This window comes from Arthrobacter sp. NQ4, assembly GCF_029077345.1.
GTDB lineage: Bacteria > Actinomycetota > Actinomycetes > Actinomycetales > Micrococcaceae > Arthrobacter.
This window is the reverse complement of the sequence record NZ_JARETC010000008.1, coordinates 56,157-112,302: the sequence shown is the minus strand read 5'-3', so window position 1 is coordinate 112,302 and position 56,146 is coordinate 56,157. Positions and strand designations below refer to the sequence as shown.

At 66.8% G+C, this 56,146-nt stretch carries 56 protein-coding genes (2 of these 56 only partly in view); 27 read left to right on the top strand and 29 right to left on the bottom strand.

Features of this window, described 5'->3' with window-relative positions:
- A protein-coding gene (locus PUN51_RS20755) for an MDR family MFS transporter (protein ID WP_275181417.1) crosses the window boundary here: on the bottom strand, positions 1–1,001 show its 5' end (the start). Its footprint begins 1,459 nt before the window's first position; 1,001 of the gene's 2,460 nt are visible here — the first part of the coding sequence; the start codon lies at positions 999–1,001; its stop codon lies beyond the left edge, outside the window.
- Complete coding sequence (locus tag PUN51_RS14450; protein WP_275181416.1) at positions 998–2,038, bottom strand: Gfo/Idh/MocA family protein; 1,041 nt, start codon at positions 2,036–2,038, stop codon at positions 998–1,000. The genes PUN51_RS20755 and PUN51_RS14450 overlap by 4 nt, the downstream gene beginning before the upstream one ends.
- A gap of 104 nt (positions 2,039–2,142) precedes the next feature.
- Between PUN51_RS14450 and PUN51_RS14445 the strand changes: the two genes are divergently transcribed.
- Positions 2,143–3,405 carry an ROK family protein gene (locus PUN51_RS14445; protein ID WP_275181415.1) on the top strand — a complete coding sequence of 421 codons (1,263 nt, stop codon included), beginning with the start codon at positions 2,143–2,145 and terminating at the stop codon, positions 3,403–3,405.
- A 57-nt stretch (positions 3,406–3,462) separates the two neighbouring features.
- Here the strand turns inward: PUN51_RS14445 and PUN51_RS14440 are convergent, their stop codons facing one another.
- Positions 3,463–3,879 (bottom strand): C-glycoside deglycosidase beta subunit domain-containing protein, encoded by a 417-nt coding sequence (locus PUN51_RS14440; protein WP_275181414.1) that lies wholly within the window; start codon positions 3,877–3,879, stop codon positions 3,463–3,465.
- A gap of 53 nt (positions 3,880–3,932) precedes the next feature.
- Here PUN51_RS14440 and PUN51_RS14435 point away from each other — a divergent pair, with 53 nt between their 5' ends.
- Positions 3,933–4,937, top strand: a complete 1,005-nt coding sequence (locus PUN51_RS14435) for a restriction endonuclease subunit R (protein WP_275181413.1) — start codon at positions 3,933–3,935, stop codon at positions 4,935–4,937.
- A gap of 82 nt (positions 4,938–5,019) precedes the next feature.
- On the opposite strand, the gene PUN51_RS14430 is transcribed toward PUN51_RS14435, so the two are convergent.
- From PUN51_RS14430 to PUN51_RS14375, 12 genes are all read right to left on the bottom strand, one after another.
- Positions 5,020–6,024 (bottom strand): sugar phosphate isomerase/epimerase family protein, encoded by a 1,005-nt coding sequence (locus PUN51_RS14430; protein ID WP_275181412.1) that lies wholly within the window; start codon positions 6,022–6,024, stop codon positions 5,020–5,022.
- Positions 6,025–6,036: 12 nt separating this feature from the next.
- Positions 6,037–7,224 (bottom strand): Gfo/Idh/MocA family protein, encoded by a 1,188-nt coding sequence (locus tag PUN51_RS14425; RefSeq protein WP_275181411.1) that lies wholly within the window; start codon positions 7,222–7,224, stop codon positions 6,037–6,039.
- On the bottom strand, positions 7,221–7,619 hold the full coding sequence (locus tag PUN51_RS14420) for a C-glycoside deglycosidase beta subunit domain-containing protein (RefSeq protein WP_255173964.1): 399 nt from the start codon (positions 7,617–7,619) through the stop codon (positions 7,221–7,223). The genes PUN51_RS14425 and PUN51_RS14420 overlap by 4 nt, the downstream gene beginning before the upstream one ends.
- A 9-nt stretch (positions 7,620–7,628) precedes the next feature.
- Complete coding sequence (locus tag PUN51_RS14415) at positions 7,629–8,693, bottom strand: sugar phosphate isomerase/epimerase family protein (protein ID WP_275181410.1); 1,065 nt, start codon at positions 8,691–8,693, stop codon at positions 7,629–7,631.
- A 19-nt stretch (positions 8,694–8,712) separates the two neighbouring features.
- On the bottom strand, positions 8,713–9,819 hold the full coding sequence (locus PUN51_RS14410; RefSeq protein WP_275181409.1) for a sugar phosphate isomerase/epimerase family protein: 1,107 nt from the start codon (positions 9,817–9,819) through the stop codon (positions 8,713–8,715).
- Positions 9,816–10,211: a C-glycoside deglycosidase beta subunit domain-containing protein gene (locus PUN51_RS14405; protein WP_275181467.1), complete on the bottom strand. Its 396-nt coding sequence runs from the start codon at positions 10,209–10,211 to the stop codon at positions 9,816–9,818. Before PUN51_RS14405 ends, PUN51_RS14410 begins: the two co-directional genes overlap by 4 nt.
- A 61-nt stretch (positions 10,212–10,272) precedes the next feature.
- Positions 10,273–11,853: a GMC oxidoreductase gene (locus PUN51_RS14400; RefSeq protein ID WP_275181408.1), complete on the bottom strand. Its 1,581-nt coding sequence runs from the start codon at positions 11,851–11,853 to the stop codon at positions 10,273–10,275.
- On the bottom strand, positions 11,850–12,623 hold the full coding sequence (locus PUN51_RS14395; protein ID WP_275181407.1) for a TIM barrel protein: 774 nt from the start codon (positions 12,621–12,623) through the stop codon (positions 11,850–11,852). The genes PUN51_RS14400 and PUN51_RS14395 overlap by 4 nt, the downstream gene beginning before the upstream one ends.
- A 39-nt stretch (positions 12,624–12,662) precedes the next feature.
- A complete protein-coding gene (locus tag PUN51_RS14390) occupies positions 12,663–13,001 on the bottom strand; it encodes a nuclear transport factor 2 family protein (protein ID WP_275181406.1) in 339 nt (112 codons plus the stop codon).
- Between the two features lie 38 nt (positions 13,002–13,039).
- Entirely contained in the window at positions 13,040–13,876 is an 837-nt protein-coding gene (locus PUN51_RS14385; RefSeq protein ID WP_275181405.1) for a carbohydrate ABC transporter permease, read from the bottom strand.
- A 3-nt stretch (positions 13,877–13,879) separates the two neighbouring features.
- Entirely contained in the window at positions 13,880–14,839 is a 960-nt protein-coding gene (locus PUN51_RS14380) for a carbohydrate ABC transporter permease (RefSeq protein WP_275181404.1), read from the bottom strand.
- A 60-nt stretch (positions 14,840–14,899) separates the two neighbouring features.
- On the bottom strand, positions 14,900–16,183 hold the full coding sequence (locus tag PUN51_RS14375; RefSeq protein ID WP_275181403.1) for an ABC transporter substrate-binding protein: 1,284 nt from the start codon (positions 16,181–16,183) through the stop codon (positions 14,900–14,902).
- A gap of 236 nt (positions 16,184–16,419) precedes the next feature.
- Here PUN51_RS14375 and PUN51_RS14370 point away from each other — a divergent pair, with 236 nt between their 5' ends.
- Positions 16,420–17,364 (top strand): LysR family transcriptional regulator, encoded by a 945-nt coding sequence (locus tag PUN51_RS14370; RefSeq protein WP_275181402.1) that lies wholly within the window; start codon positions 16,420–16,422, stop codon positions 17,362–17,364.
- On the opposite strand, the gene PUN51_RS14365 is transcribed toward PUN51_RS14370, so the two are convergent.
- Both PUN51_RS14365 and PUN51_RS14360 read right to left on the bottom strand, forming a co-directional pair.
- A complete protein-coding gene (locus PUN51_RS14365) occupies positions 17,361–18,839 on the bottom strand; it encodes a C-glycoside deglycosidase beta subunit domain-containing protein (protein ID WP_275181401.1) in 1,479 nt (492 codons plus the stop codon). The genes PUN51_RS14370 and PUN51_RS14365 overlap by 4 nt on opposite strands.
- Positions 18,840–18,868: 29 nt before the next feature.
- Positions 18,869–20,161: a C-glycoside deglycosidase beta subunit domain-containing protein gene (locus PUN51_RS14360; protein WP_275181400.1), complete on the bottom strand. Its 1,293-nt coding sequence runs from the start codon at positions 20,159–20,161 to the stop codon at positions 18,869–18,871.
- Positions 20,162–20,274: 113 nt separating this feature from the next.
- Between PUN51_RS14360 and PUN51_RS14355 the strand changes: the two genes are divergently transcribed.
- Complete coding sequence (locus tag PUN51_RS14355; RefSeq protein WP_275181399.1) at positions 20,275–21,144, top strand: ThuA domain-containing protein; 870 nt, start codon at positions 20,275–20,277, stop codon at positions 21,142–21,144.
- A gap of 36 nt (positions 21,145–21,180) precedes the next feature.
- Here the strand turns inward: PUN51_RS14355 and PUN51_RS14350 are convergent, their stop codons facing one another.
- Both PUN51_RS14350 and PUN51_RS14345 read right to left on the bottom strand, forming a co-directional pair.
- Complete coding sequence (locus PUN51_RS14350) at positions 21,181–22,122, bottom strand: carbohydrate kinase family protein (RefSeq protein WP_275181398.1); 942 nt, start codon at positions 22,120–22,122, stop codon at positions 21,181–21,183.
- A gap of 42 nt (positions 22,123–22,164) precedes the next feature.
- Entirely contained in the window at positions 22,165–22,959 is a 795-nt protein-coding gene (locus PUN51_RS14345; protein WP_275181397.1) for an alpha/beta hydrolase, read from the bottom strand.
- Positions 22,960–23,133: 174 nt separating this feature from the next.
- Here PUN51_RS14345 and PUN51_RS14340 point away from each other — a divergent pair, with 174 nt between their 5' ends.
- The 10 genes from PUN51_RS14340 (at position 23,134) to PUN51_RS14295 (ending at position 33,102) form a co-directional block, all read left to right on the top strand.
- Complete coding sequence (locus PUN51_RS14340) at positions 23,134–23,790, top strand: cyclodeaminase/cyclohydrolase family protein (protein ID WP_275181396.1); 657 nt, start codon at positions 23,134–23,136, stop codon at positions 23,788–23,790.
- 122 nt (positions 23,791–23,912) lie between these two features.
- The gene (locus PUN51_RS14335; protein ID WP_275181395.1) at positions 23,913–24,869 is read left to right on the top strand and encodes a hypothetical protein; all 957 of its coding nucleotides are present in this window, start codon (positions 23,913–23,915) and stop codon (positions 24,867–24,869) included.
- 85 nt (positions 24,870–24,954) lie between these two features.
- Positions 24,955–25,323 carry a hypothetical protein gene (locus PUN51_RS14330; RefSeq protein WP_275181394.1) on the top strand — a complete coding sequence of 123 codons (369 nt, stop codon included), beginning with the start codon at positions 24,955–24,957 and terminating at the stop codon, positions 25,321–25,323.
- 295 nt (positions 25,324–25,618) lie between these two features.
- On the top strand, positions 25,619–26,884 hold the full coding sequence (locus PUN51_RS14325; protein WP_275181393.1) for an ABC transporter substrate-binding protein: 1,266 nt from the start codon (positions 25,619–25,621) through the stop codon (positions 26,882–26,884).
- Positions 26,884–27,777 carry a carbohydrate ABC transporter permease gene (locus PUN51_RS14320; protein WP_159634699.1) on the top strand — a complete coding sequence of 298 codons (894 nt, stop codon included), beginning with the start codon at positions 26,884–26,886 and terminating at the stop codon, positions 27,775–27,777. The genes PUN51_RS14325 and PUN51_RS14320 overlap by 1 nt, the downstream gene beginning before the upstream one ends.
- Entirely contained in the window at positions 27,774–28,613 is an 840-nt protein-coding gene (locus PUN51_RS14315) for a carbohydrate ABC transporter permease (protein WP_159634702.1), read from the top strand. The genes PUN51_RS14320 and PUN51_RS14315 overlap by 4 nt, the downstream gene beginning before the upstream one ends.
- Before the next feature lie 42 nt (positions 28,614–28,655).
- Positions 28,656–29,738, top strand: a complete 1,083-nt coding sequence (locus PUN51_RS14310) for an ABC transporter ATP-binding protein (RefSeq protein ID WP_159634705.1) — start codon at positions 28,656–28,658, stop codon at positions 29,736–29,738.
- Positions 29,735–31,093: a glucosylglycerate hydrolase gene (ggh, locus tag PUN51_RS14305; protein ID WP_275181392.1), complete on the top strand. Its 1,359-nt coding sequence runs from the start codon at positions 29,735–29,737 to the stop codon at positions 31,091–31,093. Before PUN51_RS14310 ends, ggh begins: the two co-directional genes overlap by 4 nt.
- Before the next feature lie 27 nt (positions 31,094–31,120).
- Positions 31,121–32,320: an ROK family transcriptional regulator gene (locus tag PUN51_RS14300; RefSeq protein WP_275181391.1), complete on the top strand. Its 1,200-nt coding sequence runs from the start codon at positions 31,121–31,123 to the stop codon at positions 32,318–32,320.
- 35 nt (positions 32,321–32,355) lie between these two features.
- A complete protein-coding gene (locus PUN51_RS14295; RefSeq protein WP_275181390.1) occupies positions 32,356–33,102 on the top strand; it encodes an SDR family NAD(P)-dependent oxidoreductase in 747 nt (248 codons plus the stop codon).
- A 65-nt stretch (positions 33,103–33,167) separates the two neighbouring features.
- On the opposite strand, the gene PUN51_RS14290 is transcribed toward PUN51_RS14295, so the two are convergent.
- The 3 genes from PUN51_RS14290 to uriH are packed head-to-tail and all read right to left on the bottom strand — an operon-like array spanning position 33,168 to position 36,613.
- Positions 33,168–34,130 (bottom strand): ribokinase, encoded by a 963-nt coding sequence (locus tag PUN51_RS14290; protein WP_275181389.1) that lies wholly within the window; start codon positions 34,128–34,130, stop codon positions 33,168–33,170.
- Positions 34,127–35,542 (bottom strand): uridine transporter UriT, encoded by a 1,416-nt coding sequence (uriT, locus tag PUN51_RS14285; protein WP_275181388.1) that lies wholly within the window; start codon positions 35,540–35,542, stop codon positions 34,127–34,129. Before uriT ends, PUN51_RS14290 begins: the two co-directional genes overlap by 4 nt.
- Positions 35,543–35,557: 15 nt before the next feature.
- Positions 35,558–36,613: a uridine-preferring nucleoside hydrolase UriH gene (gene uriH, locus PUN51_RS14280; protein ID WP_275181387.1), complete on the bottom strand. Its 1,056-nt coding sequence runs from the start codon at positions 36,611–36,613 to the stop codon at positions 35,558–35,560.
- A 268-nt stretch (positions 36,614–36,881) separates the two neighbouring features.
- Here uriH and PUN51_RS14275 point away from each other — a divergent pair, with 268 nt between their 5' ends.
- From PUN51_RS14275 to PUN51_RS20750, 3 genes are read left to right on the top strand one after another with little or no spacing between them, the layout of a single operon-like run.
- Complete coding sequence (locus PUN51_RS14275) at positions 36,882–37,871, top strand: LacI family DNA-binding transcriptional regulator (protein ID WP_370871796.1); 990 nt, start codon at positions 36,882–36,884, stop codon at positions 37,869–37,871.
- A 34-nt stretch (positions 37,872–37,905) separates the two neighbouring features.
- Entirely contained in the window at positions 37,906–39,012 is a 1,107-nt protein-coding gene (locus PUN51_RS14270) for a GTP pyrophosphokinase (protein WP_275181385.1), read from the top strand.
- Positions 39,013–39,021: 9 nt separating this feature from the next.
- Positions 39,022–39,999: a hypothetical protein gene (locus tag PUN51_RS20750; RefSeq protein ID WP_275181384.1), complete on the top strand. Its 978-nt coding sequence runs from the start codon at positions 39,022–39,024 to the stop codon at positions 39,997–39,999.
- Between the two features lie 134 nt (positions 40,000–40,133).
- On the opposite strand, the gene PUN51_RS14260 is transcribed toward PUN51_RS20750, so the two are convergent.
- A complete protein-coding gene (locus PUN51_RS14260; protein ID WP_275181383.1) occupies positions 40,134–40,913 on the bottom strand; it encodes an MBL fold metallo-hydrolase in 780 nt (259 codons plus the stop codon).
- Positions 40,914–41,110: 197 nt separating this feature from the next.
- Here PUN51_RS14260 and PUN51_RS14255 point away from each other — a divergent pair, with 197 nt between their 5' ends.
- The 6 genes from PUN51_RS14255 to PUN51_RS14230 all read left to right on the top strand — a co-directional run bounded on the left by PUN51_RS14255 (position 41,111) and on the right by PUN51_RS14230 (position 47,031).
- The gene (locus tag PUN51_RS14255; RefSeq protein WP_275181382.1) at positions 41,111–42,163 is read left to right on the top strand and encodes a D-2-hydroxyacid dehydrogenase; all 1,053 of its coding nucleotides are present in this window, start codon (positions 41,111–41,113) and stop codon (positions 42,161–42,163) included.
- Between the two features lie 13 nt (positions 42,164–42,176).
- Complete coding sequence (locus tag PUN51_RS14250) at positions 42,177–42,914, top strand: fumarylacetoacetate hydrolase family protein (RefSeq protein WP_275181381.1); 738 nt, start codon at positions 42,177–42,179, stop codon at positions 42,912–42,914.
- 90 nt (positions 42,915–43,004) lie between these two features.
- Positions 43,005–43,802, top strand: a complete 798-nt coding sequence (locus PUN51_RS14245; RefSeq protein WP_159634744.1) for an IclR family transcriptional regulator — start codon at positions 43,005–43,007, stop codon at positions 43,800–43,802.
- A gap of 158 nt (positions 43,803–43,960) precedes the next feature.
- Positions 43,961–45,310, top strand: a complete 1,350-nt coding sequence (locus PUN51_RS14240) for an MFS transporter (protein ID WP_159634747.1) — start codon at positions 43,961–43,963, stop codon at positions 45,308–45,310.
- Positions 45,307–46,251 carry an NAD(P)-dependent oxidoreductase gene (locus PUN51_RS14235; RefSeq protein ID WP_275181380.1) on the top strand — a complete coding sequence of 315 codons (945 nt, stop codon included), beginning with the start codon at positions 45,307–45,309 and terminating at the stop codon, positions 46,249–46,251. Before PUN51_RS14240 ends, PUN51_RS14235 begins: the two co-directional genes overlap by 4 nt.
- A gap of 144 nt (positions 46,252–46,395) precedes the next feature.
- Positions 46,396–47,031: a PAS and ANTAR domain-containing protein gene (locus tag PUN51_RS14230; RefSeq protein ID WP_275181379.1), complete on the top strand. Its 636-nt coding sequence runs from the start codon at positions 46,396–46,398 to the stop codon at positions 47,029–47,031.
- A gap of 21 nt (positions 47,032–47,052) precedes the next feature.
- On the opposite strand, the gene PUN51_RS14225 is transcribed toward PUN51_RS14230, so the two are convergent.
- Together PUN51_RS14225 and PUN51_RS14220 are read right to left on the bottom strand one after the other, a co-directional pair.
- The gene (locus tag PUN51_RS14225; RefSeq protein ID WP_275181378.1) at positions 47,053–48,075 is read right to left on the bottom strand and encodes a sugar phosphate isomerase/epimerase family protein; all 1,023 of its coding nucleotides are present in this window, start codon (positions 48,073–48,075) and stop codon (positions 47,053–47,055) included.
- Between the two features lie 133 nt (positions 48,076–48,208).
- Positions 48,209–48,598 (bottom strand): CBU_0592 family membrane protein, encoded by a 390-nt coding sequence (locus PUN51_RS14220; RefSeq protein WP_275181377.1) that lies wholly within the window; start codon positions 48,596–48,598, stop codon positions 48,209–48,211.
- A gap of 256 nt (positions 48,599–48,854) precedes the next feature.
- Here PUN51_RS14220 and PUN51_RS14215 point away from each other — a divergent pair, with 256 nt between their 5' ends.
- From PUN51_RS14215 to PUN51_RS14205, 3 genes are all read left to right on the top strand, one after another.
- Positions 48,855–49,304 (top strand): helix-turn-helix transcriptional regulator, encoded by a 450-nt coding sequence (locus PUN51_RS14215; RefSeq protein WP_275181376.1) that lies wholly within the window; start codon positions 48,855–48,857, stop codon positions 49,302–49,304.
- Positions 49,301–49,720 carry a VOC family protein gene (locus PUN51_RS14210; RefSeq protein WP_159634762.1) on the top strand — a complete coding sequence of 140 codons (420 nt, stop codon included), beginning with the start codon at positions 49,301–49,303 and terminating at the stop codon, positions 49,718–49,720. Before PUN51_RS14215 ends, PUN51_RS14210 begins: the two co-directional genes overlap by 4 nt.
- 111 nt (positions 49,721–49,831) lie before the next feature.
- Positions 49,832–52,201, top strand: a complete 2,370-nt coding sequence (locus tag PUN51_RS14205) for an excinuclease ABC subunit UvrA (protein WP_275181466.1) — start codon at positions 49,832–49,834, stop codon at positions 52,199–52,201.
- A gap of 32 nt (positions 52,202–52,233) precedes the next feature.
- On the opposite strand, the gene PUN51_RS14200 is transcribed toward PUN51_RS14205, so the two are convergent.
- Entirely contained in the window at positions 52,234–53,208 is a 975-nt protein-coding gene (locus tag PUN51_RS14200) for an alpha/beta hydrolase (RefSeq protein ID WP_224024083.1), read from the bottom strand.
- A 61-nt stretch (positions 53,209–53,269) separates the two neighbouring features.
- Between PUN51_RS14200 and PUN51_RS14195 the strand changes: the two genes are divergently transcribed.
- On the top strand, positions 53,270–53,842 hold the full coding sequence (locus PUN51_RS14195) for an MOSC domain-containing protein (protein WP_224024081.1): 573 nt from the start codon (positions 53,270–53,272) through the stop codon (positions 53,840–53,842).
- 163 nt (positions 53,843–54,005) lie between these two features.
- Here PUN51_RS14195 and PUN51_RS14190 read toward each other — a convergent pair whose 3' ends face one another.
- The 3 genes in view from PUN51_RS14190 to PUN51_RS14180 are tightly spaced (at most 9 nt apart) and all read right to left on the bottom strand, a layout consistent with a single transcriptional unit that may run on beyond the window.
- Positions 54,006–54,986 carry a cyclase family protein gene (locus tag PUN51_RS14190; RefSeq protein WP_224024079.1) on the bottom strand — a complete coding sequence of 327 codons (981 nt, stop codon included), beginning with the start codon at positions 54,984–54,986 and terminating at the stop codon, positions 54,006–54,008.
- Positions 54,983–55,240: a hypothetical protein gene (locus tag PUN51_RS14185; protein WP_224024077.1), complete on the bottom strand. Its 258-nt coding sequence runs from the start codon at positions 55,238–55,240 to the stop codon at positions 54,983–54,985. Before PUN51_RS14185 ends, PUN51_RS14190 begins: the two co-directional genes overlap by 4 nt.
- Positions 55,241–55,249: 9 nt before the next feature.
- Positions 55,250–56,146: the 3' portion of a TRAP transporter large permease subunit gene (locus PUN51_RS14180; RefSeq protein WP_224024075.1), read on the bottom strand. It continues 441 nt past the right edge of the window; the window shows 897 of its 1,338 coding nt (coding positions 442–1,338); the start codon falls outside the window, past its right edge; its stop codon occupies positions 55,250–55,252.

Genomic DNA, 56,146 nt, shown 5'->3' with positions numbered 1-56,146 from the left:
GCGACCAGGAGACGGAGTCTTACGGGAGAGAGTTGCATAGTGGTCTGCCCGAACGATCGGGCCGTCGGCGCGACGTGGTGTGCCTCCGGCGCACCATCACGACGGAGAACGGGTCCGCGGGGAACCCCGGCGCCATTGATGAGCCTACCGCCACTTAGGTTGGAAAGCAACAAAAGATTGCTTAGTTTAGACATCTTGGTTCCGCGGCGCCTGAAGGAGTTCCCGGGCCAGCGCCTGGTCCGCCAGCAACTCCTCCAGATCCGCTGCGGGTCCCCGGACCGCCAGGAATCAAGAGCGCGGCGCAGCGCAAGGCGGGCCGGAGACTCGTAGCGTTCAGCCGCCTTTGTGATTCCGTCCGCCGTGGAAGTTTCCACCCGGACTGACCCGGCAGGCTGGTCCACCACCACCTCCGTCCGCACCTCACCAAGGGCGAGCACCTGAAGGAGGCCCCCGGGGCCACCTCCCCCGCCCAGCGCAGTTCCCGCAAGGGTGGCTGGAAGGCTTGCGCCTGCGGACTGCACGTCCATCAGGCAGATCCGGCCATGCGTGGCGCTTCCGGTCGCCCGGAGTTCCAAAGGCCCCTCGCCGAGGGAGCGGATCCAACCGAAACCATCGCCGGCCACCGCTTCCAGTTCGGCCGCAGGGGCGGCGCATTCCACCGTGATGGCCCGGGCCTGATGCCCACGCCTTGCCTGCACGGCGTTCGCGACGACGTCGGGGCGCAGTCGCGGACGGTCGACCACCACCGGGATGTCAGCGCGCCAGGATCCGGCGTCGGGAATTTGGCGTGGAAGCATCCGGGGATCGGCAATGATTACCGCCGCCGCCCCCTGGTCGCGGGCGGCAAGCATGCCCTGCCACCAGTCGCCCGATCCAGGGACCACCACCACCGCGCCGTCAGGTTTCCCATCGGGGATGGCAGTGATTGAAAGTCCGGCAGCCGCGCCGAAGTAGGACGGCAGGCGGGTGAAGACGCCGAGCCTGCGGCCGGTCGCCGTCACTGCCCTGCACCTTCCAGGATCCTGGCGGCAGCAGCGTTGGCGAGGTCCACGGCATAGTGCGAATCGGCCAGCACTTCGTCGTATTCCACGGGCACGTCCCCCTCAAGGAGGGATGCCAGCAGGCGCCACTCCGCCACGTACCCGTCCACGGGCTGGCGCCGATAAGAAGTCCACCGTCCGTCCACGCTGCGCACCCGGACAGCGGCGCTTCCTGCGTGCACGAAAGCCGGCGGAAAGTCCACCTCGATGCGGTCATGGGAGGTGGTGATGGCCATCCGCCAGAGGGCATCCGGCCCGTCCGGCAGCATGGTGAGTGCCAGCTGGACCAGCACGTCGCCGGCGCGGTATCCCACCAGGTATCCGACCGGCGGCACCAGCCGCGCGTAGACAACCTCGTCGATTCCGGGCGCAATGTCCCGCACCGCGGGCAGGTCATGGATGGCCAGGCCGGTCAGCAGTTGCCGCAGGACACCGGCCGCGACGGCGGGGTCCCGGACATCGGGAGCGTCGCGGCGTGCGGCCTGGAACGGACCACCCTCCGCCACGAGTTGGTGGTACCTGTCGTTGGGCGGCAGCGCCAACGTAACGGAAACTGCCTGCACCTTTCCTTCCAGCGCCACCAGCTGGTGCCTGGCACGCCCCCATGCAGCGTCGAAGAGGTGGTTCGTCCCCACCATGAGGATGGCACCGGCGGCCCGGCAGGCCTCGATCACCGCCTCGGCCTCCTGGCGGGTGGTGGCCAGCGGCTTCTCGCAAAAGATGGCGCGCTTTCCAGCGGCCACTGACGCCAGGACCTGACGGGAGTGCTGGGCCGGCGGACTGCAGATGGCCACCACGTCCACGCGCTGGTCCTCGAGCAGGTCCCGCTCCCCTGCTGAGCAACGGGCGCCGATCCGTTCGGCCAGGGCCCGGGCGCGGCCGCTTCCGGAGTCGGCAATGTGCACCACCGTGAAGAGCTCCTGCAGCTGTCCCAGGACGGGCAGATGCAGCGCGGAAACGCCCGGGCCAGCCCCCAGGATCCCGATATTCCAGGGCATGGCAGCCTCCTCTTTTGTTCTTATTATTCATAAGTATGGTCGGTTTACACCATTCTTATGGCAATGCGTACTTTAGTCGGCCTCCATGTGTGAGAATTGGTGCCATGACGACAGACTCCACCCTCCGCTTTGGGGCACAGACGGATGAAGTGACCAGCCTGCTGCGCATCGTCAACCTTGTGCGGACGGGGGAAGCCACCACCCGGCCGGAAATCGGCAAGGTCACCGGCCTGGGAAGAGGCGTCGTCAGCCAGCGCGTGGACCAGGCCATCTCGATCGGATTCCTCGGGGATGGCGACTTCGGCGCCTCATCCGGGGGCCGCGCACCGCGGACCCTGCGCTTTCGCTCCGAGCAGGGCCGCATCATCATCTGCGCCCTTGGCGCGGCACACATCAGGGTGGGCATCGCCGCACTCGACGGCGACGTGATAGACCACGCCCACCGCACGTGGGACATCGCGCAGGGACCGGTAAAAACCATCAATGCCGTCATGTCCCTCGTTGACGACGTCCTCAGGAAACATCCGGAAGTACCTGTATGGGGAGTGGTGGTGGGCCTCCCGGGCCCCGTCGACTTCGCCACCGGGCAACCCGTGGCGCCGCCCATCATGCCCGGCTGGAACGGCTTCGACGTCCGCACGCCGTTCGAGGAGCGCTTCAACGCTCCCGTATGGGTGGATAACGACTCCAACCTGCTGGCCCTCGGCGAGCGCGCCCGCCGCCGCGACTCCCTGACGGACCTCATCTACTGCAAGATCGGCTCCGGGGTGGGCGCCGGCCTCCTGTCGAAGGGCAGGATCCACCGTGGCGCCAACGGGGCAGCCGGGGATATCGGCCATGTGCGGGTATCCGACTCCGACGTGCCCTGCCGCTGCGGGAAGGTCGGCTGCCTGGAGGCGGTCGCCGGCGGTTGGGCGTTGGTGCGGGATGCTGAACAGGCCATCAAGGACGGCGTCGCCACGTCCTTGGCAGGACGGACAAAGAAGGGGGCACTCAACCTGGAGGACATTACCCTCGCAGCGCAGGCGGGCGATTCACTGGCCATCGGGCTCATCCAGAAGTCAGCGCACGTTGCAGGTGAGACCATTTCCGCCCTGGTGAATATGTTCAATCCGGGCGTCATCGTCATCGGCGGCGCCATTGCCTCTGCGGGCGAGGTGTTCCTTGCCGAGGTCCGCCAGCGCGTCTATGAACTGTCACTGCCCCTGGCCACACGGGACCTGACCATCACGCTGTCCGTGAATGATGAGCGGGAACCGCTGCGCGGCGGAGCGGAACTGGCCCGTGAGCAACTGTTCGACATCACCTTCCCCCGCTGGTTCGCCGACGGGCACCCCTCACCGGAACGTGAGGCAGTGCCGGCCTAGCCGTACTGCCCAGGCAGGTTACCTGGCCCCGCAAGGGCCGGCAGCAGGGGGCTCCGGTCAGGCCACGTCGCGCGAGGCGCCAGGCAGTACCGCGTGGAGTGGGTCCAGCCGGGCTTCGATATGGAATGGCAGCACCAGCGGCCGGCCGGGAGCGGCCTGCAGGTAGGGCACCAAAAGCTGGAAATCAACGGCAATGAGATGGCTGCCGCCGGCGAGCCCGTGCCCGCAATGCACCACCAGCCGGTCCTGGACAAACCACCAACCGGCTTCCTCCTGCAGCGCAGCCGGCGGCACGCGCCGCGCCCCCAAAACCACCGCCAGCCCTCCTGGCGGAACAGCGCCGCCGTCGACCTCCACCGCCAGGCCAATGATGCTCGAAAGCGGCATGGAGCGGATCCAGGGCAGGCCGAGCCGCAACTCAAAGCCGCCCGGAACAGCAGTAAGGGCGTCAGGGCGAAATGCTGTTTCCATCATGGCTTCCATCCTTTATCCTGAATCTGACATAAGATTGCCAGTAAGATACATAAATGGGAAGGCTCCTTGTGGCTGCCAAGATACCGAGCAGTTGGACCCTCTGCGCCAGTTCGTTCAATTGGACCCCCGAAATCATCGCGGCCCGGCGCGCTGCCGCGGACATTGTCACGGGGATCGTTGCGAGTACGGCTGGCACGGTGGAACTTGAGCCCGGCCTGGTGTGGCGCTCCTTCCCCAATCCCCAGCACACCGAAGTGGACGCGCTGCGGGATGCCCTGGCTGGGGAGGGCGGGCGTATCAGCATCGTGGGTGCGAGCCTGGACGACTTCACGTCGCCCAGCCGGCGACGCACACTGCAGGAGCGGCTGGACTTCCTGGTGCCGCAGCTGGTGGCGGCCCGCCGGGTGGGTGCCAGCGGGGTTCGGCTTCCCCTCGGGCAGGCCGGCCCGAAGCTCCTGGCATTGGTGCAGCCGCTTCTTCACGACCTGGATCTGGTGCTGTATGAAGAGGTCCAGGGCCAGCAGACTCCGGACAGCCCAGCAGTTGCTCCGGCGCTGGATGCGATAGCGGCTCTTGGCGATAAGCGCGTCCGCGTCCTGGTGGACATCAGCATGCTGATGCCGGCACTTCCTGTCAGCTACCTCGAGGAACTGGGGAAGGGCGGCGTCAGCCCGGACCTGTTGAAGCGCCTGGCCGAAGAGTGGCGGGATCCTGCAACCGCCGGGGCAATACACGCACTGCTCCAGGCAGGCGGGGTACCGCCGCGGATCCATACCCTCTTTATGAACCTGCTCATCCGCTTTGGCCGGAGCGAAGCCGGCGACCTTCAGGGGATCCTGCCACTGGTGGGTGCCTTCCACCTGAAATTCTGGGACCTGGACGACGACGGCGGGCGGGTTTCGCAGCCGTTGCGGGATCTCGGGGGCCTCCTCAACCGGAACGGGTTCACGGGCACACTGACCAGCGAGTGGGGTGGCCACGAATGGCTGGGCGATGACCCCACTGACATGACGCGGCGGCACTTGGCGCTGGCGGAGAATGCGTTGGCGGGCGGGTAGTCCGGCCAACCAGAGCTGCCGGACTGTTAACGAGAATTGCCGGCCTGGGATGTCCCGGGCCGGCAATTCCTGCGTGTTGCTGCTACTTGGTGCTGAAGGCGGCATCGAAGGCGGCCGCCGAGGGCTCGTACCCGGAGAGCCGGCGGACAAACTCCAGCGCTTCGGGAGCGCCGTCAAGGCGGTCCATGCCGGCGTCCTCCCACTCCACGGAGAGGGGTCCGCGGTAGCCGATGGAGTTGAGCATCCGGAAGGCGTCCTCCCAGGGCACGTCGCCGTGGCCGGTGGAGATGAAGTCCCAGCCCCGGCGCGGATCCGCCCACGGCAGGTGGGACGAGAGGCGCCCGTTGCGGCCGTTGGTGAGGCGCTTCTTCGTGTCCTTACAGTGCACGTGGAAGATGCGGTCCTTGAAGTCCCACAGGAAGCCGACGGGGTCGATGTCCTGCCACACCATGTGGCTGGGGTCCCAGTTCAGCCCGAAGGCTTCCCGGTGCCCGATGGCTTCAAGCGTGCGCTGGGTTGTCCAGTAGTCGTAGGCGATCTCGGAGGGGTGGACTTCATGGGCGAACCGGACACCCACCTCGTCGAAGACGTCAAGGATCGGGTTCCAGCGGTCCGCGAAGTCCTGGTAGCCGGCGTCGACCATCTTTTCCGTTGCAGGCGGGAACATCGCGACATACTTCCAGATGGACGAGCCCGTGAAGCCCGTCACCGTCTTCACCCCAAGCCTGGCCGCAAGCCGGGCGGTGTTCTTCAGTTCCTCGGCTGCACGGCGGCGGATGCCCTCAGGGTCGCCGTCACCCCACACCTCATCCGGAAGGATGCCGCGGTGCCGTTCGTCGATCGGATCGTCACAGACTGCCTGGCCCTTGAGGTGGTTGGAGATGGTCCAGGCCTTGAGTCCGTTGCGCTCCAGGATGTCCAGCCTGCCCTGCACATAGGCGTCGTCATCCCAGCGCCACGGGTCAAGGTGGTCGCCCCAGCAGGCGATCTCGAGTCCGTCGTAGCCCCATTCTCCGGCCAGCCGGGCCACCTCTTCGAACGGCAGGTCGGCCCACTGGCCGGTGAACAGGGTGATTGGTCGTGCCACGTACATCTCCTCCTATAGCGCCGCGGCGGTGACGCCGGCGGCGACCCGCGTCCAGGCGGAATCATTGTGGGAACTGTGCTCCACTGCCTCAAGCACCCGCTGGACCTGGAGCCCGTCGGCGAACGTCGGATGCGGGTCGATGCCGTCCGCAATGCCCTCCACGAGGTCCTTCACCTGGTGGGAGAACCCGTGCTCGTACCCGAGCATGTGGCCGGCGGGCCACCAGCCCGAAAGATACGGGTGCCCGGCCTCGGTGACCAGGACCTTTCGGAAACCCTGCCGGTCAGCGGGTGCGGTGCGGTCGTAGAACTGGACGCTGTTGAGGTCTTCGAGGTCGAAGGCGAGCGCGCCCTTGTCCCCGGAGACCTCGATCTGCAGTGCGTTCTTCCGCCCGGTGGCGAACCGCGACGCTTCGAAGGACGCGAGCGCCCCGGTCTCGAACCGGCCGGTAAAGATGGCGATGTCGTCAACGGTCACTGTGCCGTACCCGGCGCCGGCCGCGCCGGAAAGGCCGGAGCCGGAATCCAGCAGCGGGCGCTCCTTGACGATGGTGTCGACGGTGCCGGAGACCTTTTCCAACGCCAGCCCGGTGACGAACTGGGCCAGGTCGATCGCATGCGCACCGATGTCGCCCAGGGCCCCTGACCCGGCATGTTCCTTCTGCAGCCGCCAGGCCAGTGGCATCTTCGGATCGACCAGCCAGTCCTGGCGGTAGGACGCACGCACCTGGTTGACCGTGCCCACGGCCCCTTCGGCGACGAGGTTCCGGAGGAGGGTCACGGCCGGAACGCGGCGGTAGGTGAAGCCCACCATCGCGCGGATCCCGCGGACCGCGGCACGCTTCGCAGCCTCTGCCATCGCTTCGGCCTCGGCCACCGTGTTGGCCAGGGGCTTCTCACACAGGACGTGCTTGCCGGCCTCCAGCGCGGCAATCGCTATTTCGGCGTGCGAGTCGCCGGGGGTGACAATGTCGACGACGTCGATGTCTTCCCGTGCGATCACGTCCCGCCAGTCGGTGGCGGACTCCGCCCACCCCCACTTCCTGGCGGCGGCAGCGACGGCGTCGGCGTTCCTGCCCACCAGCACGGCCATCTCCGGCTCCACCGGCAGGTCGAAGACGCGCGGCGCGGTACGCCAGCCCTGGGAATGCGCCGCGCCCATGAAGCCGTAGCCGATCATGGCCACGCGCAGGCGTTTCATGCCAGCACTACCTTCCGGTCCACGGCCACCCGGTTCCCCACGTAATGCATGGGGGCGATCTGCATGTAGAGCAGGCGGAGCGTCAGGATGACCTCGACGTCGATCTCCTCGCCGGCCCCGGGGACGCGGTCCAGCGGAATGATGATCTCCGGCTTGTCCGCGACGAACCACAGCGTCTCCCATTGCTCCGGAAGCTCCGCGATGGAGTAGGAGGTCCCCTGCAGCTCGAACCGGAGGGATTCCTTGGGAATGGCTGTCCCGTTGACGGTCGCCGCGACGTCATCAACAGCGGACAGCCAGAGGCTGCGGTACCAGGGCAGCTGCACCGACACGGCGATGCCATCGGGGTGCCTGCGGACGTCGGTGTCCTGGAACAGGGAATTGTGTGTTGCCATGGGCTTTCCTTACTTGGAGGTCTGGACCAGGGTCGGGTGGGAATCAGTTTCGTCAGCGCCGGCGGCATCTTCGATGGCCTGGCGCATCAGGGCGTGCTGCTTCTTGACCAGGTCGATCGGATCGGATTCGCCGAGGTCGGCGAAAGCGTGTCCCTCCCATTCGCTGGACAGGAAGCCCTGGTAGCCGCCCTTGACGAACTGGCGCACAATCCGCGGGATGTCCATGGCGGGCTCGTTGCCCTCGGCGTCGATGTCGTAGAACTTGGCGTGCACGTGGAACATCTGCGGCATGATGTCCAGCCATTCCTCCGGCGGAACCAGTCCGTGCATGTTGAACGCCAACCTGGTGAACGGGCCCAGCCGGGCGGGGTCGAAGTTGTTCTCCCGCAGATAGTCCTCGAACTCCTGGTTGCGTTCCTGCATGGGCAGGGGCTTGCGCCAGATGTCCTGCATGACGGCGAAGTGCTCCTCCGGCAGGCCCATCTGTGTCAGCGTGCGGAACAGGGTGGGCGAGAGGCTGTGCATGGTGGAGCTGAAGTCCGCCGTGAAGCCCAGGCGGTCGCTGCCCAGCTCCTCGTACATCTCGCGGATCTGCAGGATCTTCGGATCGTTGGGCCCCTGTGGCGCATGGATCTCGTAGCCGAGCTTCTGGTCGTACTGCTCGGCCAGCGGAAGGAGCCGGCGGAGGAGTTCCTTGCCGGCGGAACGGATGACGATCTTGTGGAAGCCCAGCGTGTTCGCCGTCTTGAGCTGGCGCGCGAAGAAGGCGTATTCCTCGTCCGGGGTCATGTCCCGGTCCTTGCGGCGGCCCATATCCAGGTTGGTGCCCACGGCGCTGGGGGTGAGGCCGTAGCGGTCCATGCTGTCGCGCCACAGTTTCACGAAGTCGTTGTCCACGTCCGGGTAGGTGCGCAGCATCTGGGCGATGTTGAACTCCACGCCGGGGCCGAGGCCTTCGTCGGCCACAGCCTTGATCAAGGTCTCGGGCGTGTAGAGCCCGGCTGCGAATTCAGAGGTGAGTGAGTAGAGGGTGATGCCCAGCTCGATGCCCGAGCCGGCGATTCCTTCTGGCATGTCTTCTGTTCCTTTCCTGTCAGCCGCGGACGGGCTGGGCGAGGTGGCTGTTGAGGAAGCGGCGGGCTTCGGCGGCGTCCGTAATCATGGCGGAGCCGGCGTCTTCGGCGGCGGACCGCTGGACGGCCTGCTCGCCGCGGATGATGTCGAACGGGTCCTCCCAGTTGTTCCAGTGCCAACCTTCGTATTCGCTGGAGATCGCGCCGGAGTAGCCGTTTTCCACCAGTTGGCGGACAAGGCCACGGACCGGAACCGAGGGCTCTTCGCCGTTCTCGTCAATCCCGAAGAACTTGCCGTGGACGTGGCGGACCCACGGCATGATTTCCAGCCAGGTGTCCAGTGGCGCCGGGCCGAAGAGCCCGGTGCCGTTGATGCCGAAATCGATGCCGAGGTCCGGGCGGCCGTTCCGCGCTGCGAGGCCGATGAAAGCACCGAACCGTTCGCCGTGGACCTTTTGGGTGTTCGGCGGCCCTTCCGCGTAGAAGCCGTTCCACATCTCCACGACCTGCTGCAGCAGTTCCTCGGAGGCACCGCGGCGCCGGTAGGCCTCCAGGAGCGATGGGGCGAACCCGGTGACGGTGGCACCCCAATCGGCAGTGAACCCGAGCAGCGGCGAGTTCAGCTTCTCGTACCGGTCGCGCAGGGCCAGGATGCGTTCGTGGGCGCCGTGCTGGTCCGCGTGGACCTCAAGGGCCAGGGTGACGCCGTACTGCTCCGCGACCGGGAGCAGGCTTTCCATGGCATCCGGTGTCAGGGAAATCTGGACCCGGGCGATCGGGAAGCCCAGGCGGGCGGCCACCTCGATCTGCGTTCGCATGTATTCGACCAGTTCGTCGTGATTCATGAGCCGGTCACGGCGAAGCCCGGTGTCAACGTTGACGGCCAGCGAGGTGGGGACGAGGTCCACCTCGGCCACGAGGTCGCGGAAGTGGCCCACGAAAGCGTCGTCGATGTTGTTCGGGAAGCCGCGCAGGCTGGAGAAGCCGATGACTTCGAGTCCGGGGCCGAAGCCCTCGGCCGCCACTTTGCGGATCAGGCCGTCGAGGTCGTACTGCCGGCCGTGGAAGGCCCGCGTGAAGCTGTAGAGGGTGACGCCCTGGATGGGCGTGCCAAGGCTGCTGGTCATCGCTGTGCCACCTTCATGGTCTTGGTGTCGTGCTCTTCGATGTGCAGCACGCCGTGGTCGGTGATGATGTACGGAATGTAGAGCTTCAGGTCCACCCGTACCTCGTGGTCGGCCTGCGGATCGCTAAGCGGCAGGTCGCCGGAGAGGACGGCGGAGTCCAGCGGGAACCACCACTCGCCGGTCTGGTCCACCAGTTCGGCAAAAGTGAAGGTGCGGTTGTTCATGGTCCATCGCAATGACTCTTCGGGAGCGGCAACGCCATCCACGGTGAGGGCGGCCCCGGCGATGCACGAGCCCGGAAGGGCGCGGTACCACGGGATCCGGACTTCGACGGCGGCCCGGCCGTCCTGGCTGGTGAGCGTTCCCTGCTCGATGATGCGGTCGGCAATCATGGGGACTTCCTTGTCTGCGGCTTGCCCTGCCTGCCATGCAGCGGCGGCATCAGCCACTTATTCATTGTTTAGTCATTTTATTGTCTGAATTAGACATAAGTAAAGCGCCTGCCAGCTGCGATGCGCCACCCAGCTCCTCAGCGATTCGCCCGGCCCCGCGCACGGCGAGCGCCACCGCCGTAAGGGTTGGGTTGCATGCTGTGGCGGTGGGAATGACGCCGTTGCCGGCCACAAAAAGGCCGGGGACGTCCCAGACCTGGCTGTCCGGGGAACACACGCTCGTGCCGTCGTCGCACTCCCCCATCCGGGTGGTGCCCTGGTAATGCAGGGACGCACCCGGCGGGAGGACGAACGGCCGCTCGTCAAGCGGCTCACCCACCGCCTTTCCCAGCCGGATGATCTCCCGCTTGGCCCGGTCGAGCACGTCCCGGTCCTTGTCCGTGAGGCGGTAGTGGATGCGCAGGGCGGGCATGCCGTAGCTGTCCAGGGTGTCGTCGTCGAATGCCACCCGGTCCTCCCGTTGGAGGTCCTTGGCGCAGAACAGGCCCAGCCCCACGATCGATCCGGGAACTACGGGGTCGTCGTCAGCCAATGGGATGGGCGAGGCGTCCAGCTGCATGATCTGGCCATGAAAGGGCTTGTCGTCCGTGTAGGGCACCCAGGTGACGCCGCTCTGCTCACTGAGGGCACCGCCCGCGCCGTGCTGCGGTTCGCCGGAAGTGACACCGCGGAGCCTGCTGGCAAACACCACCTGCGCCTGGTCGTTCAGGTAACGGCCCAGGGCATCGGGACGGATCCCGGAGGCCCAGAGTAGCTGCGGGGTGCGGAGGGCATCGCCGCCGACCACCACGTACCGCGCGGCGATGCGGTGTGTTTCGCCAGTGCGGCGGTCCTCCACCTCGACGCCTGCGGCCCGGCCCCCGTCCACCAGCACGCGCCGGACCAGGGACTCGTCAAACAGCTCGAACCGCGGGTTTTCCCGCGTGGCCTCCCCCATGACGACGTCCGATCCCGACCATACGAGCCGTCCGTCGTCCCGCCGGTGCACGGCGAGCGGCATGGGCTGGACCCGGAATTCCGGCTGGCGGCCGTCATCAACGGCTGCGGAAAGGCGGTCATGGACCAGGCCGGAGAACGGGGCGCCCTCGAATGCCGTGGCGGTGACCCCCAGGAGGCGGCCGGCCTCCTGGAGCAGCTGTTCCAGGTCCGGGAGGAACCCGATGCGCTCCTTGCCGCCGGGACGGGGGCACGCGGCCGTCCAGTGCGCGGCCATTCCACCCACGTTGCTGGACATGGCAGCAACAGGCATGCCGTCCTCGCCGGGAAAGGCGTAGCCGTCCTGCAGCAGGTAGGTGCCCGGCCGGGCACGGCGTTCGCCGCTCTTGACCGCTCCCGGGGAGCTCACGGTCTCCGCGCCGGCGCCGGGACCTTCCGACGCCCGCTGGGCGAGCATGCGGCGCTCCTGGTCCTCGATGTTCTTGACGTGGGAGCCCGGCGGGCTGCTCACGGTGGGGCCTACCTCGAACATGGCGAGGGTGGCCTCCGGTGCCCGTTCGCTGAGGATGCGGGCGTAGGCGGATGCGGTGGGGCCGCTGCCGACGATTGCCACATCGACGGCGGCGGGGTAGCGGTTGCTGCTCACCACCCTGCCACCAGTTCCTGGATCCGCCGTACGGACTTTGCGGACTCGATGGTGGGGTAGTACTCGAGCCCGATTGGCCCGGTGTAGCCGCTGTTCTGCAGGTCCGTGAGCTTCGCGGCCCAGTCGATGGAGCCTGAGCCAGGCTCGCCGCGGCCCGGGGCATCGGCAATCTGGACGTACTTGACGAGGCTGCCGGCGCTGGCGAGCTCGGCGGCGACGTCCTCGCCTTCCACCGTGGAGTGGTAGAGGTCGTAGAGGACGCCGAAGTTGGGCGAGTTGACGCCCTTGGCCACGTAGACGGCTTCCGAGGTCCGGTCCAGGAGCGCCCCGGGGTGGTCCACCCGGATGTTGACCGGTTCCAGGACCAGGGTGATGCACGAGCCCTCGATGTGGGCCACGCCCTGGGTGAAGATGTCGATGAGTTCGTCCAGCTGGTCCTGGCGCTTCCGGCCGCCGAATCCGGTGCCGCTGCCCACCACGATCCGCGGGCAGCCGAGTTCCTTTGCCACTTTGATGCCGGCATCGAGGCCCTCGTAGAAGGGTCCGTGGTTCTTCGGCGGGATCATGAACTGCATGCGGGGCTCGGCCAACTGGGCGGTGAGCTGGACGCCGGTTTCCTCAAGGGCTTCCTTGAGGGCCGGGATGTCCTTGCCGGTGGGGCCCCACATCTCGACGGCGTCGAAGCCTGCCGCTGCTGCGGCCCGGACGCGGTCGGCGGCGTCGCCGGCTTCGGTGAAGAGAAGGTCGATGTTGGGTGCGAGCTGGTACATGGGGTGTCTCCTGAACTGGGTCGTTGCTAAAGGTCGCTGCTAAAACATGGGGTGGTTGTGGACCGGACGCTCCGGAACGGGCTGGAGCACGTCCCAGTGCTCCACGATGCGTCCGGCTTCGAAGCGGTAGATGTCCGCGACGGCGGCGTCAGGACGCCCGGGGCCGGAGGCGCGCACGTGCACCATGGCCAGGTCGCCGTCCACCAGGATGCGCTGGACGTCGAAGCGGGCGTCCGGGGAGCCGTCGAACTTGGGGGTCAGTGCCTCGATGGCCGCGGCGGGGCCGTCCGGGATGGTGGGGTTGTGCTGGCGGTAGGTGTCAGCAACCAGGTACTCGAACGCTTCCCGCACCCGTTTTTGGGTGTAGAAGATCTCCACGAAGCGTTCAACGCTTCGCGGTTGCCTGCCATCGGGGGTCAGCCTTTGAGGCCGCCGGAGAAGCCTTGGATAAAGCGCTTCTGGGCGAAGAGGAACAGGGCCAGGATGGGGATCATGGAGACGATCACGATGGCGAAGATCGAGTTCCACTGGGAGACCAGCGAACCGATGTAGTAATACATGGCCACCGGCAGGGTCTGGTTGGCGGAGCCGCCCAGGAAGATCAGGGACGTGAAGAAGTCGTTCCACACGATGAGCCCCGCAAAGATGGTCACGGTGCCCGTGGCGGGGGCCATCATGGGGAACACCACCTTGGAGAAGACCTGGGACCTGCTGGCGCCGTCGATCGTTGCTGCCTCCTCATAGTCCGCGCCCAGGCCGCGGAAGAAATTGGAATAGAGGAAGATCGAGAGCGGCAGGAGCATGCCCGTGTACAGCACGATCAGGCCCCAGGCCGAGCCGGTGAGGCCCAGCGCGCGGGCTCCCATGTACAGCGGCACCGCCCCGAGCTGGCCCGGAAGGATGATGGCGACCAGGAACAGGTAGTAGGCGGCTTTGCTCCACCGCCTGGTGCTGCGGGAAATCACGTAGCCGGTGACGGACCCGAGGGCCACCAGCCCCAGGATGCTGCCGGCGGTGATGATGGCACTGTTGGCCAGGCCCATCACCACGTTGGAGTTCCCCTTGGCGGACAGGACGGCAACGAAGTTGCTGAAATCCGGATGGACTGGCGGGGCCAGGGCTGACGTGGTGAACAGTTCGTTGGCGGGCTTCAAGGCCGTAGTGACCAGGAAGTAGAACGGTGCGAGGAACAGCAGGGCGAGGGCCCAGAGGCCGATCTCGCGGAGCAGGGTGAGCTTGGTGTAGCGGAACATGGCTTAGTCCTCGGGGTTCGAACGCGTCAGCCGCTGCTGGATTACGGCGAAGAACAGGATGATGGCGGCCAGCACCAGGGCAAGGGCAGCGCCGCCGCCGAAGTTACCCAGCGCGAAGGCCTGCTTGTAGACCTGGGTGGCCAGCGTTTCCGTGGCCCCTGCGGGTCCCCCGCCGGTGAGCGCCATGATGGGGTCGAAGACGCGCAGTCCCTGGACGATGCCCAGCGTGGTGGCAATGGCGACGGCGGGGCGGATCGCGGGAAGGGTGACGTTGCGGAACCGCTGCCACAGGTTGGCGCCGTCTATGGCTGCCGCTTCTTCCACTTCCACTGCAACGCCCGCCAGTCCGGCCATGAAGATGACCATGGCAAAGCCGGTGGACGACCAGACCAGGACCACCAGGACGGTCCAGATGGCCCATTGCGGATCCGCGAGCCAGGGCTTGGCCTGGTCGCCGGCGCCGATAGCCGTGAGGAATGCATTGAGCGGGCCGTCGAAGTCGAAGATGTACTTCCAGATGTAGGCCGTCGCCAGCGGGCTGAGTACTACCGGCATGAAGAACAGGGTGCGGAGGATGTAGCGCGTCTTGATCACCCGGTTCAGCCCCAGGGCAATGATCAGTCCGGCGATATTGCCCAGGAAGACCGAGCCGAAGGCCAGGAAGAGCGTGTTTGAGAGAGCCCCGACTTTCGTGGGGTCCTTGAAGATCGCTTCAAAGTTGGCCCAGCCCGTGATCTTGAACGCGCCGATGCCCGTCCAGTTGGTGAAGGCAAAAAATCCGCCGATGCCGGTTGCCACGTAGTGGCTGGCAAACACCAGGGCTATCCCGGGGAGGGCCCACCACCAGTGTCCGAACTCCAGGCCGTGGCCCCGGAAGCGGGTGCTTTGGCCCGCCCCCGGGGTACGCCTGCCTCTCCGGGGTGCTTCAGCTGCTTCGCTTTTCGGTTGCATCGTCGCAGTCATGGTATTTCCTTGCTTGTCCCTTTGAGTTGTTTGGACCGTCGGTGGTGAAGAACGCTGTGCCTAGCCCCAGGCTGCGTCCATGGCCTGCAGCACCTGGTCAGGGCTCTTCTGGCCCGTGATGATTCCCTGGACACCGGTGGCGAGCGCGTCATACACGGCGGAGTTGGGCCACTGGATGTTGGGCAGGGGGCTGTAGTTTCCGTTCTTGATCAGCTCACCCACGTTCTTGTAGGCGCCGCCTTCGAAGTCGTACTTGTCCAGTCCGCTGACGGGGAGGGCGCCGTCGATCTCGGCAAATGCCTTGGTCTGCTCCGGCTCCGCGGCCCAGTCGAGGAAGGCCTTGGCAGCTTCCTTGTTCTTCGAGGCCGCGTTGACGGAGAAGGCGTAGTTGGCGCTGGCGTAGACATAATCCTTGCCGCCCTTGTCGGCGGGAAGCGCGCGGACGGCGAAATCGGTACCGGACGCAGCTGACGCCAGCTGCTTCCAGCTGGGAGCCGGGATGAAGCCGGCCACGGCGGTGCCGCCGGCAAGGCCCTTGGTGATGGCGTCAAAGCCGGCACCGGCAGCGCCCTTTTGGAAGCAGCCGGCGTCCTTGAGGGTGTTGACCGCTTCCAGTGCCGACTTCCACCCGTCGGAACCGGCGAACGTCACTTCCTTGGCGGCGCGCTTGTCATTCCACTTGGGGTCTTCGGCGTACACCCGGGTGGCGGCCAGGGACATGGCCATCAGGCCTGTGTTGGGAGGGGCCGAGCCAGCAATGGCAAAGAGCGATTTGCCGGACGATTCAAGGGTCTTGCATTGGTCTTCCAGGGCTGCGAAGTCCGCGGGGAACTGTCCCGCGGACTTGACCGCTGCCTCGTTGGAGACAAGGGCAGCAACGGTGATTTCCGTTGCCTGGCCGTAGACCTTGCCGTCCTTGCCGAAGGTGCTGTCGCTTCCAGCCGGCAGGAGTTTCCTGGCCGCGTCATCCAGCGGCTCAAGGAAGCCGGCCTCGGCCAGCGGCAGGATGCTGCGGCCCTGGCCTGAACCCGGGGTCGTGACCACTACGTCGGAGGCGTTGCCGGCCTGCAGCTGCGTCCGGAGGGTCTGGTCGTAGGAGTCGTTGGGCTGCGGGTTGAACGTGATCTTCACGTCCGGGTGCGCCTTCATGTAGTCCTCGCCCAGCTTCTGGAACGGGCTTTCGATGGTGTTGGAGGTGGCGAAGGAGAGCGAGAATTCCTTGCTGCCGGAGGAGCTGGCGCTTTCAGCGGAGGACGAGCAGCCGGTGAGGGCCAGGGCAGCCAGGGTGGGGACGGCAAGGGCGCCGGCAACTTTGAGTGCCAGGGAGCGTCGGTGCTGTGTCATGTTCAGCCTTTCAGACTTCGTTGTCGAAGAACATCCGGGAGCGGTGATCCCGGTCACTCACCAGTATGGGTGAGATGTGTAGGAAAAGCACATAAGTCTTTGCTATGACAGACATAAGTCTGGCGGAGGTCATGCAAAAGGTCCATGGTCCATCGGGGCTGCTGATGGACGGTACGGGTGATATCGAGGGCGCTGATAAACTTCCGTGACGTGCCTCACGATCGAAAGATTGCTCCGTGACCAACTACGCCTCGCTAGCGCGGCTTGACCTGAACCTGCTGATCTCGTTGGACGCGCTCATCACAGAACGCAGCGTCACCAGGGCAGCGGAGCGCCTCCATCTGAGCCAGCCGGCATTGAGCGCTTCCCTTGCACGGCTGCGGTCCCATTTTGGCGATCCCATCCTGGCCCGCCGCGGCAACGCCTATGAGCTGACACCTTTCGCGCTGCGCCTGGCCGAGCACACCACAGCCGCCCTTGAGGCTGCCCGCCGGGTCTTCGAAAGCCAGGCATCATGGGAACCGGCCGACTCCGAACGAGAGTTTTCCATCTACGGTTCCGATTACGGCTTCAGTACAATCGGCCGCGTTGTTTCGGAGCTCGCGGCACACCGCGCCCCGGGAGTCCGGTTCCGGTTCATGCTGCACAATCCGCTGGTGGTGGAGGATGCCGCCAACCGTCTTCGTTCGGTGGACGGCATGGTCATCCCGCACGGCTTTCTTAGCGGATTGCCGTACCAGGACCTGTGGCGCGACGACTGGGTGGCCATCGTTTCCTCCTCCAACGGTGCCGTCGGCGAAAAGATCACCATGGAGAACATCGCAGAGCTGCCTTGGGTGATGACATACCAGTCCCGGTCAGCATTTACGTCCGCCCAGCGCCAGATCCAGCAGCTGGGGATTGAACCGCGGGTGGAGGTCACGGTTGAGAGCTTCCTCGCCCTCCCCCACTTCGTGCTGGGCACGCACCGGATCGGGCTGATCCAGGCAGCGCTGGCACCGGTTGCCCTGCAGCTGGACGGCGTGCGTGTCCTGCCGCTGCCCTTCGATGCCACTCCGCTGGTCAATGCCCTGTGGTGGCATCCCGCGCATGACCGGGACTCCGAACATGAGTGGATGCGTGCCCTCTTCAAGGAGGCGGCGGACATTGTCGCCGCCTCCGCTTCAGGGGAACCCCGCTAGGCAGTCGCCGGCACGGACCGCATGCTCTTGCGGATGAGGTCATGCTGCTTGCGGACCAGCAGCAGCGGGTCCACTTCGCCCAGTTCAGCGAACGCGTGGCCTTCCCACTCGCTGGACCAGTAGCCGCGGTAGCCGCCCTCCACGAAGACGCGCACCAGCTCCGGGTAGTCGACGGCGGGCTCGTCGCCATGCTCGTCGATGTCATAGAACTTTGCGTGGACGTGCAGGATTTGGGGAATGATGTCCGCCCACTCCGCAGGGCTGACGTGGCCGTGCATATTGAAGGCGAGGTGCGCAAAGGAACCCAGCCGGGCAGGGTCGAAGTCGCGGCCCTTGAGGTAGCCGATGAATTCCTCCTGCCGGGCCCGCATGGGCGCATCGGTGGCCCAGATGGCCTGGAGGGTGTCGACGGAGTCGTCGTCCAGGCCCGCCCGGCGCACGGCACGGAGGAGCGTGGGCGACATGCTGCGCATGGTGGAGGAAAAGTCCGCCACGAACCCCAGCAACGGCGAATCGAGTTCCGCGTAGACGTCCCGGACCTTCATGATTTCCGGCGAGTTGGGTCCCATCGGCGCGTGGATTTCGTAGGCCATCTTGAGTTCCAGCTTCTCGGCCAGCGGCAGGAGGCGGCGGAGAAGGCCAGGCTTGGCGCTCTGGATGCGGACCAGGGGGAATCCCAGCTTCTTCGCACCATGGAACAGTGTCTCCGTGAACTCATACTCCTCGTCGGGTGTCATGTCCCGGTCCCGGCGCCTGCCCATGTCCAGGTTTGCGCCGAACGAGCTGGCGGTGAAGCCGTGCTTGTCGAACGCCGTCTGCCAGGCCCGGGCGAAGTCATCAGTTACGTGGGGGTAGGTGGGGAGCACCTGGGAGGCAACGATCTCAATGCCCGGGCCGATGCCAAGATCGGCAACCCGGTTCAGCAGCCCGTCGAAGTCGTACCAGCCGGCGCGGAACTCGGCGCTTGCCGAATACAGCGTGAGCCCAAGGGCGAAGGGGTCTTCCCCGGTTGCCGGCGGAGGGGGTGCCGCCGCCGTCGTGAGTAGGGGTGCGGGCGCAGGCCCATCGGTGACGGACAGTTCCAGTTCCTGGTTCACGAAGTTGGGGACATACATGCCCGGGCCCCCGTCCTGCCCCGGGGCAATCTGCATGTACGGCAGCCGGAGCTCGCCGATGAGCTGGACGGAGTGGTGGTCCCCGGTAGCAGCGGGCCGGTCACGGCGGACAATGAGGAGCGGGTGTTCCTGCAGGTACCAGAGGGTTTCACTCTGCGCCGGAAGGTCGGGCAGTGCGTAGCGGGTGCCGCCGAGCTCCAGGGACAGATCCTCTTGGGGGACGTCCTGGCCGTCGATGGTGAGCCGGAGGCTGGTGACCGAGGAGAGCCAGAGGCTCCGGTACCAGGGCAGGGTGAGGGAAAGGGCAAGTCCGTCCGGGTGGGCGCGGAGGCTGGATTCGTCAAGGAGTCCGTTGGGCATGATGGTTCTCTCTACTGGGATGGGGATGGTCAGTCGAGGTCGGAGGTGATGCTGCGGATGAGGGCATGCTGGCGGCGCACCTGCTCGATGGCCCGCCAGGGAGTGCGTTCGCCTTCGTATTCGCTGGAGAGGTAGCCGGTATAGCCGGAGTCCTTCAGTGCCTGGAGCACGGGACGCCAGGGAATCTGCTGGTCTTCCAGCCGGTCGTTAATGTCGTGGAATTTCGCCTGGATGAACACCACATATTGGGCAATGTCCTTGAAGTCCGCGGGGTTTACGCCGATGCCGTCAAGGAACGCCGGACGGCTTTCCCTGGTCTCACCTTCGCGCAGCGGTATGGGCCGGTCCTGGAAAATTCCGGTGTCGATGAGCAGGCCGAAGTTCTTGGTTCCGGTCCGCTCAATGAGCCCGATGTAGTCATCCACTACCGGGTGCTTGATGGGCGTGGGCGAGTGGATCTCGGGGCAGATGACCACTCCCAGCTCGTGGGCCAGGTCAAGGGAGTGTTCCACCGATTCCGTCCAGATGGGATCCGGCACGAGGTCGCTGGAGACCACGCCGATTTTTGGCCGGACAAAGCTGAAGCCCAGCCGGTGGGCGAGTTTCAGGTCCCGCTGCAGTGCCTGCGCGCCTTCCGCGGCCGTCATCGATCGGCGCGGGTGGAGCCTGGTATCAATCCAGGAACCGTAGTTGGTGGGCTCCAGTGAGTATTTTTCCAGCAGGTTGAACCAGGTGTCGATCCAGGCCGGCGAGGGCTCCGGATAGCCGGGAACGTGCCCCTCGCCGAGGATCTCGACCCCCGTCGCGCCCACATCGGCCACGTGGGCCAGGGCACTTTCCAGGTCCAGGACTGTGCCGAAATCGCCCATGTAGCTGTAGAGGGAAACTCCGTAGCGGAACGTCCCGTCGCCGCCTTCCGGCGCCAGCGTGACCCTGCGGCTGACCCGGTGGATGGTGGGCTGGTGCTCAACAGGTATGTAGGACATCCGTAACCGCAGCTCGATGCTCAGTTCATGGACACCTTGCGGAAGGCCGCCGTCGAACGGAACCGTTATCACCGCCGCTTCCTCAAGCGGCCAGCGGACGCCTTCGCTGGCCCACAGCTCCGGCAGGGTGAACGTCCGGCCGCCGAAGGTCCACAACGGAACGTCCGGACCGACGTCCACCAGGTTGCCGACGCGCACGGCAACGCCATCGACCAGGGAAGCTGCCATGCCCCGGTAGGAGGGCATCCGGACGCGGAACTGGAAGCCGGTTACCCGCCCTCCTTCCGTGACGTTGCGGAAGCCTGCGGACTGGATGAGGTCTCTTTCGAGAAGCATCGTTGCTCACTCTCTGTAGGGGCATGCCGATCGTAGCAACCATTATGTCCTTTTCAAACTAAAGTATGTAGACTTTCGCCAAAACTGTCGATAAGCGAGGGAGCGGGGCAGCAGTGGCCGATAAGTTGAAGGCACTTATCCTGTCCGGGCACATGACCCGGGAGCATGACAATGAATTCCGCAGCTTCCGGGCGCACAACCAGTGGCTCTCCACTGTCCTGGAGGACACGGGCAGGTTCCACGTGCGCGTTGTGGAGGACCCGCGCGGGCTGGGAGCAAGCGTCATCGATAAGTACGACGTGGTCCTGGTGGTGTTCGAGGGGCGGGACGGCTACCACGAAAAGGCGGTGGGCTTCGGCGCCGAAACCGATGCCGCGCTGCTGAAGTTTGTTCACGAGGACGGGAAGGGCATCGTATGGTTTCACGGCTCGGCCGTCCAGGAGGACGACTGGGGCTACCCCGAGGAGTACAACATCATGCGGGGCGCAAAACTCAGTGTGCCCACCGGGCTTCGGCCGCGGCCCTGGGGTGAGGCGCTGCTGCAAACAGCGGAGCCCCGCCATCCCATCACGGAGGGCGTCAGCGGGACATGGACCGTCACGGGTGACGACATCCTGACCGGGGTGCAGCTGTATGACGGCGCGGAAGTGCTGCTGTCAGTATTCGATGACCTGGAGTCCTATGAGAATGCGCCCATGTGGCCCATGCCGCATTACCCCGTGGATATCCCGGAGGGAGGCCTCGCCAACCTTCCCGGGATCAATACGCGGCAGCCACTTGCCTGGATCAACAACTATGGCAGCGGCCGCAGTTTCACGATCACCATCGGCCACGACATCGACACGTTCCGGCGCATCGAGTTCATCCGGATGTTCCCGCGCGGCGTGGAGTGGGCCGCCACCGGGAAAGTCACCCTCGACGGGCCGGACCGCCGCGGTGAGCGCCGCTTCCTGCCCTGGCCCTACTACAACCACGAGGGGTAGGGGCCGCCCCAGCGGCCCCCGGCTCCGGATGCTGCCTCAGGCTTCCGCCTCTGCCCCGTGGAGTTCCTCCCGGGTCGGCGGGTTGGCACCCGGGCGCGACACGGTGACTGCTGCGGCGCGGGCGGCGTGTGCCAGGAGTTCGGAGAGTCCCTCGACGGGAAGGTCGCGCAGGTCCTGCCGGTTCTGGGCGCCGTCCAGCTCCCGGTCCACCAGGCCGGACAGCAGCGCCGCCATGAAGGAATCCCCGGCCCCCACGGTATCCGCCACTTCCACCCTGGGAGCAGGAATGGCGGCTTCGCCGGCACGGCACACACCCCACGGCCCGTCCGCACCGCGGGTGACCACCACCATGGCGGGACCTTCCTCCCCGCCGAGCGCCAGCCACTTGCGGGCCGAATCCAGCACATCCTGTCCCGGATAAAGCCAGGCAAGGTCCTCGTCGGACGCTTTGACCACGTCGGACAACGTGACGAACTTTTCGGCCTGGCGCCGGGCAAAGTCCACGTCCGTGATGATGCTGGGCCGGCAGTTGGGATCGAAGCTGATGGTGGCGGACGGGTGGGCGTATTCGACGGCGGCCAGCACTTCTGTGGCACCGGGCGCCAGCATGGTGGCAATGGAGCCGGTGTGCAGCAGGGTGGTTCCCTGCAGCATGAAGCCAAGCCGGTCTGCCAGGTGCGGCAGCTCCCAGGCGAGGTCGAAGGTGTAGGTCGCGGCGCCGTCGTCGTCAATCAGTGCGGTGGCCACGCTGGTGGGCAGCTCGTCCGGGGGCATCGGCAGCATGACGGAGCTGGCGCGCAGGTGCGCAGCCACCGAGTCGCCGTACGCGTCCCGGCCGTAACGGCCAATGAACTGCACCGGGTGGTCCAGCCGGGCCAGGCCCACGGCGACATTCAGGGGGCTTCCGCCCACGTGGGCCTCGATTCCGGAAGCGCGCTGGACAACGTCAACAAGGCCTTCGCCGATCACTGTGAGCATGGTCATACTCTGCCAGAAAGCGGCCGGCGGCAGCAGTTCGTGTCAGCTGAGCAGCTTTCCAACCAGTTCGCGGCACGTCACATAGGCCTCCGCAGCGGGATCGATGAGCGCGAAGTGGTCTCCCGGCACCGTGATCAGCCGTGCCGGGACGGCTGCGGAACGGCTGGCGTCCACGTACGTTGTGGACATGCACAGGGGAACGTCGTTGTCTTCCGTCGTGTGCACGGCGTAGACCGGAACGTCCAGCGGCAGCACGGCCATCGGGTCGGTCACGCGGTGGCGTCCGGGGAAGTCCGACGACGGTCCGCCCAGGAGGTTGCCCACGGCGCCGTTGCTGAGGCCCAGCCTTTCGGCTTCGGCCAGGTTCAGCACGCCGGACTGGCTGACCACCCCGGTGAGGCGGACGCCGTCGTTCGTGTTATTTACTTGGCAGGCCTCCGCCGTCCCAAGCCCGTCCAGCCGGTCCCTGCCCGCCGCCCACACCGCCAAGTGGCCGCCGGCCGAATGCCCCAGCGCCACCACTTGGCCCAGGTCCAGCGAGTGGGGCCCTGCGAGCGCGGCAAGCTTGTCGATGCCCGCAAGGATGTCCTGGAAGGTGCCCGGCCAGCCCCCGCCGTTGCCCGCCCGGCGGTACTCCAGGTTCCAGGCGGCCATGCCGTGCTCCGCCAGGTCCTTCGCCAGCGGCTCCCCCAGTTCGGCGCCGTAGGTGGAGCGCCAGTAGCCGCCGTGGATCACCACCACCACGCCCCGGTGCTTGCTGTCGGCCGGAAGATCCGGCAGGAAAAGCTCGCCCCACTGGCTGGGGTCCTGGCCGTACTGGTATCTATGCTGCTGCACCTTGCCGACACTACAGGCGCCCGCCGGCGGGTGAGTGTCACACTGGCCCACTTTTGCCCCGGCATCCGCGGTAACTCCGCGGGCTTCCGCGGCCCGGGCCCCGAAAACTGGGCCAGCGCGGGCATTGCGGCTGTTTCCGTTTAGCCGGCGGCCCTTGTGGGCACGGTTCCTGGCATGGAAGAGGCTGAAGTAACCACCCAGGATTCGACTGTTGAAGAGTGGACAAGCGCACTGGCGGAGTCCACGGGTTCGCCGGGCGGGGGCGCGGGGACCGGCCTGATGCTGGCGGTGGCGGCATCGCTGACGTCGATGGTCGCCGGCTACAGCGGCAATGGGGAGGACGACGGCGGGGAGCCGGCCGGGATACGGGCGCGGGCCCGAGTGCTGCGCCGGGAAGCCCTGAAGCTGGCTGATGACGACGCGTCCGCCTCCAAAGCCTTCGGCGCCGCCTTCCGGCTGGAACCGGGCCCGGAACGGGACGAGGCAATCCGCCGCGCGTCGCTGGAAGCCGCAGCATCCTCTGCTGTCCTTGGCGAGCGGGCCATCCAGGCAATCGACGACCTCGCCTGGCTGGCCACCAACGGCAACCGGGCACTGGTCGCAGATGTCGTGGTCGCGTTCGGCGCCCTCCGTGCGGCAGTGGCCGGCGCCCGCACCAATGTCAGTTTCGACCTCGGATCCCTCCGCTCCGCCGGGGCCACCCTGGAACAGGTCCGTCAGCAGCAGCCGGACCTGTGGGCCGCCGTCGAGAAACTCAGTGAAGCCATGGACCGCATCGACACCCTGGCCGCGGACATTGACCACCGGGCCGCCCCGACCGACGCGGCCTGAGCAGGGCAAACATGTGACCGCCTGGTATTGATGGCGTTCCCCAGGTGGTTGGACTCTGCTGCACGGCTGTGCTTATGGTGGGCAGCATTGTTTGCAGGTAACTCTGGGGGGAGGCGTACTAGGTGAAGTCAAGACTGGCTGCCTGGACGTTCCTGCGACCCCTCTTGCTCGCGGTGGCGGCAGCCGCATCGTGGATCACTTTGTCCGCCGCGGGTGCATCCGCTGATACCTCCGCTCCCGCCGACCCGCTTCCCGGAGCCGGCCCGTCCGCGCTGGCATCGGCTGCCGCCACCCTCACTCACCGCGCCGGGGACGTCCTGGAACCAGTGGAATCCGGACCGGCAAGCGCCCCGGCGACCCCGTCACCTTATGCATTGCCACCCCTCCGCCCGGCCGTGGAGGAGGTCTCCGCCGTGGCCGATGACGTGGTGCAGGCTGTTCCGGTGGTCAGCACCGTGGTACCGGCAGGAGCCGTGGCAGCAGTGGTGGATCCGGCCGTTGGCACTGTGGACGGCGTTGCCGGCGAAACGGTAGGAGCCGTTGTTCCCGTGGCCGGCGCGGTCCTTGAGCCGCTTGCGCCGGTCCTTGAGCCGGTCATCGGCGCCGTCCCTTTGCCGGCACCCACTGCACCCCCGCCCACGGCCATGGCACCCCTCCCTGCGGGTGCCGACATTCCGCAGGCGGGTGATGCTGCGCCTGCCCGGCCGGCCGAACTGGAAGTTGGGGCAGGCGGCACAGCGCCGGCTTCCGCCCGGCCCCTCCTCGAGATCCCGCTGTCCCATGGGAAGTTTCACAGCAACAGCCTGCCGTGCGACCCGCGGATGGAGCCGTCCGCCAGGAGGCCGCTGCTGACGGCGACGGATCCGCACAGTCCGCGGTCCCGCGGGCCGGCTGATCCGCTGCCCGGCGTCCCCGGCGCCACCGGCGGAAGCAGCCTGTCCGGCAATGGCACCGCCATGCCCGCCTGGCTGAACACCCATAACCTGCAGATCCCGGCGGCCGGCTCAGCCGCCGTCCAGGGCAGTCTGCCCACTGCCCCGGACGGTGTGTCCTTCTACCCCGGATCCTTTCCTGACTAGTTGAGGCCCCTCTGCGCCCCAACGCGCAATAAGCCAGTCCCGGGCTAAGCAGTAGGCCCGATCCAACTTTCAGGAGAACTTCCAAATGATGCACCGCACTATCCGTGGATGCCTGCTCAGCGCCGTGATCGCAGGCGGCCTTCTGGCCTCCAACGGCGTAGCCGCCCATGCCGCCGGCACCACGCCGGCAACGTCGGCCACGATTCCCGCCACCCACACCGCCGCACCCTTCCTGGGCGGCACGGTTTCTTCCGTGGCCCAGCCCTCCGGCCGCACCGCCCACACCGCCCACACGGCCGCAGCCGCCGGGGACGCCGCGCCGGCAGGGGCCAGCGCCTCCGGGTCCACGCCCCCGGCCGACACCAACGTCAATACCGGGCTGCTGGTGGTGGGTGTGCTCTTTCTGGTCTTCGGAGGCCTGCTGGCGCTGATCCTGGGCCGGAAGCGCGGCTGAGCCGAACCCACCTTTGACCTCCACTTGGCTCCGGTACGGGGCCGGCTTGGATGAGTCCGCGCAGAAGGCGGCCCGGCGTGCGCCGGGCCGCCTTCCGCTGTCGTGGTGAACCCTTTCTGTCAATTGGCGTTCGAACCGAAGGGTTGACACCCTCCGACTTATGTCTAATGCTTAAACGAAAGTTTGTGCAGTGGCGCACACTCGATCGGAGCATTCAATGAACGACCCGAAATTTCATCCCCAGCGAGGGCCCGTTTCCCGCAGGAGCCTCCTTTTGGCCGGACTGGGAACGGCCATGTCGGCCCCTTTCCTCGCATCCTGTGCAGGTTTTGATACCAGCGGCGCAGCAGCCGGCCAGGGAACCGTGGGCTTCCTCTCCACCCAGTTCACGCCCGTGGAGGAAAAGCAGCGGTACGAGGCAGTCCTCAAGAAATTCGCGAAGGTCCCCACCGCCTACAACTCCGTGGACCCCGGCGTGTTCGCCTCCACGGTGACCTCCCAGGCGAGCGCCGGCAACGTGAAGACCTCGCTCCTGGGCGGACTTCACGGCGAGCTCGCTCCGCTGGCCGACTCCCTGGAGGATGTCGACGGCCTCCTCAGGGATTTATCCGGGCGCGGCTTCACCAAGGAGATGCTCGAGCTGACCAAGGTGGGCGGTTCCACCTCGCGGTATGTCCCCTGGATGCAGGCAACCTACGTGGTGGCGGTGAACAAGAAGGCCCTGGAGTGGCTGCCCCCGGGCGTGGACGTCAACGACCTTACCTACGAGGGCTACCTCGCATGGGCCAAGGCGGCTAAACAAGGAGCGGGCCGGCCCGTTTTCGGGATGCCCGCAGGACCCAAAGGCCTGCACCACCGCTTCTACCAGGGTTTCCTGCTGCCCAGCTTCACCGGCGGGCAGATCACCACGTTCCGGAACCCGGATGCCGCAGCCGGCTGGGACTACATGCAGGAGCTGTGGTCCGCGATGGCACCGGCATCCACCAACTATGACTACATGCAGGAACCCCTGGCGCGGGGCGAGGTCCTGGTCGCTTGGGACCACGTGGCCCGCCTGGTCCATGCCCCTGCTGACAAGCCCGACGACTGGCTCATGGTCCCCGCACCACGAGGGCCCAAGGGCCGCGGCTACATGCTGATCATCGCCGGGATGGCCCTGCCAAAAAATGGCAAGGACCGCGACCTCGCCGAAAAGGCCATTCGCGCCCTGACCGAACCCGCGTCCCAGATCGAGACCCTGCGCAGCAACGCCTTCTTCCCGGTGGTCCAAACGGAGCTTCCCTCCGACTTGACCGGCGCTATTGCGCTCGAAGCTGCCGCAGTCCGCCGGCAGCAGCGGTCTGCCGGCGCCCTCCTGGCCCTTCCCCCGGTGGGCCTCGGCGCCAAAGAGGGCGAAGTGTCGCAGATTTTCAAGAACTGTTTCCAGCAGATCTGCCTGGAAACCCGGCCCATCCAGCAGGTCCTCGATACGCAGGCGACGCAGTTGAACACCATCCTGAAGGGCTTGAATGTTCCCTGCTGGGCGCCCGATCCGGTTTCCACGAAGTGCGAGGTAGCGTAATGGCCGTAGAGGCACCCCCCACCCCCGCGGCAACTGTTGCGCCGCCACGCCGGCGCAGGATACCGCCGGCCGTCCTGCTGATAGCCCCCTCGGTGATATTCATGGCGCTGCTGCTGGGATGGCCCGTCATCCAGGGCGTCCTGCAGGCCTTCAGGAATGACCAGGGTTTCACCTTTGAGTTCGTCAACCGCATGGTGCAGGACCCATACTTCTGGCCGGCGGTACGCAACACGCTGTTGCTGATCGTGGTCATGATCCCGCTGCAGTTCGCCCTCGCCATCGCCATGGCCCTGATGCTGCGGAGCAACCCCCGGCTTCACAAAGTCCACTTCTTTGTCTGGGCCATACCGCTGGCGCTCAGCGACCTGGCGGCCGGCCTGGTCTGGCTCGCAATCTTCAACGACCGCGGGTACCTGAACTCGGTCCTTTCCTGGTTCGGACTGCAGGGCACCTCCTGGCTGGCGTACGACAACCAGACCAGCATGTTCATCTGCGTCCTGATCGCCGAACTTTGGCGCGCAACCTCCCTGGTGCTCATCATCGTGGTGGCGGGGCTGCAGGGCATCCCCAAGGACTACGACGAGGCCGCGCAGGTCTTCGGCGCCACATTCTGGCAGCGCCTGCGGCACGTCACATTGCCGCTGCTGAAGCCGAGCCTCCAGGTGGCACTGATCCTGCGGACCATCCTTGCGTTCCAGACCTTCGCGGTGGCGCAGGCGCTCACGGGCCAGAACTTTCCCCTGGTGGTGGGTGAAACCTACCGCTGGTACACCGGGCTGCAGAACCCCAACGTCGCTGCGGCGCTGGCACTCGTCATCCTCGTCGTGTCCATGCTGACATCGATCTTCTACCTGCGGGCCCTCCGCGACAAGAACCAGGGAGGGCTCCGATGAGCACCACTGTGGACACCACCCCCATCGCCCGGAGAAGGCGGAACCGGATCCTGCTGCAGACCGCATGCATCGCCGTCTCGCTTTTCATGCTGATTCCCATCTACCTGATCTCGCTTGCGGCGCTTTCCACCCGGGAATCGTTCAACGAGTTTCCGTTGTCGCTCCTTCCCACAAACCTTTCCGTGGACACGCTCAACGCTTTCCTCGGCTCCACGGGAATCTTCGGAGCCCTGGGCAACTCACTGATTGTTGGCGCCGGCACACTCCTGCTGTCGGCACTGATCGGAGTCCCTGCAGGGTACGCGCTGGCCAGGTTCACTTTCCCCGGCAAGGACCCCTACCAGCTGTTCCTGCTGTTCACCCGCGCCCTGCCCATCGTGGTGCTGTCCGTCCCCCTGGCCCGGCTCTTCCTCACCGTGGACATCTACGACACGACCTACGCCGTCATCCTGCTCCACACGGCGTTGGCGCTGCCCACCACCATCCTGATCTCGGCCAGCGTGTTCCTCAGCGTCCCCGTTGATGTTGAGGAAGCTGCCCGCCTGTTTGGTTGCTCACCGCTGGGGGCGTTCGGCAGGGTGGTGCTGCCCATGGCACTGCCGGGCCTCGCCGCGGCGTCGATCTTCACGTTCGTCATGTCCTGGAATGAAGTGCTGGGCGCGTCAATCCTCACCCTCGACCACCGCACCCTGCCCGCGCAGGTCCTCAGCTCGCTGTCAGACTCACCGCTGGCCTACAGGTTCGCCGGGGGCTTTGCCCTGGTCATCCCGTCCATCATCTTCATCGCCCTGATGCGCCGGTACCTCACCAACATGTGGGGCTCAACCATCCGCTAGGCCCCTCCCCCGCTCACCACCATTCTTTTGAAGGAGCCGATCGTGGCTGACATCCAAATCTCCAACCTCGTCAAGACCTATCCGGGCGGATCCGAACGCGCGACGGATGACGTGTCCCTGTCCATCCCGGACGGTGAATTCACCGTCCTCCTTGGCCCTTCCGGCTGCGGAAAGACCACCCTGCTCCGGATGATCGCCGGACTTGAACTGCCGGACTCCGGCTCCATCTCCATCGGCGGCCGCGACGTCACCTACCTGCCGCCCAACAAACGCAACCTGTCCATGGTGTTCCAGTCCTACGCCGTGTTCCCGCACCGGAAGGTCCGGTACAACATCGGATTCGGGCTGCGGATGGCGAAAGTTCCTGCCGACGAGATCGAACGCAAGGTCCAGTGGGCAGCAGATCTCCTCCAACTGGGCCCCTACCTGGACCGCCTGCCGGCCAACCTCTCGGGTGGCCAGCGGCAGCGGGTCGCCGTGGCGCGTGCAATCGTCATGGACGCCGACGTCCTGCTGATGGATGAACCGCTGTCCAACCTCGACGCCCTGCTGCGCCTGACCTTCCGGTCCGAGCTCAAGAAGATCGTCCAGGACCTCGGGACCACCACGGTCTACGTCACGCACGACCAAAGCGAGGCACTTTCCCTCGGAGACCAGGTCGCGGTGATGCGGAAGGGCCGGATCGCGCAGCTGGGTGACCCGCTGGACGTCTACGACGCACCCGCCGACCGGTTCGTGGGCGGCTTCATCGGTTCCCCGCCGATGAACTTCCTGGACGCAGCAGTCAGCCATGACGGCGGCACGCTGGTCCTGGGTGAACAGCGGCTCATGGCCCCGTCCATCCTGCGTTCCTTCGCGGGCAAGGACGTCCTCCTTGGCGTCCGCGCCGAAAACGTGACGGTAAGCAGCACCCGGTCTTCCGGCGATGTGGCCGCTACGGTCCTGGTAGTGGAGCCGATGGGATCCACCATCCTGCTCACCGTTGAGGTCGACGGACACACCCTCAAGGTGCAGGCACCCCCCACCTTCAAGACGGCACCCCACCAGACCATCTGGCTGGGCTTCGCCCCGAACACCATGCGCGTCTATGACCGCGAAACGTCAATGGCACTGGAGGCCTCATGAACCCGACCCATTCCCTGTCCATGGAAGAACTGCGCTCAGCCGCCATTGAAGTGTTGAAGGTCAATGACCTGGGCACCATGACCAGTGCCGCCCCCAACCTGTACCCCCATATGTGGAGCTGGGACGCGGCGTTCGTTGCCGTCGGCCTGGCCCGGACCAGCGTTCCCCGTGCCGTCACGGAGCTGCGCAGCCTCCTCAAAGCGCAGTGGTCCACGGGGATGATTCCCCACATCGTCTTCAGTGACAACCACACCGGCTACTTCCCAGGCTTCGACCGGTGGGGAACGGCGGACGCCGCGGCGCTGCCGGAAGGCATCAAAAGCAGCGGCATCTGCCAACCGCCGGTCCACGCCATCGCCCTGCGCCACATCGTGGACCGCGGACGGGAAAACGGCGGGGCGGACCAGGAGGTGGCCGAGGCGTTCCTGGCCGAATCTTTTGACGGCTGGCTGGCGTGGCACCGGTGGCTGGCCACCGTCCGGGACCCCGACGGCGTGGGACTTGTTGAAATCCACCACGGCTGGGAGTCGGGCTTCGACAACTCCCCCCGCTGGGACGGCCCCTACTCGCGGATCGTGCCGGGAACCGTGCCGCCCTTCACCCGCCGCGACGTCCTGCACGTCGCGGACGCCAGCGAACGACCCGACGACGCCGAATACACCAAGTACCTGTGGCTGGTGCAGCAAATGGCGGAGGTCAGGTTCGATGATGCCGCCGTGCAGGACGCCGTGGATTTCCGTGTCCGCGACGTCTTCTTCTCCGCCATCATGGCGGCCTCCAGCGACGTACTCGCAGGACTTGCTGCGGAAATCGGGCGGGACCAGGACGCCGAAGAACTCAGAAACATGGCCACCCGCTTCCGGGAGGGCGTTGCCTCAACCGTGGACCCGGCCACAGGGCTGGCACGCGATTACGATGTGCTGGCCCGGGAGTGGATCGGCACCGAAACTGTCTCGGGCTTCGCTCCCCTCGTCGCCGGCGGCGACCCCGCCCTTCTCGCAGCCCAGCGGGAGCTCCTGCTCGGACCGCGGTGGATGGGGTTCCCGGGCCTTCGGTTCGCCCTGCCGCCCTCCACCTCTCCGGCCAGTGAGGCCTTCCGGCCGCGGACGTACTGGCGCGGACCGGTGTGGCCTTTCCTCAACCTGCTGCTTGGCTGGGCCTGTGCCCGCGACGGCGAGACCGCCCTGGTCGACGTGCTCAGGTCGGCGTCCCTTGAACAGCTTTCCGACCTGCAGTTCGGCGAGTACTACGAGCCTTTCACCGGAGAACCCCTGGGAAGCCTCGCCCAGGCCTGGACAGCGGCTGCGGCGCTTGAGTGGGTGGGACCGGCCCAGGAGAACCGTCCGGGGAAGTAGGCTGGGAAACCGGGAAAGGGGGCCGGAGTGACGGTTGAAAGAGTGCCTGCGGGACTGGTTGGGGCGACGTCGCACGGACACCTGCTGGAGCTGATCCGCGCCGCGGATGGGCTGTCGCGGCAGCAGCTCCTTTCCACCACCGGGATGTCGCGTGCCACCCTGTATGAACGGCTGGATACCCTGACGCGGCGGGGCTACATTTACGAAGCCGAACCGCTGGGGTCCACCGGGGGCCGCCCGTCGCGGAAAATCCGGTTCGAAGACCGGGGCAGGGTGGTCCTCGCCATCACCTTGGGCCAGACGCACGGAACGGTGAGCATCGCCGACACCACCGGCCGGCAGCTGCGCTCCTTCACGAAGACCCTCGATGTCAGCGCTCCCGCCGAGTCCGTGCTGGGTCCGTTGATCCGGGAAGGGCAGGAGCTGCTGGCCCAGGGAAAGAATGAGACCCTGCTCGGCATCGGTGTCAGCCTTCCGGCCCCCGTGGAGGCTGACACCGGGCACGTCCGGCACCCCACCACCCTCCCCGGCTGGGCAGACGATTCCGTGGTGCAAGCGGTCACCGCATCCTGGGACCTGCCCCTCGTCGTCGAAAATGATGCCAGGGCGGCCGGCCTGGGCGAGCGCAGGAGCGATGCCGAAACCGTGGTGTACGTGAAAGTGGGCACCGGCATTGGCTGCGGCATTGTGGTGGAAGGCTCCATCCTGCGGGGCGCCCACGGTGCGGCGGGGGACATCGGGCATATCCGCATGACCCCGGACGGCCCGCTCTGCCGGTGCGGCCGCCGCGGCTGCCTCGCTGCCTACAGTTCCGGCAGGGCACTCAGCGAAAAGCTCAGCGGCCGGGGCTTCAGGAATATGGCTGACATCCGCGCCGCCGCCGGGGCCGGCGACCCGGCCGTGCTCGGCGCCGTTGAGTCGGCAGCGGAGGTGCTGGGCAGCGCCCTGGCCGCCACCGTCACAACGCTCAACCCGGACCGGCTGGTCCTGGGGGGTGACCTGGGTTCCCTGGACTTTTTCGCAGCGCAGGTGGGAGAGCGCGTTCTCGCCGATGTGGTGGACCGCATCGGCGAGGGCCTGGTGGTGGAGACAGGGCATCCGGAGGACCAGGCTGCCTGTTCGGGGCTCGCTACCCTGGTCATGCGGAAGATCTTTGCTCCGGGCGCCGTAGACCAGGTCTTCTCCGAAGAGGCGGTCCGCGTGGCATCCGGCAGCACCAGGCGGTAGCGGCAGGGCGACGACGAGCGAAAGAAGGGCCGGACATGGCACGCATCTTCATCACCGGATCCACCGACGGACTTGGCCTCGCGGCGGCGGACACGCTGTTGCGGGACGGCCATGAGGTGATCGTGCACGCGCGGTCCCTGAAGCGGATCCCCGCAGTCCAGCACCTGCTGGATCGCGGGGCGCAGAGTGTTGTCGGGGACCTGGCCATCCTGGCGGACGTCCGGAAAATCGCGGAGGACGTCAACGGAATCGGCGGCATCGACGTTGTCATCCACAATGCCGGCGTCCTGAGCGGCGCGGCGCTGCTTCCGGTGAACGTGGTGGCACCGTACGTGCTCACCGCCCTCATTCCCGGCCCCCGCCGGCTCATCTACCTGAGCAGCGGGATGCACCGCGGCGGCGACACCGGCCTGGACGGCATGGACTGGGCAGGACGCACGACGACGGCCTCCTACTCCACCACCAAGCTGCACGTCACTGCGCTGTCGGCAGCCGTGGCCAGGCTGGTGCCGGGCGTCGCCAGCAACGCGGTGGATCCCGGCTGGGTGCCCACCCGGATGGGCGGGCGGTCTGCCCCGGACAGCCTGGAACTGGGCCACCGCACCCAGGAATGGCTGGCCACCAGTGATGATCCGGCCGCCCTGGCCGGCGGGGGCTACTGGTACCACCAGCACCTGCAGGCCCCGCACCCGGCCGCCATTGATCCGCGGTTCCAGGACGCCCTGCTGGCCCGGCTCGCGGAGCACACCGGCCTCACCCTGCCGGAATCGATTGCTCCGTAAACGCCGTTTTGGGGCGCGAAAACGACAAGTACGGAGCAATGGATGGGTTTTAGAAGGTGCGTGGTTTAGGCGGTACTGAGGCGGCGTTCGACGTCGGCCGCTTCCGGATACGCCGCCTGCGTCCCCTTGCGGGTGGTGGCCAACGCCGCGGCAACGGAGGCGAATGCGGCGGCTTCCGCGAGCGCATCGCCCGCCGCCAGCCGGACCGCAACGGCACCGGTGAAAGCGTCCCCGGCCCCGGTGGTGTCCACGGCGCCCACCGTGGTGGGCTGGACACGGGTCACCCGGGCGCCGGGTGCAGCGAGCGAGTCCAGCACCACGGACCCCTGCGAACCCAGTGTCACCAGCACCTGCTGGATCCCGTGGCCTGCGAACCGTTCGCGCACCGCGTCCCAGTCCGAGCCAACAGCGTCGGCCCCTGGAATGTCAGAAGCCAGGAACAGCGCGGCCTCGTGCGCGTTGACCAGCAGGACGTCTGCCAACCCGGCCAAAGCAGCCGGGATCTCCGCATACGGCGACAGGTTCAGCAACACTGTTGCGCCGGCGTCGTGCCCTGCCTGCGCGGCGGCCAGCACCGTCTCCATGCTGACTTCCAGGCAGAGGCTCACCACGGCGGCGCCCTCCAGGACGTCCGCGGCTCCGGCCACGTCCGCCGGGGACAGGGTGCCGTTGGCGCCGGCAGAGATGATGATGTTGTTCTCGCCGCGGGCGTCCACGGCGATCACGGCAACACCCGTGGGCTCGCGGGACGTGCGCACATGGCTGACGTCCACGCCTGCCCCGGCCACGGAAGCCTCGAGCATGTTGCCGTTGGCGTCCTCCCCCACGGCGCCCACCAGGCTGACGTGCCCGCCCAGCCGGGCTGCGGCCACTGCCTGGTTGGCGCTCTTGCCGCCGGGGTTCACGGCGAAGCCGTTGCCCTGCACGGTTTCGCCGGGCTGCGGGAGCCGCTCGCAGTAGATGGTGAGGTCCGCGTTCAGGGAGCCGACGACGACGATCCGGCCTGGAGCGGCAGCGGCAGCACTCATGCGGCCACCTCGGCCTCAACCGGCTTGGGGATCAGCAGCGACGCCGCGAACGCTGCCACGGTCAGCGCCAGGCCGACCACCACGACGGTCAGGTACGACGCCGTCGCGTCGCCGAGTGCGGACGTCGCCACCAGGACGGCAGGCAGGATGAGGAAGCTCAGGCCCGCGCCCAGGTTGAAGGCGCCGGCGTTCATGCCGGGGAGGAAGCCGGGGTTGCCAGCGGGCGAGAGGACGACGCCGAGTCCGTTGAGCATGATGTTGACCGTACCGGCGTACATGATGCCCAGCAAGACCGTGCCGGCAATCATCATGGGCAGGCTGTGCAGGCCCAGGAACGCGATGACGGCGAGCGCGGCGATGCTGCCCAGCAGCCCGATCCGCAGCACCTTGGTGTACCCGAGCACCGGGGCGAGGCGTCCGCTGAGCGGGCCCACCAGCCAGCCCAGCAGGGCGTACGGGGTGAGGATGATCAGCGACATCTCGGTGGGTCCCACGCCAAAGCCCGGGTCGGCTGCCTGGACATAGGCGGGCACGATGCCGTTGATCACGGCGAAGATTCCGGTCATGGTCAGGGTGGTGGTGAGCAGCGGGGCCCAGGTGGCGCGCTGGCGCAGGTGCACGGTTTCCACCATGGGCTGGGCGGCGCGCTGTTCGGTGCGCCAGAAGGCGAAGAACGCGACGGCGGAGACCAGCACCAGCGCCAGGCTCAGCATGAGCGTGCCGGAGTCGAAACCGGCCACGAGCTTGGCTGCTTCGTTGAGCGCGGTGAGCAGGGCGCCCACGGCGACGACGATGAAGAACACGCCGCGCCAGTCCATCCGGGTGCCGGCGCCGGGCTTGCTCTCGGTGGCGAGGAAAGTGATGAGGGCAGTGGCCGCGAGGGCCAGGACCACCATCAGCCAGAAGATGCTGCGGAACCCGAAGTGCTCGGCGAAGTAGCCGCCCACGAAGGAGTCCACGCCGGCTACCCCGCCGTTGACTGCGGTGATGAGGCCCATGAGGGTGCCGTACTTGCGCGGGTTGCTGACGGCGGAGCGCAGCATGATCAGGCAGAGCGGGACGGTGGGGCCGCTGACGCCCTGGATGATGCGGCCCACGAACAGCCAGGTGATGTCCGGGGCCAGTGCGGCGATGACGGAGCCCACGGCCATGAGCAGCATCATGCCCACCAGGACCTTCTTGCGGCCGATGATGTCGCTCAGGCGCGGCAGGAACAGGGAGAACAGGGCGGCGGCGGTGAAGAACCAGGTCTGCGAGAGCCCGATCAGGGCCTGGTCCGCCTTGAGTTCCTGGCCCATGGTCACCAGGGCGGGGCTGAGCATGGAGGCGTTGAGCTGGAACGCCACGCAGGCGGCCAGCAGGGCGGTCATGAGGGCGGCGATGTTGCCGCGGCCGGTCTTGGTTTCAGTCATGGTTGCGGTGGCCATCTACTTGACGCCTCCGGCGGTGAGCTGGGCACTTTCCGGGCGTACGACGCCGGCCGGCTCGCCGATGCGGACCAGCGCGTCGGTGACCAGGTCCCAGAACCGTGCGTGGTCCAGGTCCACGGCCACGCTGGTGTGGCAGTCGGCGGGGGCCGGGGCGCGGAAGTCCGCGACGGTCATGCCCAGGGTCAGCGTGCCCTGGAGTTCGATGTTCACGGGGACCTTGCGGGTGCTGACGATGCTGGGGTCGATGACGTACGCGACGGCGCAGGGATCGTGGACCGGCGGGTAGTCGAAGCCCTGCGCGTCCTTGTAGGTGTGGGCAAAGAAGTCCATCAGTTCGGTGACGAACTTGGCGGGCCCGGTGCCGATGGCGGCGATTTTCCCCACCACCTCCGGGGTGGCCAGCGCCTGGTGGGTGAGGTCCAGGCCCACCATGACCACGGGCCATTTTTCGTTGAAGACGATGTGGGCGGCCTCGGGGTCGATGATGATGTTGAACTCGGCCACGGCACTCCAGTTGCCCACGTGGTAGCCGCCGCCCATGAGGACCACTTCCTTGACGCGTTCCACGATGCGCGGTTCCTTGCGGGCGGCCAGGGCGATGTTGGTCAGGCCGGCGGTGGGGACCAGGGTGACGGTGCCGGGCTCGTGCGCCATGACGGTGTCGATGATGAGGTCGACGGCGTGGCGCGGGTCCAGTTCGATGGTGGACTCAGGGAGGGCGGGGCCGTCCATGCCGGACTCGCCGTGGATGTCCGGTGCGGTTTCGATGCTGCGGACCAGCGGGCGGGGGCAGCCGGCGGCGAAGGGGACGCCGGTGATGCCGGCGATGGTGCCGACGGCCAGGGCGTTGCGGGTGACTTTTTCGAGGGTCTGGTTGCCCACCACCGTGGTGACGGCCAGCAGTTCGATGTTGGGGTTGCCGTGTGCCAGCAGCAGGGCCACGGCGTCATCGTGGCCGGGGTCGCAGTCCAGGATGATCTTCCGGGGTTCTGTTGAACCCGTCCGGTGCTGGCTCGCTTGGGGATTTGGTTCCACGATGGTGCTCCACGTCATTGGGGCCTGCCTTGCGGGCAGGGGTCTTGAGTATTCCGGGAGTGATCATGGCAGGGTTTTGTGGTTCACGTCAAACGCTTAACGTTGTCTACGCATTCCCGCACGTCAAACGCTTGATGCCTTGGCGGGCATGGAAGTCCTCCTCTCTCACCATGCGCGTCTTTCCAAGGCGGGACCGGTGCCCGGCCGTGCCTACTACGATCAAAGTATGGATTCCGGGGAACAGGTGCAGCAGCAACGGCCACGGCCGCGGCGGGTGACGGCGGCGATGGTCGCTGCGCGGGCCGGCGTTTCGGTGGCCACGGTGTCGCTGGTGGCCAATGGCAAGACCGCCGGGCGCGTGGCCGAGGACAACATTTCCCGGGTGCGGGAGGCCATTGCGGAGCTGGGGTACGTGGTGGACGGGATCGGCAGTTCCCTGGCCAAGGGCGTCAGCTCGATTGTGATCCTGGTGGCGCCGGACATCTCCAACCCGTTCTTCGCCAAGGTGATCGCCGGGGTGCGGGAGTCGCTGGGCCCGCAGTACCAGCTGCTGCTGTCCGTCACGGAGGCCGGCGAATTTCCGGAGGCCGACGACGTCCGGCGCCTGATGTCCCTGCGGCCGGCAGGGCTGCTGGTGGATGCACCCAACGCCGGGTTCCTCGAAGACCTCGCGTCGCCGTCGCCCCTTGTCCTGCTTGATGCGCCGGGACTGGAGTCCTACGCGCCCTCCGTGAACCTGGATGTGGCCAGCGGGGCACGCCAGCTGGCGGCGCACCTGGCCGGCGCCGGGCACAGGGAAGCTGCCTATGTGGACAGCGTGACCGGCACCGAGACCTTTGCGGTCCGGCGTGCGGCGTTCCTGGAGGAGGCCGCCTCGCGCGGCATCACCGTCAGCCCGGAACGCATTATCAGCACCACCATCGACGTCGGTGCCGCGGCGGGCGCGTTCGCCGAAGCGTGGCCGGACTGGCAGCGCGCGGGGGTAACCGCCGTCGCCTGCGCCACCGACACCCACGCGTACGGGGTGCTGCAGGAAGCACGCGTCGCAGGGATCCGGATTCCCGGGGAGCTGGCCGTGGCCGGGTTCGACGACCTGCCCTATTCGGCCACCAGCAATCCGGGCCTGACCAGCGTGCACCTGCCTGCCACGGCCCTGGGCCAGAAGGCCGGGGAGCAGCTGCGCGGGCTCATGGAGGGGAAGTCGCTGGGGTCCGGCGGCGTCACCCTGGAGACCTCGCTGGTGGTGCGCGGCTCCACGTCGGCCGCCGCAACGTAGGCCTCCTGTCGGACCCCGGCCGTAAGCTGGGACCATGCCGAGTAACTGGGAAAGTCTGGACGCACCGCTGCGTGAGTCGGTGCAGCACAACGTGGAAATCTATGAGCGCGTCCGGCCTGCCCTGAAGCTGGTTACCCGTGATGTCCTGCTGGTTTTGCGGGACATGCTGAAGGACAGTGAGGTCACCCCGCTGTTCGTTACCGGCCGCACCAAGACCGTGGAATCCTTCAAGGAAAAGATCTCACGCACCGAGGAGCCGCTGGAGCCGGGCGGGCGGAGGCTCCTGAAATTTCCGGACCCGTTCCGCACGCTCAATGACATGGTGGGCATCCGGGTGATCACCAAGCTGCCGGCGGAGAACGCCGAGGTGGCCAACATCATCAAGCGCCAGCGGCAGCTTTTCGACTGCCGCGGCGACCGGGAAAAGGACATTGGTTCAATCGAGTCCGGCACCTATGGGTATTCCAGCCGGCACCTGATCCTGCGCACCATCCAGAATGAAGCCGTCAAGGAGTACCAGCAGGTTTTCAACCCGGACCTGCAGCCCAACGGCAGCTACTTTTTCGAGTGCCAGATCCGCACCATTTTCGCGCATGCGTGGAGCGAGATTGAGCACGATATCCGGTTCAAGGCCGAGGACCCCCGTGCCTGGACGCCGCACTTCGACCGGCAGTTCACCGCCACCGCCGCCATGCTGGAAACCGTGGAAACGGCCTTCTCGGACCTTCACGAAAGCTACGAGGAAGTCCGCGGCTACTGGGACATGGACGGCGAGGGTGCAGCCCCACTGACGCCCAACCGGATCCGGGACGTCTGGCGGACCCTGCTCCCGCACGTGGACCGCAAGGTGGACGACGACTGGGGCTGGGCTGCCGAGCTCCTCGCCGCGCATGGGCTCAACCAGACCATGCAACTGGCTGCACTGCTCAGCGCCAACCAGATCACGGAGGTCCGCAAGGCCCTGGACCACCGCTACTCCCCCGGCCCGGACCGGCTCCTGGACGACCTCCTCCTCTGGCAGTACGGCACCAAGCACATCGATCTCACGGCGGAAGAGCCCGACGCCGTCCCGCACCCGCGGCGCGACAGCCTCCTGCGGCGGCTGCGGCAGATTGAGCGGTACAGGATGACGAAGAAGTAGGGGCCGTTGGTGGAACCTGTGCGGCTGGTTCTGTCCGGCTTCGGTGCCGTGGGCCGCGCCTTCGTCGATGCTGTCCTGGAGCAGGGTCCCCTGTTGCAGCTTGCTGCCATCCGCGGTCACAGGACCGAAGTCTTCCTTGCGGCGGGTTCCGCTGTGCCGGCCCGTTCGTCATGGGACCAAATCGGGCCCATTGAGGAAACACTGTCCCGGACCGCCGCCACTGTCCTGGTCCAGGCCCTGCCATCCGCACCGGACGCTCACGCCCGTGCCCTGGAGGAAGCGGTTGCTGCCCTCCGGAGTGGGGTGGATGTAGTGACAGCAACCAAAAGCCACATCCTCAGCCACTGGCGGGACCTTGAGCGTGCCGCCGTCGATGGCGGGAGCCGCATCCGTATCTCGGGGGCCACCGGCGCCGCGCTTCCCACGGCGGACATGGCCCGCGTCGCGCTTCGGGGCATGGGCTGCAGCGCCGTCCGGGCCTGCCCCAACGGCACATCCACGTTCATTCTCGATGAGCTGTCCCGCGGTGCCGGGCTGGAGTCCGCGGTCCGGGAAGCGCAGCGCCGCGGCATCGCGGAGGCAGACCCTTCCGCGGACCTGTCCGGGAAGGATGCGGCCACAAAGGTGCGGCTTATCGCCGGGCTCCTCTGGAACTGGGACGTGTCCACCATGGCGGTGGAGGCGGAGCCCATCGACTCCTCCACGGCCGCCAGGGCACTGGAGGCCTCCGGGCAAGGCTTGCGTTTACGCGCCGTGGCGTCCGCCTCCCTGGAGCGGCCCATGATGGTCACGGTCCGCTTGGAAGCCGTGGCACCGGGGGACCCGCTTTTCGCCATTGCTGGACCGGAAAAGGCCATGGTCTTCAGGTGCCCGGACGCCGGGGACATCACCGCCCAGGGCGGCCGCTCCAGCCCGAAGGGGGCGGCACTGGCGATGCTGAAGGACGTACTCAACCTGTCCGGGTCAAACACCTCCGGGTTCCGGTAAACCAGCAGGTCACAGGGGAATCACGTCCAAAGCCGCGGGAGCGACAATTTCTCCGGTGTATCCCGCTTTTTCGGCCGCAGGCAGCACCATGGCCAGCCACACCTCCGGAGGCTGAACGGTGGGGGTGTAATGGCTCAGGACGAGCTTCCCGCCCCTGCAGCTGCGGATATGGCCGGCAGTTCAAGGACGCTGGAATGCGCTTCGAACAAGTGCTTGGTCAATTCGGCGGCCTGCGGCCCGGGAAGACCGGCAGCGATTCTCTCAACCGCGGAGTTGTCCTGTGTCTCGTGGACCAGAACGTCGCAGTCCTTGGCGAGGGCAATCAGGTTTGCGTCATGGGCGGCAGTGTCGCCGGAAAAGACCACCACCTTGCCCGTGCGTTTAATGGTGAACCGGTACGCATAGGAGTCCGCCACTTCCGGGCCGTGGAACACCCTGGTTGCGGCCACCACCACGTTCTCATCCTCCATGACGGGAGTGATGGTGCCATCAGCAGGCAGTTCGACGTCCTGGCCTTCGACCGCCGGAAACGGGCCAAAACCGCCACCCGCCTGGCACAGGGAGATGTCGTCCTCGAAGCCGGCCAGGAGGTTCCTTGCCTTGGCATTGGTCCCGGGCGGTCCCCACAGGTCAAGGAACGACAGCGGCGGCCGGGCCGTCCACCCGTGCAGCAGCAGCCCCGGCAGCCCCGACGTGTGGTCGAAGTGATGGTGGGTAATAAAGACGCTCCGGACCGGGCCGAAGCCGAGCCCCGAGTGGACCAGCTGCCGTGCACTGTCCAGCCCACAATCCACCAGGTAGACAGCATTGTTGACTACCAGCGCGAGGGCGGGCTGGGCCTCGCCGGGCGCGATGACAGGTCCGCCGTTGACCCCCAGCATGACAAGCCTGTCTTCATGGTCCTTTGAATCCAAAACGTGCCCCCTAAGACGTTGTGACAGTGACGTCGGGGACCCAACTGACTGCCGGCAAACCCGATGACTTCCAAGAATCAGCCAGGAAGCGTCGGGGGGAGCAGGCTGATGTCATTCGTTGAAAAACTAATCGAAGTAAAGGAACCATGTGTTACCAGATGTTCAATATGTCGAACATCACCCAGTATGCTGTACGCATGACTTCCACCAAGACCGTGGCCATCGCTGTCCCGCTCGAAGCAGAGCTTGTGGACCAGATCCGCGCCGTTGACCCCGCCGTCACCGTCCTTTACGAGCCCGGCCTCCTGCCGCCGGAACGCTTCCCCGCCGACCACGCAGGGGATCCGGCCTTCAAACGGTCGGCTGAACAGGAAGAGCGCTACTGGGCAATGCTCAACAGCGCCGAGGTGCTGTACGGCTTCCCCAACGAGAGCCCTGATGGCCTGGCGCGCATCGCCCGGGAAAACCCGCGATTGCAGTGGGTCCACGCGATGGCGGCCGGGGCGGGCGGAGCGGTCAAGGCGTCGGGCCTGAGCCAGGACGTCCTGCAGAAGTTCAAGATCACCACCTCCGCCGGGGTCCATGCCCTGCCCCTCGCAGAGTTCGCAGCGATGGGAATCCTCAACGGCTTCAAGCGCAGCGCCGAACTTGCCCAGGACCAGGCCGTGAAGGCCTGGCCCAGCCTCCGGGTCCCCACCCGACTGGTCAATGGATCCAACCTGGTCATCAGCGGCCTCGGCGAAATCGGACTGGAAACCGCCCGGATCGCCAACGCACTGGGAATGAAGGTCAGCGGCACCAAGCGGACCGTGGAGCCCATCGACGGAATCGACCAGGTTGTGGACAACGCCGGGCTTCCCGCCCTCCTGGCCACGGCAGACGCCGTCGTCAACACCTTGCCCGGCACCGCCTACACGGAAAAGCTGTTCAACCGGGACCTGTTCGCCGCCATGAAGCCCGGGACCACCTTCGTCAACGTGGGCCGCGGAACCGTGGTGGACGAGGAGGCGCTGCTGGAGGCCCTGGACAACGGCCAGGTGGGCTACGCCTGCCTTGACGTCTTCGCCGTGGAACCACTGCCGCAGGACAGCCCCCTGTGGAACCATCCCAAGGTCATGGTCTCGCCGCACACCTCAGCCCTCAGCGCCGCCGAGAACCGCCTCATCACCGAACGGTTCTGCAGCAACCTCCGGACGTTCCTCGACGGCGGGGACCTCCCCCACCTCGTGGACACGGTCCACTTCTACTAGGACGGGCAGAGAAGTGCGCATCGCCAGAATCCAAACAGCAGCAGGCCCGCAGCACGCCGTTGAAAGCGACGGCACCTGGCACCACATCATCGACCCCTTTGAGGAAACCCTCCGTTACACCGGCGGCGCCACCACCCACAGGGAGGCAACATTCCTCGCCCCGGTGACGCCCGCCGTCGTCCTGGGCATTGGCCACAACCGGACCTTGAACGACCACCCACTGCCCATCCAGGCGTGGCACAAGTCCGTCCACACCGTCGCCGGACCCGGCGACACCATCACCGCGGTCCGCGGCAAAGGCACGGTCAATGCCGAGGGTGAACTCGCCGTCGTGATCGGCAGGACAGCCGCCAGCCTGACCGCGGAGAACGCCCTGGACCATGTCCTGGGCTACACCTGCGTCAACGACGTCACCAACGTGGACCAGAACGCGGTGGACGAGCGGAACTTCCAGGGCAAGTCCGGCGTCAACTACACTCCCCTGGGCCCCTGGATGGAAACCCAACTCCCGGATCCCGAGAAAGTGGCCATCGACGTCTACGTCAACGGGACAGCCAAGGCCACCTCCGGGACCTTCAACCTCCCCTCCACAGTGGTGGACTGCCTCGTCTACGTCACTTCCTGGCTCACCCTGGAACCCGGCGACGTGGTGATGACCGGAGCGCCCGCCACAGTGGTACCCGTCGAGCCCGGGGACCGGGTGGAGATCGCCGTGGAGGGCATCGGGACCCTGGGCAGCCCGGTGGCCTGACGGCGCCGTGAACCGCCGCGGCCCTTATGATGGATTGCGTTCAGTTGACTGAACGGAACCGCAGTCTGCCCTGGCGACCTAAGGAGAATCATGGCCGATTCCCACATCCCCGCTTCATCCGACAAAGCGGGAGCCACCTCGCCGGCGCCGGCCGTCACCCGGGCAGCAGCCGTCCTGGATGCCCTTGCCGCCTCGGCCACCGGCCGCCTCACCCTGAGTGACCTCTCGCGCGAAGTGGGAATCCCCAAGTCCTCCACCTCCAACCTCCTGCTGGCGCTGGAGGAGGCCCGCCTGATCAGCCGGCAGGGCTCGGAGTTCACGCTGGGCCGCAAGCTGGTGGAACTGGGCGCCGCGTATCTCGGCCGGATGGATGAGGTACAGGAGTTCTACCGCTACTGCGAGCAGGCCTCCGTCCTGTCCCGCGAAACGGTGCGGATCGCCATGCTGGATGGCACCAACGTCATTTACCTGGCCCGGTATGAGGGCCACCCCGCCGTGCGGCTCACATCCAACATCGGCGACAAGATGCCGGTGTCCCTGTGCGCCGTGGGCAAGGCCCTGATCGCGCGGCTGCGTGACCATGACCTGGAGGAAATGTTCCCGGATGACGCCGAACTGCCGGTGCTCACCCCCAAATCCCTGCGCACCGGCGCGGAACTGAAGGCGCAGCTGAAGGAGATCCGCGAGCAGGGCTTTGCCTTCGAGGACGAGGAATCCACCACAGGCGTGGTGTGCCTCGCCGTCTCCGTCCCCACCCGCGGCGCCCACGGTCCCAGCCTGGGCCTGTCCGTGACAGCCCTCAAGGCCACTTACACGCCGGAGCAGGGCTCCCAAATGGTCAAGGAACTGCAGGAACTGGCCCACTCCCTGGGCAACCCGATGGGCTAGGCCCGGGCCCGCCCAGCGGCTTTCCGTAACTCAAAACCAAAAACTGTTGCCAGTTGTTCAGCTTGCTGTATTGTGTTCAGCATAGTGATCGACACAACAGGTGTTGCCGCTATCCCACCAGGCCAACGGGGGCCTGGAGTGCATTAGAGGGAGTTTTCGTGACAACTCGTACTAACTCACCGCAGGCCACCACGGACGGCGCCGTCGTCGATCCGGACCAGCTGCGAAGGGCAACACTTGCCAGCTCCGTAGGGTCCGCCCTGGAGTACTACGACTTCTACATCTACGGCCTGGCCTCGGCCCTGATCTTCGGACCACTGTTCTTCGCCCCGCTGGGCGAGAGCGGAGCCGTTATCGCCTCCTTCGCCACGTACGGCGTCGGCTTCGCGGCACGGCCCTTCGGCGGCGTGGTCTTCGGCCACATCGGCGACCGCTTCGGCCGCAAGATGGTGCTCATCCTGACCATCGGCCTGATGGGCCTCTCCAGCTGCGCCATCGGCCTCCTGCCCACCTTCGACCAGGCGGGAATGCTGGGGGCGGTGCTCCTGGTGACGCTGCGCATCCTTCAGGGCCTGGGCGCCGGCGCCGAGCAGGCAGGCGCCACCACCCTCATCTCCGAGGTGGCCCCGCGCCGTCGTCGTGGTTTCTTCGCTTCCCTGCCGTTCGTGGGCATCCAGCTGGGCACCCTCCTGGGCGCCGGCACCTTTGCCCTGATGGCCCTGGCGGACAAGCAGGTCCTGCAGGGCTGGCTCTGGCGCGTTCCGTTCCTGGCCAGCATCATCCTGATCGCGATTGCCGTCTTCATCAGGCTCCGGCTCAAGGAGACCCCGGTCTTCCAGGAACTGGAGAAGCACAAGGCCGTGGTCAAGAATCCGGTGGGCCAGATCTGGAAGCACTCCAAGAAGAACGTGCTGGTGGGCATTGGCCTCCGCATGGGCGAGAACGGCAACTCGTCCATCTACTCCGCGCTGCTGGTGTCCTTCATCAGCATGCCGGCCGGCGTCTTTCCCGGCGACAAGTTCATCGGCCCCACCGGCCTGCTGATTGCCGCGGGCTTCGCAGCGGTGCTGGTTGTTGCCTTCGGCGCCTTGTCCGACCGCTTTGGCCGGGTTCCCGTGTACCGCTACGGCGCGCTCTTCCAGGCCGTCATCGCCCTGCCGGCGTTCTACCTGGTGACGCTCGGCAACGTGGCCCTGGTCTGGGTGGTCATGGTGGTGGGCATCGCCTTGGGCGTGCAGTCCATGCTTGGCCCGCAGTGCGCCCTGCTCCCGGAACTCTTCGGCTCGCAGCACCGCTTCACCGGCGTGGCCCTGAGCCGTGAACTTTCGGCCGTGCTCGCGGGCGGCTTCGCCCCGATGATCGGCGTCGCGCTGCTGGCGGCCACCAACCACTCCTGGCTGGTACCCGCGCTCTACTCGCTGGTCCTGGCGGCTATCTCGTTCGCCACCACCTTCTTCACCCCGGAAACCAACGGTCGCGACCTGGTGCTCGTGGAGGATGCCAAGTGACCATCGGCAACGCCGCCCCGACGGACCCTGCGCCCAAAAGTGCGGGGTTCGTCGGGCTGGGGCTGATGGGAGCGCCGATGGCCGCCAACCTGCTCACGGCAGGGTGGAACGTCACGGGCTGGAACCGCTCCCCCGGCGCCGTCCGCGACCTCGAGGCGCTGGGCGGGAACGCCGCCAGCCACGTTGCGGACCTTCGGGACGAGCCCGTCATCATCTTCATGCTCCCCGACCTCCCCTTCATTGAAGAGGCTGCGGCGGGGCTCCTGGAGGCGTGGCGGGCGGCGCCGCCCGCACCGGGAACACTCGTTGTGGTGATGAGCAGCGTGTCGCCGGTTGCGGTGCGGGCCTTCGGGCTCGCTGTTGCGGATGCCAGCGGCGGAAGTGCCTCGGTGCTTGATGCCCCGGTCAGCGGCGGCACGGTCGGCGCGCAGCGGGGAACCCTGGCCATCATGGCCGGCGGTTCCCCGGAAGACTTCAGCCGGGCCCTCCCGGCTTTGGAGGCAATGGGGACCTCCGTCCGCCGGCTGGGTGACCTGGGTGCCGGCTCGCTGGCCAAGGCGTGCAACCAACTGATCGTGGGAACCACGACGGCGGCACTCGCCGAGGCTGCCGAGCTTGCGGAACGCTCCGGGCTGAATGTGGAAGCCCTCTTTGAGGTCCTGTCCGGCGGCCTCGCCGCCAGCAGGGTGCTGGAGGTGGTGGGCCCCCGGCTCGCGGCAAAGGATTACACGCCGACAGGGCCGGCGAAGTTCATGCACAAGGACCTGTCCTTCGTGCTGGAAAGCGCCGCCACTGCCCGCACCGCCGCACCCATGGCTTCCGCCGGCGTCGACCTGTACGCGGAACTGGTGGCGCAGGGCCTGGGCGACCAGGACCTGGCCGTGGTGCGGGAGGCGATCGCCACCCTGGGCGCCGCCTCCCCGGAGGAGTCTCCGCACTAAGTCCGCTGTTCGCCTGGCCCTGCTGAACGGCGCTGCCTGACCCGCCCAGGCCTGCGGTCCAGACCGCGGGAGCTCTGCTATATTCTGGTGTTTTCAGGCCTGGGCGCAGGGGAGCCGGGCTACAGCACATCGAACGGCCCTTTATTGAAACCAAGCAGCAGGCACCCAGATTCCGCGCAGGGTAACGTCCAGCACACCGATTTCCTCAACTGCCCCACCGGATTCGTTGAGTACTACTTCGCGGACGGCGTCTTCCGCTGGTCGGACGGGCTGTACCGCATCTACGGGTACGAACGGGGCGAGGTGGTCCCGACCATGGAGATGGTGCTTCCCCACGTCGAGCCCGAAGACCGGCCAAGGGTGCAGGCCTACTGGGACCATGTGTCCACCCAGGGCGGACCGTCATCCATGTACCTGTCCATCCGGGACCGCAAGGACCACCAGCACAAGCTGCTCTACTCCGCCGACTACATCATGGACGGAGACACCCCGATCGGCGTCTGGGGCGTGGTGGTGGACCTCACGACGTCAATCCACACGGACCGGCACCAGCTCGCCACCGAGGCGGTGGCGGCGTCGGCGCTCAACCGGGCTGTCATTGAACAGGCCAAGGGCGTCCTGATGGGCCGCACCAGTGTCACCGCCGACCAGGCCTACGAGCTCATCAGCCAGCTGAGCCAGGACACAAACCGCAAGGTCTACGCTGTTGCCCAGGACATCGTGGACCGTGCCACCGTCCGCGCCGGCGATCCGGACGCGCAAAGCCATCCCCTGCTGTAACCGCAGGGAAGAACAGGCCTTCTACGCCGAAGTGGAGGCCAGCGACTCCCGCAGTGCCGCGTCCGCGTCACGCAGGACTTTCGCAGCTACCTGAAGGCCCTCGATCCGGCCGAGTGAAACGTCCTCGTGCTCGATGTTGACCAGCATCTCCGGGTCCACTTCGTGCAGGGCGCGCAGGAACTCCGTCCAGTAGGCGGTGTCATGGCCGCGGCCCAGGGCCACGAAGTCCCAGGCGGAGTGCCGTGGCCACTCGTTGGCCCATTCGTCACCGCCCAGGTTGGTACGGTTCTCGTCCGGGGACAGCCGGCGGAAGCTGTTGTCCAGGACCCCGTACAGTGCGGCATTTTCCTTGTTGATGCGGACGTCCTTGGCGGCAGCCTGGAATACCAGGGGGCCCAGTTCGCGGACCACGGCCACCGGGTCCATCTGCTGCCAGAAGAGGTGGCTGGCGTCCAGTTCCACACCCACGTGCGTGGCGCCCGTGAGCCCGATCAGCTTCCGGACGTCGGCGGTGTTGAACACCAGGTTCTGCGGGTGCAGTTCAAGGGCCACCTTGACCTCGAGCTCGCGCGCCAGCTGGTCGATCTCTTTCCAGAACTCCGCCGCAATCTCCCACTGGTAGTCCAGGACGTCCAGTGCGGCCGAGTTCCAGGCGTTGACGATCCAGTTGGGAACGGTCGCCCCGGGCTCGCCGCCGGGCAGGCCGGACATGGTGACCACGCGGGTCTGGCCCAGCCGGTGCGCCAGCCTGATGGAGCGGCGGATGTCCCCGGCATGCTTCTCCCCGATCTCCGGATTGGGGTGCAACGGGTTGCCGTTGCAGTTCAGCCCCGCAATGGAAACGCCGGTCCCTTCAAATAGCGCCAGGTAGTCATCACGCGCCGCGTCACTTTCCAGGATCTGGTCAAAGGTGGGAACGTGCACCGGGGGAAGGAAGCCGCCGGTATTGATCTCGATTCCCGTCAGGCCCAGGTTGGCGATGACCGTCAGCGCCTCGGGCAGTGGACGGTCATGCAGGATCGCGTTGTAGACACCAAGCCTCATGGGGTTCTCTCCTTTGAAAGGCCACTCCTGATAATGGAGCGCTCTAACAAGGTATGAGAGACAATTTGTCCTGTCAATAGGTCTTTTGGGCGGGAGCCTTAAAGCGCCTGCGGCGCGGACCGCCGTCGTTGGCCTAGACGGCCAGCCGGGGCCCGTCCGCCAGGACGGGTGCGGAACCGACCACGGGCAGGGCATCGGTGAACGCCTCAACGACGGCCAGCTGGCCAGTGGAGTCCGGGACGCCGGGGTACTGGACATGCGCAACCTCGGCCGGCTCGGCGGCAGCTTCCTCCGACCGCATGCGGACCAGCGCCACCGCAGAGATCAGGAACCAGGCAACATTGGTGACCACTGACGGCCAGGCGCCGTGCAGGGTTCCATTGATGATGAAGGCGACAGAGCCAAAGAGGTTGGCGGTCTGGAAGCCCTTGCCGGCCTTCAGCCACCCCATGGAAACAGACAGGTATGCACTGAGAATCGCAACAGCGCCTGCCCAGCCGGCAATTTCCCACAGCAGTTCCATGGCGTCCTTCCAAGGTGGTGCCTGCGCAGTATCAGGGCAGGGCTCAAGAGGTGGTTCAAGGTTGGGTTTCGCCGGATGCCGTTCCGTGGAACCTGCATCATCCAGCTCTGCGTTGACTCGAGCCCTGTTCGGGCGAGGACCTCTTACGCTGGCCGGCGGCATAATCATATCCCGCGCGCGGACGCCCAAATTACGGCCGATACGTGATACTCCCCACGTCTGGACAAGGCCCGCGCGGCGTAGCACGATCGAAGCTGTGACCAGCAGTCCCGCACCCGATCCCTACCTCCGTGAACTCACCCAGCTGAGGCGCGTCAAAGACCGGATGGACCGCGAATATGCCCAGCCGCTGGACGTCGAATCCCTTGCCAGGGATGTCCATATGTCGGCCGGCCATTTCAGCCGCCGCTTCAAGCTTGCCTACGGCGAATCCCCGTACAGCTACCTCATGACCCGCAGGATCGAACGGGCCATGGCGCTGCTCCGCAAAGGCGGCCTCAGCGTCACCGAGGTGTGCTTCGCCGTCGGCTGTTCCTCGCTGGGCACCTTCAGCACCCGCTTCAGTGAACTGGTGGGCATGCCGCCGAGTGTCTACAAACAGGAGGCAGCGGAGTCGACGGCGGGGATCCCGGCCTGCGTAGCGAAACAGGTCACCAGACCGGTCAGGAATCGAGAAGCGCCGGCCCGTGAGCCGTCACTAGCATGACTGCCATGGACATCAACATTTCTTCCACCTTCCTTCCCGCCACCGATCCGGACGCGTCCCTTGCCTTTTACCGGGACGCGCTCGGCTTCGAAATCCGCAACGACGTGGGCCGAGGCACCATGCGGTGGATCACCGTGGGCCCCGCCGGCCAAAAGGACGTCTCCATCGTCCTGCACCCGCCGGCAGTGGACCCCGGCATCACCGAGGACGAGCGCCGCACCATCACCGAGATGATGGCCAAAGGCACCTACGCCACCATCGTCCTCTCCTCCCCCGACGTGGACGCCGCGTTCGCCAAGGTGGAGGCAACCGGGGCCGACGTGGTCCAGGAACCCATCGACCAGCCGTACGGCATCCGCGACTGCGCCTTCCGCGACCCGGCCGGCAACACGGTCCGCATCAACCAGCAACCCTAGGCATATAAACAAGCACGTATATAACGGACGACGCCGGAACGGGGCTGCCAGCGCAGCTCCGTTCCGGCGCCGCTCCAGGAAGAGGGGGACACCTTGAGCACGGAAGCAGACATGGAAACCAGGCAGGCGGCGCACGTAGCCGACAGCCACGACCTGATCCGGGTCCAAGGCGCCCGGGAGAACAACCTGAAGGACGTGAGCCTGGAGCTGCCCAAGCGCCGGCTGACCGCGTTTACGGGTGTTTCCGGCTCCGGCAAGAGCTCGCTGGTGTTCGCCACCATCGCCGCCGAGTCGCAGCGGATGATCAACGAAACCTACAGCGCCTTTGTCCAGGGGTTCATGCCCAGCCTGGCCCGACCGGACGTGGACCGGCTGGAGGGCCTGACCACGGCGATCATCGTGGACCAGGAGCGGATGGGTGCCAACCCGCGCTCCACTGTGGGCACGGCCACCGACGCCAACGCCATGCTGCGGATCCTGTTCAGCCGCCTGGGCAAGCCCTATGTCGGCCCGCCCACGGCCTTCTCCTTCAACGTGCCCACCCGCAAGGCCAGCGGCATCATGAGCACGGAGAAGGGCGGCCGGGTGGAGAAGAACGTGGTCCGCCAGGTCACCTACCTGGGCGGCATGTGCCCGCGCTGCGAGGGCATGGGGAACATCAGCGACATCGACCGGACGGCCCTCTACGACGAGTCAAAGTCCCTTTCCGAAGGCGCGCTCACTGTTCCCGGCTACTCCATGGATGGCTGGTACGGCCGCCTGTTCGAGGGCATGGGCCTGCCCATGGACAAACCGATCGGCAAGTTCACGGCGAAGCAACTGGACACGATGCTGTACGCCGAGCCCACCAAGATCAAGGTGGAAGGCGTCAACCTCACGTTCGAAGGGGTCATCCCCAAGATCCAGAAGTCCATGCTCTCCAAGGACGTGGAGGCCATGCAGCCGCATGTGAAGCGGTTTGTGGAGCGCGCAGTCACGTTCGCCACCTGCCCGGACTGCGGCGGAACGCGGCTCACGCCGGAGGTGCTCAACTCGCGGATCAACGGCAAGAACATCGCGGACTTGTGCACCATGCAGATCAGCGACCTGGCGCAGTGGATCCGCATGCTGGACGAGCCCTCGGTCCGGCCGTTGCTCGCCGGGCTCCGGGACCTGCTGGACTCGTTTGCCGAGATCGGCCTGGGCTACCTCTCACTGGACCGCCCGGCCGGCACCCTCTCCGGCGGCGAGGCACAGCGGACCAAGATGATCCGCCATTTGGGCTCCTCCCTCACGGATGTCACCTACGTTTTCGACGAACCCAGCATCGGCCTGCACCCGCACGACATCGAGCGGATGAACACGCTCCTGCTGCAGCTGCGGGACAAAGGCAACACCGTCCTGGTGGTGGAGCACAAACCGGAGATGATCGCCATCGCCGACCACGTCGTCGACCTCGGTCCCAAGGCCGGCACCGGCGGCGGCGAGATCGTCTACGAGGGCAACGTGGACGGGCTGCGTTCCAGCGGCACCATCACCGGGCGCCACCTGGACGACCGCGCCCGCCTCAAGGAGTCCTTCCGGAACGCTACGGGCGCCCTGGAGGTCCGGGGCGCGTCGACGAACAACCTGCAGGACGTCGACGTCGATGTGCCGCTGGGCGTGCTCTGCGTGGTGACGGGCGTGGCCGGGTCCGGCAAGAGCTCCCTGATCCACGGCTCGCTGGCAAAGCGCGAAGGCGTGGTCGTCATCGACCAGGGTGCCATCAAGGGCTCACGGCGGAGCAATCCGGCCACCTACACGGGGCTCCTCGAGCCCATCCGGAAGGCATTCGCCAAGGCCAACGGTGTGAAGCCGGCGCTGTTCAGCTCGAACTCCGAGGGCGCGTGCCCCACCTGCAACGGCGCCGGGGTGATCTTCACCGAACTGGGCGTCATGGCCACGGTGGAGTCCACCTGCGAGGACTGCGAGGGCCGCCGCTTCCAGCCCGCCGTCCTCGAATACACCCTGGGCGGCCAGAACATCGCGGACGTCCTGGACATGTCCGTGGATGCGGCACTGGCGTACTTTGCCGGGGGCGAGGCCAAAACGCCCGCCGCGCACAAGGTCCTGGAACGCCTGGCGGACGTGGGCCTGGGCTACATTTCACTGGGCCAGCCGCTGACCACGCTGTCCGGCGGCGAGCGCCAGCGGCTCAAGCTGGCCACCCAGATGGCGGAGTCCGGGGACGTCTACATCCTGGATGAGCCCACGGTGGGGCTGCACCTGGCGGACGTGGAACAGCTGTTAGGGCTGCTGGACCGGCTGGTGGATTCCGGGAAGTCCGTGATCGTCATTGAGCACCACCAGGCGGTGATGGCGCACGGTGACTGGATCATCGACATCGGTCCGGGAGCAGGGCACGACGGCGGCAGGATCGTCTTCGAGGGCACCCCGGCTGACCTGGTGGCCGGCCGGGCCACGCTTACCGGCCAGCATCTGGCCGCGTACGTCGGTGCGTAAAGCGGGCGGCTGGGCCTACTTAGGACGCTGCGTCAGCGGCTTCCCGGCAGCTGGCCCAGGAAGCTGACGGTGGCGGCGCCAATCTGCTGCTGCGCGGCGCTGCGGCTGATGCCGGGCTCGCCGTCGCCGGGTTGATCACCGTAGTCGCCGAAGAACGCGTGCACTCCGCCCTGGACGGCGGCGAACTCAGTATCCGGAGGCAGGAGTTCCCGGGAGGCCTGGATCTTGTCCGGCGTGCTGAGACCGTCCTTGGTCCCGGAGACGGACAGGACGGAAAGGCCGGTCCGTCCCCGCAGCGATTCCACCGGGTAGGAGGCGTACAGCACCAGGCCGGTGATGTCGGTGTTCGCCAGGGCGAATGACGATGCGGACACCCCGCCCAGGGAGTGGCCGCCCACCGCCCACGTAGCGATGTCCGGGTTGTCCTCGATGGCGCTGCGGGCCTGGTTGCCGTCCAGCAGGCTGAGCCCGAGCGGTTCCTTCAGGATGACCACCCGGTACCCGGCACCGACCGCGGGAGCCAGGACGTCCTGGTAGGCCCGGGCATCAACGCGTGCTCCCGGGTAGAAGACGAGCCCCTTGGTGGTTCTGGCTGCGTCGGGCGCCATGGTGATGGCGGTGTCCGTTTCGGTGACGGTGAGGTCCGACGCAGGCCCGGCCTCCGCCGTCGGGCCCGGCTGATAGGCGAAGGGGTTGAGCCAGGCGAGCCCGGCGGCGAGGGCCAGGACGGCCAGCCTGCCGGCCCACGCGCCGATGGCCCGGACGCGGGAGCGGGGCCGGGGCACATCGCGGCGGAGCCAGAGCAGGGCTGCCCAGGCTGCACCGGCGGCTGCCGCGGCCAGCAGGATGCACGGCAGCAGCGGGTGGCCGCCCAGGACGGCGGGGTTGCCTGCCAGCATCCACAGCGCAACTCCGGTCAGGGCGGCGGCGCACCCTGCCGATGCCCAGAACAGGGCCGTCCGTTTCCTGGGCGGCGCACTGGCTTGGCCGGCCGGTGAAGTCTTCATGGTTCCTGATCCTTCCATCCGGCGGCAGGATTTCAATGCCGGGCTGGCCTACGCTGGCCGTATGCCCGAAATGTTCCGGTACGACGTCGAGATCCTGCACCTGCTGGTATCCCCCGCGCATGCTTACTTTGGCCGAGCCCGGGACGGCGCCGCCGACGTTCCCACCACTGATGCTCCGCAGGCTGAGGTGGTGGCCGGCAAGGGCATCGTGGGCGACCGGTTCTTCGGCAAGGCCGCGCACATGGATGCTGCGGTGACCCTGTTCGCCGTCGAGTCCCTCGAGGCCATCGCCGCAGAGTTGGGCTCGGCGCCGTTCGATCCGCTGCTGACCCGCCGGAACGTGGTGCTGCGCGGGGCCCAGCTGGCCCCACTGTTGGGGCAGGACTTCGTGCTGGAATCCGGCGGCTCCTCGGTGGCCCTGCACGGCGGGCGGCACGCCCAGCCGTGCGCATGGATGAACGAAATGCTCGCCCCCGGCGCCCATCCGGCCATGCGTGGCCGCGGGGGCATCCGCTGCCGGGCCGTCTCCAGCGGCTTCCTGCACCGGGGTCCTGCCGTGCTGGTCAGCCCTGTGCCGCTGGACCCTGCCCGGGCAGGCGAGGCCAGCGTCCTGCGGCCGTCCCGGCTGCCCTAGCAGGCCCTGCCCTAGGACGCCCCGGCAGGACGTAAGACGGACGACGGCGTCACGCACGGCACGCTTTCGGCCCACCCGGGGCGGGGAAGCCCCGGAAACCCGGGATCCCGCCGTCGTGCGCTGCCTGAAAGCCTGCCCGGCGTGACGCTATCCCGCCTTCAGCTCACATGATGGCGGTGGCGTTGGCCGGGGATCCGGTGCCGCCGGTAATGTTCAGCGGCTTGATGCTGATGAACGCGTCCCACCTGCCCGAGCTGCGCATGTGCCGAGCCAGCGGGCCGAGCCGCCACAGCTCGCCCAGGGGCATGCCGAGCTTGGCCAGGAGCTGCTGGTGCATCATGCCGTGGTCGTTGACCGCGGACTCCCGGTAGGGGCTTCCCGGGACCGCGGGGAGGCACTCGAAGGCAAAGTTGTCGGCGGCGATCACGGCAAACCGGCTGTCCCACGCCCAGGCCACGAACTCCTGCGACTGCGCCACGCCTGTTGCCTTCCGGCTTTCACGGAGCCGCTGTTTCGCCTCCGGGTCCAGGGCGAGGAACCATTCGCACCACCCGGTGTGGAGCATCAGAATGTCGCCGGGACAGGTGGCCAGGGACTGGGACTCCATGGCCGCGTGGATCAGGTCGAAGCCCAGCGGTTCCCCGGCTGCGTGGTCGATGGGCTGGCCCATGCCGTTCCGGAAGCCCTCGAGGTCCACCAGCACGCCCCGGCCGGCGATGGGGTGCTCGGCCCATTCCTGGACCCCCAGGTCCGGGGTGCCTTCAGTGACCCGGTGGTCCGGGACGCCGTTGTAGAACCCCACGTCATCGGCCCGGCGGTGCCGGAGCCCGTCAATCTGCGTCGACCCCTGGAGGTAATAGCCGTCAAGGTAGTCATCGCGGTGGGCGGGATGGGAGGAGTAGATGGTGTGCCGGGGTGCTCCGCGCTTGAGCGACATCCCCGGATCAAAGGCGTCGGCGGGATAGTCCAGGCCGAACACGGTACCGGTGCGGATGCTGTTCCTGGCTTCCAGGACGGCCGCGGGGGTGATGAAGGACGGTGTACCCCTGTCGGGCTCCGGAAAGAGGCCCCAGGATGTTCCCGCCAGGTCGCCCTCCCTCGCCAGGAGTTCCGCGTAAGTGGGAAACGTTCCGTGGGCAGTCATCGGGTGGTGGCTTCCTGTTTCTGCCCGGCCTCTTTCCCGGGCCGCCCGTAGCTGAGCAGGAAGCCGGCCACCGCGCACACCGATGCGGCTATGCAGAGGGGCGGTTTGATGACGTTGTTGAAGAACTGGAGCCAGCCGTTTTGCCCGGCCACGAGGCCCGCGGCCTGCCCGGCAACGAACAGGACGCCGCCGATGAGGAGGACTGCGAGGGTGAGGGTGAAGACGGTTCCGGTGATCCTGCGCGGTGTGTTCATGGTGGTTCCTTAGATCGGCAGGACGCCGAGGATGATCAGCACGCCGATGACCAGCAGGGGCAGCGCATAGTGGGTGAGCAGGCGGGCGAAGGTCTTGAGGGGGTTGACGTCCGCGATGCCGCAGGCAACATAGAGCGGCGCGCCCCCGGGCGGGACCGCCGCCTCGCAGGAGGAGAACACCAGGACAGCCACGGCAGCGGTGGTGGCCGGAACACCGGCCGCAACGAGGGCTGCGACACCGACCGTTCCGACGGCGGCCATGGTGGCTGTAGCGGACAGCGGGGCCGCGACCGCGATGACAATCAGCCCGATCAGGATGGCGAGCAGCCAGAGGGGAAGGTTCATCCCGTTCAGCAGGGCGGTCATTTGCTTGGGAAGGCCCGTGGCGGCGAGGGCATTGGCTCCGGCGAAGGCGAAGAGCACCGTAACGCCCACGATGCCGAACCGCGGGGCCGAACCGTGCAGCAGGTTTCCCCAGTCGCGGCCGGTGCGGGGCAGTTTCTTCCGGCCCAGCAGGGCACCCGTAATGAGGAGGACCACCGGGATCCACACGATCACGCTGACGGACTTGCTGACATCCCCACCGGTCCAGTCGGAGAGCGCCGAGGTGAGGAACCCTGAGGTGATCACCAACGGGACGGCGACGACGACGAACAGCAGGAGCGTGGCCCACCCCTGGCCGAACGCAGCCCGTACAGGCAGGCGGTGGGCGGCATCGAGCGGTGCCATTCCGCTTTTCCTGATGAGCATCCAGGTGACGATGAGCCGGTGCAGGAAGCACCACAGGCCGCCGAACAGCAGGGGAAGGACCAGGGCGTTGATATCCAGCAGGGGCCCCACCGTAGCGGAGCCTACGAGGACGAACATGGAGGCGCTGAACGGGAAGGTGATGCCCATCCCGGCGTT

Coding starts and splice junctions, on each gene's coding strand:
- PUN51_RS14450 (WP_275181416.1), bottom strand. CDS start 2,038: ATGCCCTGGAATATCGGGATCCTGGGGGCTGGCCCGGGCGTTTCCGCG.
- PUN51_RS14445 (WP_275181415.1), top strand. CDS start 2,143: ATGACGACAGACTCCACCCTCCGCTTTGGGGCACAGACGGATGAAGTG.
- PUN51_RS14440 (WP_275181414.1), bottom strand. CDS start 3,879: ATGATGGAAACAGCATTTCGCCCTGACGCCCTTACTGCTGTTCCGGGC.
- PUN51_RS14435 (WP_275181413.1), top strand. CDS start 3,933: ATGGGAAGGCTCCTTGTGGCTGCCAAGATACCGAGCAGTTGGACCCTC.
- PUN51_RS14425 (WP_275181411.1), bottom strand. CDS start 7,224: ATGAAACGCCTGCGCGTGGCCATGATCGGCTACGGCTTCATGGGCGCG.
- PUN51_RS14420 (WP_255173964.1), bottom strand. CDS start 7,619: ATGGCAACACACAATTCCCTGTTCCAGGACACCGACGTCCGCAGGCAC.
- PUN51_RS14415 (WP_275181410.1), bottom strand. CDS start 8,693: ATGCCAGAAGGAATCGCCGGCTCGGGCATCGAGCTGGGCATCACCCTC.
- PUN51_RS14410 (WP_275181409.1), bottom strand. CDS start 9,819: ATGACCAGCAGCCTTGGCACGCCCATCCAGGGCGTCACCCTCTACAGC.
- PUN51_RS14405 (WP_275181467.1), bottom strand. CDS start 10,211: ATGATTGCCGACCGCATCATCGAGCAGGGAACGCTCACCAGCCAGGAC.
- PUN51_RS14395 (WP_275181407.1), bottom strand. CDS start 12,623: ATGTACCAGCTCGCACCCAACATCGACCTTCTCTTCACCGAAGCCGGC.
- PUN51_RS14385 (WP_275181405.1), bottom strand. CDS start 13,876: ATGTTCCGCTACACCAAGCTCACCCTGCTCCGCGAGATCGGCCTCTGG.
- PUN51_RS14380 (WP_275181404.1), bottom strand. CDS start 14,839: ATGACTGCGACGATGCAACCGAAAAGCGAAGCAGCTGAAGCACCCCGG.
- PUN51_RS14375 (WP_275181403.1), bottom strand. CDS start 16,183: ATGACACAGCACCGACGCTCCCTGGCACTCAAAGTTGCCGGCGCCCTT.
- PUN51_RS14365 (WP_275181401.1), bottom strand. CDS start 18,839: ATGCCCAACGGACTCCTTGACGAATCCAGCCTCCGCGCCCACCCGGAC.
- PUN51_RS14360 (WP_275181400.1), bottom strand. CDS start 20,161: ATGCTTCTCGAAAGAGACCTCATCCAGTCCGCAGGCTTCCGCAACGTC.
- PUN51_RS14350 (WP_275181398.1), bottom strand. CDS start 22,122: ATGCTCACAGTGATCGGCGAAGGCCTTGTTGACGTTGTCCAGCGCGCT.
- PUN51_RS14340 (WP_275181396.1), top strand. CDS start 23,134: ATGGAAGAGGCTGAAGTAACCACCCAGGATTCGACTGTTGAAGAGTGG.
- PUN51_RS14330 (WP_275181394.1), top strand. CDS start 24,955: ATGATGCACCGCACTATCCGTGGATGCCTGCTCAGCGCCGTGATCGCA.
- PUN51_RS14325 (WP_275181393.1), top strand. CDS start 25,619: ATGTCGGCCCCTTTCCTCGCATCCTGTGCAGGTTTTGATACCAGCGGC.
- PUN51_RS14320 (WP_159634699.1), top strand. CDS start 26,884: ATGGCCGTAGAGGCACCCCCCACCCCCGCGGCAACTGTTGCGCCGCCA.
- PUN51_RS14315 (WP_159634702.1), top strand. CDS start 27,774: ATGAGCACCACTGTGGACACCACCCCCATCGCCCGGAGAAGGCGGAAC.
- ggh (WP_275181392.1), top strand. CDS start 29,735: ATGAACCCGACCCATTCCCTGTCCATGGAAGAACTGCGCTCAGCCGCC.
- PUN51_RS14295 (WP_275181390.1), top strand. CDS start 32,356: ATGGCACGCATCTTCATCACCGGATCCACCGACGGACTTGGCCTCGCG.
- PUN51_RS14290 (WP_275181389.1), bottom strand. CDS start 34,130: ATGAGTGCTGCCGCTGCCGCTCCAGGCCGGATCGTCGTCGTCGGCTCC.
- uriT (WP_275181388.1), bottom strand. CDS start 35,542: ATGACTGAAACCAAGACCGGCCGCGGCAACATCGCCGCCCTCATGACC.
- uriH (WP_275181387.1), bottom strand. CDS start 36,613: ATGACGTGGAGCACCATCGTGGAACCAAATCCCCAAGCGAGCCAGCAC.
- PUN51_RS14275 (WP_370871796.1), top strand. CDS start 36,882: ATGGTCGCTGCGCGGGCCGGCGTTTCGGTGGCCACGGTGTCGCTGGTG.
- PUN51_RS14270 (WP_275181385.1), top strand. CDS start 37,906: ATGCCGAGTAACTGGGAAAGTCTGGACGCACCGCTGCGTGAGTCGGTG.
- PUN51_RS14255 (WP_275181382.1), top strand. CDS start 41,111: ATGACTTCCACCAAGACCGTGGCCATCGCTGTCCCGCTCGAAGCAGAG.
- PUN51_RS14245 (WP_159634744.1), top strand. CDS start 43,005: ATGGCCGATTCCCACATCCCCGCTTCATCCGACAAAGCGGGAGCCACC.
- PUN51_RS14225 (WP_275181378.1), bottom strand. CDS start 48,075: ATGAGGCTTGGTGTCTACAACGCGATCCTGCATGACCGTCCACTGCCC.
- PUN51_RS14220 (WP_275181377.1), bottom strand. CDS start 48,598: ATGGAACTGCTGTGGGAAATTGCCGGCTGGGCAGGCGCTGTTGCGATT.
- PUN51_RS14210 (WP_159634762.1), top strand. CDS start 49,301: ATGACTGCCATGGACATCAACATTTCTTCCACCTTCCTTCCCGCCACC.
- PUN51_RS14205 (WP_275181466.1), top strand. CDS start 49,832: ATGGAAACCAGGCAGGCGGCGCACGTAGCCGACAGCCACGACCTGATC.
- PUN51_RS14200 (WP_224024083.1), bottom strand. CDS start 53,208: ATGAAGACTTCACCGGCCGGCCAAGCCAGTGCGCCGCCCAGGAAACGG.
- PUN51_RS14195 (WP_224024081.1), top strand. CDS start 53,270: ATGCCCGAAATGTTCCGGTACGACGTCGAGATCCTGCACCTGCTGGTA.
- PUN51_RS14190 (WP_224024079.1), bottom strand. CDS start 54,986: ATGACTGCCCACGGAACGTTTCCCACTTACGCGGAACTCCTGGCGAGG.
- PUN51_RS14185 (WP_224024077.1), bottom strand. CDS start 55,240: ATGAACACACCGCGCAGGATCACCGGAACCGTCTTCACCCTCACCCTC.